The organism is Pelagerythrobacter sp. Soil_C_18 (assembly GCF_057657235.1).
Genome location: NZ_JBDGIU010000001.1, coordinates 388,708 through 444,979 on the forward strand (window position 1 = coordinate 388,708; position 56,272 = coordinate 444,979).

General features: G+C 67.1%; 51 protein-coding genes and 1 other RNA gene (2 of these 52 running past the window's edge). 28 read left to right on the forward strand and 24 right to left on the reverse strand.

Annotation, left to right across the window (positions count from 1 at the left end):
* From ndk to AC3A5N_RS01690, 4 genes are all read right to left on the reverse strand, one after another.
* On the reverse strand, positions 1-26 hold the beginning of the coding sequence (gene ndk / locus AC3A5N_RS01675; RefSeq protein WP_487735576.1) for a nucleoside-diphosphate kinase. Its footprint begins 397 nt before the window's first position; the window shows 26 of its 423 coding nt (coding positions 1-26); its start codon is at positions 24-26; its stop codon lies off the left edge, out of view.
* A gap of 170 nt (positions 27-196) precedes the next feature.
* Positions 197-697, reverse strand: a complete 501-nt coding sequence (locus AC3A5N_RS01680; RefSeq protein ID WP_487735577.1) for a hypothetical protein — start codon at positions 695-697, stop codon at positions 197-199.
* 11 nt (positions 698-708) lie between these two features.
* Positions 709-1,146, reverse strand: coding sequence for a DNA polymerase III subunit chi (locus AC3A5N_RS01685; protein ID WP_487735578.1), 438 nt, complete (start codon positions 1,144-1,146; stop codon positions 709-711).
* 13 nt (positions 1,147-1,159) lie between these two features.
* Positions 1,160-2,617, reverse strand: a complete 1,458-nt coding sequence (locus AC3A5N_RS01690) for a leucyl aminopeptidase (protein WP_487735579.1) — start codon at positions 2,615-2,617, stop codon at positions 1,160-1,162.
* Between the two features lie 101 nt (positions 2,618-2,718).
* Here AC3A5N_RS01690 and AC3A5N_RS01695 point away from each other — a divergent pair, with 101 nt between their 5' ends.
* The 4 genes from AC3A5N_RS01695 to rsmA all read left to right on the forward strand — a co-directional run bounded on the left by AC3A5N_RS01695 (position 2,719) and on the right by rsmA (position 8,490).
* The gene (locus AC3A5N_RS01695; protein WP_487735580.1) at positions 2,719-5,073 is read left to right on the forward strand and encodes an LPS-assembly protein LptD; all 2,355 of its coding nucleotides are present in this window, start codon (positions 2,719-2,721) and stop codon (positions 5,071-5,073) included.
* Between the two features lie 146 nt (positions 5,074-5,219).
* Positions 5,220-6,548 (forward strand): peptidylprolyl isomerase, encoded by a 1,329-nt coding sequence (locus AC3A5N_RS01700; RefSeq protein ID WP_487735581.1) that lies wholly within the window; start codon positions 5,220-5,222, stop codon positions 6,546-6,548.
* The gene (gene pdxA / locus AC3A5N_RS01705) at positions 6,545-7,573 is read left to right on the forward strand and encodes a 4-hydroxythreonine-4-phosphate dehydrogenase PdxA (RefSeq protein WP_487735582.1); all 1,029 of its coding nucleotides are present in this window, start codon (positions 6,545-6,547) and stop codon (positions 7,571-7,573) included. The genes AC3A5N_RS01700 and pdxA overlap by 4 nt, the downstream gene beginning before the upstream one ends.
* An 83-nt stretch (positions 7,574-7,656) precedes the next feature.
* Complete coding sequence (gene rsmA / locus AC3A5N_RS01710) at positions 7,657-8,490, forward strand: 16S rRNA (adenine(1518)-N(6)/adenine(1519)-N(6))-dimethyltransferase RsmA (RefSeq protein ID WP_487735583.1); 834 nt, start codon at positions 7,657-7,659, stop codon at positions 8,488-8,490.
* Between the two features lie 100 nt (positions 8,491-8,590).
* Here the strand turns inward: rsmA and AC3A5N_RS01715 are convergent, their stop codons facing one another.
* The gene (locus AC3A5N_RS01715; RefSeq protein WP_487735584.1) at positions 8,591-9,472 is read right to left on the reverse strand and encodes an OmpA family protein; all 882 of its coding nucleotides are present in this window, start codon (positions 9,470-9,472) and stop codon (positions 8,591-8,593) included.
* A gap of 323 nt (positions 9,473-9,795) precedes the next feature.
* Positions 9,796-11,895 (reverse strand): malate synthase G, encoded by a 2,100-nt coding sequence (locus AC3A5N_RS01720; protein ID WP_487735585.1) that lies wholly within the window; start codon positions 11,893-11,895, stop codon positions 9,796-9,798.
* 172 nt (positions 11,896-12,067) lie between these two features.
* Here AC3A5N_RS01720 and AC3A5N_RS01725 point away from each other — a divergent pair, with 172 nt between their 5' ends.
* From AC3A5N_RS01725 to AC3A5N_RS01740, 4 genes are all read left to right on the forward strand, one after another.
* On the forward strand, positions 12,068-13,276 hold the full coding sequence (locus tag AC3A5N_RS01725) for a hydrolase (protein WP_487735586.1): 1,209 nt from the start codon (positions 12,068-12,070) through the stop codon (positions 13,274-13,276).
* Positions 13,273-14,289: an arginine N-succinyltransferase gene (locus tag AC3A5N_RS01730; RefSeq protein ID WP_487735587.1), complete on the forward strand. Its 1,017-nt coding sequence runs from the start codon at positions 13,273-13,275 to the stop codon at positions 14,287-14,289. Before AC3A5N_RS01725 ends, AC3A5N_RS01730 begins: the two co-directional genes overlap by 4 nt.
* Positions 14,290-14,338: 49 nt before the next feature.
* Positions 14,339-15,586 carry an N-succinylarginine dihydrolase gene (locus AC3A5N_RS01735; RefSeq protein ID WP_487735588.1) on the forward strand — a complete coding sequence of 416 codons (1,248 nt, stop codon included), beginning with the start codon at positions 14,339-14,341 and terminating at the stop codon, positions 15,584-15,586.
* 95 nt (positions 15,587-15,681) lie between these two features.
* Positions 15,682-15,936, forward strand: coding sequence for a hypothetical protein (locus tag AC3A5N_RS01740; RefSeq protein ID WP_487735589.1), 255 nt, complete (start codon positions 15,682-15,684; stop codon positions 15,934-15,936).
* Between the two features lie 86 nt (positions 15,937-16,022).
* On the opposite strand, the gene ssrA is transcribed toward AC3A5N_RS01740, so the two are convergent.
* Positions 16,023-16,369, reverse strand: a transfer-messenger RNA (tmRNA) gene (ssrA, locus tag AC3A5N_RS01745).
* Between the two features lie 65 nt (positions 16,370-16,434).
* The gene (mscL, locus tag AC3A5N_RS01750; RefSeq protein ID WP_487735590.1) at positions 16,435-16,872 is read right to left on the reverse strand and encodes a large conductance mechanosensitive channel protein MscL; all 438 of its coding nucleotides are present in this window, start codon (positions 16,870-16,872) and stop codon (positions 16,435-16,437) included.
* A 166-nt stretch (positions 16,873-17,038) separates the two neighbouring features.
* Between mscL and AC3A5N_RS01755 the strand changes: the two genes are divergently transcribed.
* From AC3A5N_RS01755 to AC3A5N_RS01775, 5 genes are read left to right on the forward strand one after another with little or no spacing between them, the layout of a single operon-like run.
* Positions 17,039-17,719, forward strand: coding sequence for a LemA family protein (locus AC3A5N_RS01755; protein ID WP_487735591.1), 681 nt, complete (start codon positions 17,039-17,041; stop codon positions 17,717-17,719).
* A gap of 20 nt (positions 17,720-17,739) precedes the next feature.
* Positions 17,740-18,546: a TPM domain-containing protein gene (locus tag AC3A5N_RS01760; protein ID WP_487735592.1), complete on the forward strand. Its 807-nt coding sequence runs from the start codon at positions 17,740-17,742 to the stop codon at positions 18,544-18,546.
* Between the two features lie 3 nt (positions 18,547-18,549).
* Complete coding sequence (locus AC3A5N_RS01765; RefSeq protein WP_487735593.1) at positions 18,550-19,224, forward strand: TPM domain-containing protein; 675 nt, start codon at positions 18,550-18,552, stop codon at positions 19,222-19,224.
* Positions 19,224-19,763: an NUDIX hydrolase gene (locus tag AC3A5N_RS01770; protein WP_487735594.1), complete on the forward strand. Its 540-nt coding sequence runs from the start codon at positions 19,224-19,226 to the stop codon at positions 19,761-19,763. Before AC3A5N_RS01765 ends, AC3A5N_RS01770 begins: the two co-directional genes overlap by 1 nt.
* Position 19,764: 1 nt before the next feature.
* A complete protein-coding gene (locus AC3A5N_RS01775) occupies positions 19,765-20,547 on the forward strand; it encodes an SDR family oxidoreductase (protein ID WP_487735595.1) in 783 nt (260 codons plus the stop codon).
* Positions 20,548-20,691: 144 nt separating this feature from the next.
* Here the strand turns inward: AC3A5N_RS01775 and AC3A5N_RS01780 are convergent, their stop codons facing one another.
* Together AC3A5N_RS01780 and AC3A5N_RS01785 are read right to left on the reverse strand one after the other, a co-directional pair.
* The gene (locus AC3A5N_RS01780) at positions 20,692-20,907 is read right to left on the reverse strand and encodes a PspC domain-containing protein (RefSeq protein WP_487735596.1); all 216 of its coding nucleotides are present in this window, start codon (positions 20,905-20,907) and stop codon (positions 20,692-20,694) included.
* Positions 20,904-21,023 (reverse strand): recombination protein F, encoded by a 120-nt coding sequence (locus AC3A5N_RS01785; protein ID WP_194956659.1) that lies wholly within the window; start codon positions 21,021-21,023, stop codon positions 20,904-20,906. The genes AC3A5N_RS01780 and AC3A5N_RS01785 overlap by 4 nt, the downstream gene beginning before the upstream one ends.
* 225 nt (positions 21,024-21,248) lie before the next feature.
* On the opposite strand from AC3A5N_RS01785, the gene recF reads away from it, so the two are divergent.
* On the forward strand, positions 21,249-22,334 hold the full coding sequence (gene recF, locus AC3A5N_RS01790) for a DNA replication/repair protein RecF (RefSeq protein ID WP_487735597.1): 1,086 nt from the start codon (positions 21,249-21,251) through the stop codon (positions 22,332-22,334).
* 49 nt (positions 22,335-22,383) lie between these two features.
* Here the strand turns inward: recF and AC3A5N_RS01795 are convergent, their stop codons facing one another.
* Positions 22,384-23,079, reverse strand: coding sequence for an arylesterase (locus AC3A5N_RS01795; RefSeq protein WP_487735598.1), 696 nt, complete (start codon positions 23,077-23,079; stop codon positions 22,384-22,386).
* A gap of 47 nt (positions 23,080-23,126) precedes the next feature.
* Between AC3A5N_RS01795 and AC3A5N_RS01800 the strand changes: the two genes are divergently transcribed.
* Together AC3A5N_RS01800 and AC3A5N_RS01805 are read left to right on the forward strand one after the other, a co-directional pair.
* Complete coding sequence (locus AC3A5N_RS01800) at positions 23,127-23,816, forward strand: ATP-binding cassette domain-containing protein (RefSeq protein ID WP_203109956.1); 690 nt, start codon at positions 23,127-23,129, stop codon at positions 23,814-23,816.
* A 192-nt stretch (positions 23,817-24,008) separates the two neighbouring features.
* Positions 24,009-26,516 carry an ABC transporter permease gene (locus tag AC3A5N_RS01805; RefSeq protein WP_487735599.1) on the forward strand — a complete coding sequence of 836 codons (2,508 nt, stop codon included), beginning with the start codon at positions 24,009-24,011 and terminating at the stop codon, positions 26,514-26,516.
* A gap of 77 nt (positions 26,517-26,593) precedes the next feature.
* On the opposite strand, the gene AC3A5N_RS01810 is transcribed toward AC3A5N_RS01805, so the two are convergent.
* Entirely contained in the window at positions 26,594-29,215 is a 2,622-nt protein-coding gene (locus AC3A5N_RS01810; protein WP_487735600.1) for a TonB-dependent receptor, read from the reverse strand.
* Positions 29,216-29,583: 368 nt separating this feature from the next.
* On the opposite strand from AC3A5N_RS01810, the gene typA reads away from it, so the two are divergent.
* On the forward strand, positions 29,584-31,398 hold the full coding sequence (gene typA, locus AC3A5N_RS01815; RefSeq protein WP_487735601.1) for a translational GTPase TypA: 1,815 nt from the start codon (positions 29,584-29,586) through the stop codon (positions 31,396-31,398).
* Between the two features lie 20 nt (positions 31,399-31,418).
* Here typA and AC3A5N_RS01820 read toward each other — a convergent pair whose 3' ends face one another.
* The gene (locus AC3A5N_RS01820; protein WP_487735602.1) at positions 31,419-32,174 is read right to left on the reverse strand and encodes a hypothetical protein; all 756 of its coding nucleotides are present in this window, start codon (positions 32,172-32,174) and stop codon (positions 31,419-31,421) included.
* A gap of 300 nt (positions 32,175-32,474) precedes the next feature.
* On the opposite strand from AC3A5N_RS01820, the gene putP reads away from it, so the two are divergent.
* Positions 32,475-33,953, forward strand: a complete 1,479-nt coding sequence (gene putP / locus AC3A5N_RS01825) for a sodium/proline symporter PutP (protein WP_487735603.1) — start codon at positions 32,475-32,477, stop codon at positions 33,951-33,953.
* Positions 33,954-34,016: 63 nt separating this feature from the next.
* A complete protein-coding gene (locus AC3A5N_RS01830) occupies positions 34,017-34,685 on the forward strand; it encodes an extensin-like domain-containing protein (protein WP_487735604.1) in 669 nt (222 codons plus the stop codon).
* A 12-nt stretch (positions 34,686-34,697) separates the two neighbouring features.
* Here AC3A5N_RS01830 and AC3A5N_RS01835 read toward each other — a convergent pair whose 3' ends face one another.
* From AC3A5N_RS01835 to AC3A5N_RS01865, 7 genes are all read right to left on the reverse strand, one after another.
* Positions 34,698-35,321, reverse strand: a complete 624-nt coding sequence (locus AC3A5N_RS01835) for a response regulator transcription factor (protein WP_487735605.1) — start codon at positions 35,319-35,321, stop codon at positions 34,698-34,700.
* 155 nt (positions 35,322-35,476) lie between these two features.
* Positions 35,477-36,226 (reverse strand): proteasome-type protease, encoded by a 750-nt coding sequence (locus AC3A5N_RS01840; RefSeq protein ID WP_487735606.1) that lies wholly within the window; start codon positions 36,224-36,226, stop codon positions 35,477-35,479.
* Entirely contained in the window at positions 36,223-37,044 is an 822-nt protein-coding gene (locus tag AC3A5N_RS01845) for a transglutaminase family protein (RefSeq protein WP_487735607.1), read from the reverse strand. Before AC3A5N_RS01845 ends, AC3A5N_RS01840 begins: the two co-directional genes overlap by 4 nt.
* Positions 37,045-37,047: 3 nt before the next feature.
* The gene (locus tag AC3A5N_RS01850; RefSeq protein WP_487735608.1) at positions 37,048-37,992 is read right to left on the reverse strand and encodes an alpha-E domain-containing protein; all 945 of its coding nucleotides are present in this window, start codon (positions 37,990-37,992) and stop codon (positions 37,048-37,050) included.
* 16 nt (positions 37,993-38,008) lie between these two features.
* Entirely contained in the window at positions 38,009-39,436 is a 1,428-nt protein-coding gene (locus AC3A5N_RS01855; protein ID WP_487735609.1) for a circularly permuted type 2 ATP-grasp protein, read from the reverse strand.
* Between the two features lie 71 nt (positions 39,437-39,507).
* Positions 39,508-40,281, reverse strand: a complete 774-nt coding sequence (locus tag AC3A5N_RS01860; protein WP_487735610.1) for an alpha/beta hydrolase family protein — start codon at positions 40,279-40,281, stop codon at positions 39,508-39,510.
* Positions 40,282-40,352: 71 nt separating this feature from the next.
* Positions 40,353-40,895: a DUF3617 domain-containing protein gene (locus AC3A5N_RS01865; RefSeq protein WP_487735611.1), complete on the reverse strand. Its 543-nt coding sequence runs from the start codon at positions 40,893-40,895 to the stop codon at positions 40,353-40,355.
* 100 nt (positions 40,896-40,995) lie between these two features.
* Between AC3A5N_RS01865 and uvrB the strand changes: the two genes are divergently transcribed.
* The 3 genes from uvrB to AC3A5N_RS01880 all read left to right on the forward strand — a co-directional run bounded on the left by uvrB (position 40,996) and on the right by AC3A5N_RS01880 (position 45,353).
* Positions 40,996-43,182 carry an excinuclease ABC subunit UvrB gene (gene uvrB, locus AC3A5N_RS01870; RefSeq protein ID WP_487735612.1) on the forward strand — a complete coding sequence of 729 codons (2,187 nt, stop codon included), beginning with the start codon at positions 40,996-40,998 and terminating at the stop codon, positions 43,180-43,182.
* A gap of 112 nt (positions 43,183-43,294) precedes the next feature.
* A complete protein-coding gene (locus AC3A5N_RS01875) occupies positions 43,295-44,791 on the forward strand; it encodes a S10 family peptidase (protein ID WP_487735613.1) in 1,497 nt (498 codons plus the stop codon).
* Positions 44,792-44,870: 79 nt separating this feature from the next.
* Positions 44,871-45,353 carry a hypothetical protein gene (locus AC3A5N_RS01880; RefSeq protein WP_487735614.1) on the forward strand — a complete coding sequence of 161 codons (483 nt, stop codon included), beginning with the start codon at positions 44,871-44,873 and terminating at the stop codon, positions 45,351-45,353.
* On the opposite strand, the gene AC3A5N_RS01885 is transcribed toward AC3A5N_RS01880, so the two are convergent.
* Positions 45,265-47,418: a protein-disulfide reductase DsbD family protein gene (locus tag AC3A5N_RS01885; RefSeq protein WP_487735615.1), complete on the reverse strand. Its 2,154-nt coding sequence runs from the start codon at positions 47,416-47,418 to the stop codon at positions 45,265-45,267. The genes AC3A5N_RS01880 and AC3A5N_RS01885 overlap by 89 nt on opposite strands.
* Positions 47,419-47,464: 46 nt before the next feature.
* On the opposite strand from AC3A5N_RS01885, the gene AC3A5N_RS01890 reads away from it, so the two are divergent.
* On the forward strand, positions 47,465-48,679 hold the full coding sequence (locus AC3A5N_RS01890; protein WP_487735616.1) for an FAD-dependent monooxygenase: 1,215 nt from the start codon (positions 47,465-47,467) through the stop codon (positions 48,677-48,679).
* A 9-nt stretch (positions 48,680-48,688) separates the two neighbouring features.
* On the opposite strand, the gene AC3A5N_RS01895 is transcribed toward AC3A5N_RS01890, so the two are convergent.
* The 3 genes from AC3A5N_RS01895 to hemC are packed head-to-tail and all read right to left on the reverse strand — an operon-like array spanning position 48,689 to position 51,261.
* Positions 48,689-49,600, reverse strand: coding sequence for a hypothetical protein (locus AC3A5N_RS01895; protein ID WP_487735617.1), 912 nt, complete (start codon positions 49,598-49,600; stop codon positions 48,689-48,691).
* A 51-nt stretch (positions 49,601-49,651) separates the two neighbouring features.
* The gene (locus AC3A5N_RS01900) at positions 49,652-50,335 is read right to left on the reverse strand and encodes a uroporphyrinogen-III synthase (RefSeq protein WP_487735618.1); all 684 of its coding nucleotides are present in this window, start codon (positions 50,333-50,335) and stop codon (positions 49,652-49,654) included.
* Positions 50,332-51,261: a hydroxymethylbilane synthase gene (gene hemC / locus AC3A5N_RS01905; protein ID WP_487735619.1), complete on the reverse strand. Its 930-nt coding sequence runs from the start codon at positions 51,259-51,261 to the stop codon at positions 50,332-50,334. Before hemC ends, AC3A5N_RS01900 begins: the two co-directional genes overlap by 4 nt.
* Positions 51,262-51,306: 45 nt before the next feature.
* On the opposite strand from hemC, the gene tsaD reads away from it, so the two are divergent.
* The 5 genes from tsaD to AC3A5N_RS01930 all read left to right on the forward strand — a co-directional run.
* Entirely contained in the window at positions 51,307-52,335 is a 1,029-nt protein-coding gene (gene tsaD, locus AC3A5N_RS01910) for a tRNA (adenosine(37)-N6)-threonylcarbamoyltransferase complex transferase subunit TsaD (protein WP_487735620.1), read from the forward strand.
* Entirely contained in the window at positions 52,332-53,333 is a 1,002-nt protein-coding gene (locus AC3A5N_RS01915) for an NAD(P)H-dependent glycerol-3-phosphate dehydrogenase (RefSeq protein ID WP_487735621.1), read from the forward strand. Before tsaD ends, AC3A5N_RS01915 begins: the two co-directional genes overlap by 4 nt.
* Positions 53,330-54,826, forward strand: a complete 1,497-nt coding sequence (locus AC3A5N_RS01920) for a lipopolysaccharide biosynthesis protein (protein ID WP_487735622.1) — start codon at positions 53,330-53,332, stop codon at positions 54,824-54,826. Before AC3A5N_RS01915 ends, AC3A5N_RS01920 begins: the two co-directional genes overlap by 4 nt.
* A gap of 58 nt (positions 54,827-54,884) precedes the next feature.
* A complete protein-coding gene (locus tag AC3A5N_RS01925) occupies positions 54,885-55,625 on the forward strand; it encodes an OmpA family protein (protein ID WP_487735623.1) in 741 nt (246 codons plus the stop codon).
* A 113-nt stretch (positions 55,626-55,738) separates the two neighbouring features.
* Positions 55,739-56,272 carry the 5' portion of a hypothetical protein gene (locus tag AC3A5N_RS01930; RefSeq protein ID WP_487735624.1) on the forward strand. Its footprint extends 54 nt past the window's final position, so only the first 534 of its 588 coding nucleotides appear in the window; the start codon lies at positions 55,739-55,741; its stop codon lies off the right edge, out of view.

Consider the following 56,272-nt stretch of genomic DNA (forward strand, 5'->3'; position numbering starts at 1 on the left):
ATCGAAAAGGTGCGGGTGACCGCCATCAGGTGTTCCTTCGAAGTCGTGAAAGTGCGTGGGAGAATGCGGCGCGCAACTAGCGCTGCACCGCGCGGGCCGCAAGCCCTGCTCTTTTTGCTGTCCCGGACGGGCGGGACGATCCCGACCTTCCAGCCAGCCGTCATCCCAGCGATCCCGGCGTTCGCTGGGATGGCGATTACTGGAAGGCCTCACCGACCATCAGTTGCGCCGATGTCCCGCCGCCCTTTCGCGTCGCGGTGAAGCTGAACGTCGCGCCGTCGGGCGCATCGCCTCCGATCATCTGCATCGCGTCGGTGCTCATGTTCATCGCGATCTCGACGCCCGCGGCCTCCGCCTGCTTGCGGTAGAAAGCGACCATCTCCTCGGGCGAGGCGTCGGATTCCATCGTCAGCAGCGCGCCGTTCGCGTCGGCCTGTTCGAACACCGTGTTGGTCGTGACCTCCGCGCCGGGATAGATCGTGAAGCCGCGCGGCAGCTCGACCGGCACGTCCGCGCCCGAGCGCATCGTCGCGGTGCCGTCGGTGGTTTCGACGGTCGCGTTCACCTCGCCGCTCGACTCGTCGATTTTGTAGTGCGCGACCGTACCGTCCTCGCCCTCGACCGTGCCCGAGCGCTCGGAACCGCACCCGGCCAGCAGCAACGCCGCCATGCCCGCCATTGCCAGTCGAACCGTCATCGCCCTCTCCTTCAGCGCTTGCGTTGCCACTTGCCGCCGTCGAGCTCGTGGAACTCGCGCTCGACATCCTCGCGGCCGTCGAATTTGCGCCAGACCGCGCGCGCCGCGTCGCGCCCGCTCTCGTCGAAGAACAGCAGCGCGCGCTCGAAACTCTCGGCTTCCTCGCGCCAGGCGCCGTCGGCCAGCGCCACCAGCTTCGCCTGGTTCTCCGCGGTGCACGTGCGGGAGAGGAGCACCGGCTGGTGTGCCGCATGCGGCTCGCCCGCGCGGCCGTTGGCGAGGAAGTCGGCGGGCGCGTATTCCCACAGCGCCGCGCCAATCCGGTCGAGGAGGTCATCGCTTTCGGCGACCACCAGCATGCGCTGCCCCGCCTTCGCCGCCGCGCGGGCGATCAGCGGCAGGACGCGTTCGACGGGCTGGCCCGGCGCGAGGTAGAACCCGACGCGCACGGCCCGCTCCTCCTCAGCCTTCCAGCGTGTCGCGCACGAAGCGGTCGATAAGGCGCGCGCCATATCCGGTCGCGCCCTTGTCCCAAGTTGCGCCGGGCTTGTCGGCCCAGACCATGCCCGCGATGTCGCAGTGCGCCCAGGCGGTGCCGTTCTCGATGAAACGCTGGAGGAACTGCGCCGCGGTGATCGAGCCGGCAGGCCGCGGACCGACGTTCTTCATGTCGGCGATCGGGCTGTCGATCAGCTTGTCGTAGGCCGGATCGAGCGGCAGGCGCCACAGGCGGTCGCCGCTCGCCTTGCCCGCGGTGAGCAGGTCCTCGGCCAGCGCATCGTCGTTGGCAAAGACGCCCGCGTATTCGCTGCCGAGCGTGATGACCATCGCGCCGGTGAGCGTGGCGAAATCGACGATCCGCTTGGGCGAAAACTCCTTCTGCGCCCAGTAGAGCGCGTCGCCCAGCACCAGCCGCCCTTCGGCGTCGGTGTTGAGCACCTCGATCGTCTGGCCCGACATCGAGGTGAGGATGTCGCTCGGGCGAATGGCATTGCCGTCGGGCATGTTCTCGACCAGTCCGACGACGCCGACCACGTTGGCCTTCGCCTTGCGCTTCACGATCGCCAGCATCGCCCCGGCGACGGCGCCCGCGCCGCCCATGTCCCACTTCATGTCTTCCATGCCCGCGCCGGGCTTCAGCGAAATGCCGCCGGTGTCGAAGGTGACGCCCTTGCCGACGAACACGGTCGGAGCCTCGCCGCCACCGCCGCTCCACTTGATCGCGAGCAGGCGCGAAGGCTGGGCCGAGCCCTGCCCGACGCCGAGCAGCGCACCCATGCCGAGCCGGGCCATCTCGTCCTCGTCGAGCACCGTCAGTTCCGCCTCGGTGCCCTTGAAGGCCTTTGTGCACTTCTCGACGAAGCTGACCGGATAGACCTTGTTCGGCGGCTCGGTCACGAGCTCGCGGGTGAACTCGACGCCCTCGGCCAGCGCGGCTTCGACGGCCCAGGCCGCCTCGGCTCCCTCGGGCGCGGCGACGGCGATGACGGTGTCGAGCGAGCGCTTCTGCTCGTCCTTCAGCTTCGTGCGGTAGGCGTCGTGGCGCCAGGCGCGCAGGCGCAGGCCCAGCAGCACGGCGGCCGCCTGCTCGGCCGAAAGAGCGCTGTCGGTGAAGTCGACCACGAGGCTTTTCTCGCCCGAAGTCAGATACTTGGCCGCGAGCGCCGCACCCGCCTTCTCGAGATTGCCCGGGCGCGCTACGGTCTCGGCCTCACCCGCACCTGCCAACGCAACACGGACTACCGCCCCGCCGCGTTCCACGAACCCTTCGAAAAGCTCGCCCGCGCGCCCCTTGAACCGCGCCGCCTTGGCGCCTTCCGCCAGCGCCGGTTCGATCCCGCCAGGCAGCTTGTCCTGGTCGGCAACGTACGCGACGAGCCGCGTTCCTTCGGGAAGTGCTGGTGAAAATTCGACTTTCATGGAGGCTCCGGAAGTTTTTCGAGATGTTCGCGATGCACCCCTCGGCGCAACGCCAATCGATGGCGATTGCGATTAGGCTCGACCGATGCGATAGGCAACCCATGCTCCCCGCCTGGTCGAATGCGCTGCAAGCCGATGATTTCCGCGTGACCAGGGCGGCCTGGAAAGCCGGCGTGGCGGGCGCTGCCCTGATGGCCGCCTTCGCGCCGGCGCAGGTCGCAGCGCAGGATGGCGACGCGGCGATCGACGCCGATCTCGAACGGCCGGAGGAGGAGCGCAAGCCGCCCGAGCTCACCACACCCCTCCCCCCGCTCGACCCCAGCGGAACGCCCGACGCACCCACGAGCGAGGACGAGATCGCGTTCGAGGCGGACACGCTGTCCTACGATTCGAATGGCGACACGGTCACAGCCACCGGCAACGTCGTGCTGCGCAGCGCCGATCGATCTGTGCGCGCCGACCAGGTCATCTGGAACAGCAGCACCGGGCAGATCGTCGGCACCGGCAACGTCCGCTTCGTCGACGAGGAGGGCAACCAGCTCTACACTTCGCGGATCGAGCTGACCGACGAGTTCGAGGCCGGCGCGATGGAGGATCTGCTGCTCGCCCTGCGCGAAGGTGGCCGCCTCGCCGCGCGCGAAGGGCAGCGGGGGGAGGACGGCACCGTCACCCTGTCCAGCGCGGCCTATACCGCCTGCGCAGTGACCGATGCCGAAGGGTGCCCGAAGAACCCGAGCTGGCGCATCACCGCCGACCGTGTGGTCTACGCCCCCGACGAGAACCGCATCCGCTTCTCCGGCGCATTCCTCGAGATCTTCGGCGCGCGCATCCTGCCGCTGCCGGGCCTCGCGGTGCGCACCGACGGCAAGGCGGTGTCGGGCTTCCTCGTCCCGGACCTGCGTTTTTCGGAATCGAACGGCGTTGAAATCAGCGGCAGCTATCTGTGGCGCCTCGCCGACAACAAGGACCTGACGCTCGGCGCCCATATCTTCACCGAAGCGCCGCCGATGGTCTCCGCGCAATGGCGCCACCTGACCGAGAAGGGCGCCTACCAGATCACCGGCTACGCCACCCACAGTAGCCGCATTTCGGACATCACGGGGGACCCGATCACGGAGAAGGACCCGCGCGGCTACCTGTTTGCGAACGGCAAGTTCCAGTTTGACCCGCACTGGAGCCTGACCGGCTCCATCCGTGTCGCGAGCGACCGCACGTTCCTGCGCCGCTACGACATCAGCCGCGACGACCGGCTGCGCTCGACCGTCAATCTCGAGCGGATCGACGACGATTCCTACCTCTCCATTGCCGGCTGGGCGACGCAGACGCTGCGCCTCGGCGTGCCGCAGGGGCAAGTGCCGGTGGCGCTGCCGGTGATAGACTACCGCCGGCGCTTGGCCGATCCGCTCGGACTCGGCGGCAAGCTCGAGCTCCAGTTCAATTCGCTCGCGATCATGCGCGACGAGGGGCAGGACACGCAGCGCGCCTTCGCCGGCGCCCGGTGGGATCTGAAGCGGATCACGTCGCTCGGTCAGGTGGTGACGCTGACCGGCCTCGTGCGCGGCGACGTCTACCACAGCGACGAGAACGGGCTCACCGAAACCGCGGTCTATCGCGGCAATCCCGGCTGGGAGACGCGCGGCATCGCGGTCGCCGCGATCGACGTCGAATGGCCCTTCGTCGGCGAAGCCTTCGGCGGAACGCAGGTCTTTACGCCGCGCGTCCAGTTCGCCGCCAGTCCGCCGATCCGCAACCTCGCCGTACCCAACGAGGACGCGCGCGCGATCGACCTGGAGGATTCCAACCTCTTCGCGCTCAACCGTTTCCCCGGCTACGACCGGGTGGAGGATGGTGCGCGGGTGACCTACGGCTTCGACTGGGAGCTGCAGGTGCCCGACTGGCGGGTGCGGACCACCGTGGGCCAGAGCTACCGCTTCGACAAAGATCCCGGCGTGCTCATCAACGGAACGGGCCTGAGCGAGCGCATATCGGACTTCGTCGGCCGCACCGAGGTGCGCTACCGCGACTTCGTTAAGTTCACGCACCGCTTCCGGCTCGACAAGGACAGCCTTGCCGTGCGCCGCAACGAGCTCGATGCGACGGTCGGCAGCCGGCGCACCTACGCCGAGATCGGCTACCTCAAGCTCGACCGCGACATCGCCGAGGGGATCGAGGACCTGCAGGACCGGGAGGAACTGCGCGTCGCGACGCGCGTCGCCTTCGCACGCTACTGGTCGGTGTTCGGCGCAGGCGTGTTCAATCTGACCGACCGGGAGGAAGACCCGACGCTGAGCTCCGACGGGTTTGACCCGGTCCGCACGCGCCTCGGCGTCGCGTATCAGGACGATTGCCTCGAATTCGGCGTCACCTGGCGGCGCGACTATACCGATGCGGGCGACGCGCAGCGCGGCGATACCTTCCAGCTCTACTTCGCGCTGCGCAATCTCGGTTTCCGTTGAGCCCAAGCCGCGGAGAACCATCGCGATTGGCAGCGCGGCGCAAGTACGCTATCCGCGCCTCACTCAGCTTCGGTTAAGCCGTCGCCGGCCAATGCGCCGCAAGCGACAGCGGGCGCCGTGGATAGCGCCGGAAATGGGATTTGCAGGTGATCGAATACAAGTTTTCCAAGCTGCTCGCGGGCATCGCCGCGTTGGGTCTCGCAGGGGGGCCGGTCGCGCTGCAGGCGCAGGCCGCCAACCCGCTCAACATCCCAGACGACGTCGCGCTGCTGGGTGAAGGCGATCCCAACGTTCGCACGGCAACCGCGGTGGTTAACGGCTCGGTGATCACCGGCACCGATATCGAGCAGCGGGTGGCCCTGCTTCTCGGCGCGAGCGGAAACGAGCTCACGCCCGAGCAGCTCCAGGCTGCGCGCATGCAGATCCTTCGCAACCTGATCGACGAGACGCTCCAGATCCAGGCCGCGACCGCGCAGGAGATGCCGGTCACCGAGCAGGAGGTCGAGGCGCAGTATGCCGAAATCGCCCAGCGTAACGGCCAGAGTATCGAGGGGATGAACCAGGCGCTGATCGCGATGGGCTCCTCGCCCGCTTCGCTCAAGCGCCAGCTCCGCGCCGAGATCGCCTGGCAGCGCCTCCTCAGCCGCAACGTCGCGCCCTTCATCAACGTCTCGCGCGAGGAAGTGACGGACGTGCTCGCTCGCATGGAAGCGGATCGCGGCACGGTCGAATACCGCATCGGCGAGATCTTCCTGTCCGCCACGCCGGCAAACCGCGAGGCCGTGCTCCAGAACGCCCAGCGCATCGTCGAGCAGCTTCAGCGGGGCGCCGACTTCTCGGTCTATGCGCGGCAGTTCTCCGAGGCCTCGACCGCCGCGGCGGGCGGCGACCTCGGCTTCGTCCGGCTCGACACGCTACCTGCCGAAATGGCCACGGTCGCGCGGGACATGGAGCCGGGCCAGCTCGTCGGCCCCTTCGAAATTCCCGGCGGCTTCGAGATCGTCTATCTGATCGACCGGCGTCAGGTCGGCATGGCCGATCCGCGCAATGCAATTCTCAGCCTCAAGCAGATTTCGATCTCCTTCGCGCCGAGCACGACCGAAGCGCAGGCGGCCGCCCGGGTCGAGCAGTTCAACACCGCGATCCAGAGCATGCGCGGATGCGGCGATGCCGAACGCGTCGCGTCGGAGATCGGCGCCGAAGTGGTGACGAACGACGGCATGCGCGTCGCGCAGCTTCCCGAGCAATTGCAGCCGACCATCCTCGGCCTGCAGGTGGGTCAGGCGACCCCGCCCTTCGGCTCGCTGGAGGACGGCGTGCGCGTGCTGCTGCTCTGCGGGCGCGACGATCCGCAGACCGATGGCGGGCCGAACTTCGACCGGATCATGAACCAGATCGAGGACGACCGCATCGCCAAGCGCGCCCAGCGCTATCTGCGCGACCTGCGCAACGACGCCTACATAGAGTACAATTGACGCACGCGCCGCTCGCGCTTTCGCCCTTGGTCGCTTCCTTGGGTGATCCGGCGGGTATCGGGCCCGAGCTGATTGCCGAGGCCTGGGCGCGGCGCGACGCGGAGCGGCTACCGGTATTCCTGGTGGCCGGCGGCGCGAGCCTGCTGCGCGCAGCGGCCGCTTCGCGCGAGATCGATCTGCCGATAGAGACCATCGCCGATCCGCAGGAGGCCGCGGCGGTATTCCCCCGCGCGCTGCCGATTCTCGGCGAGGATGACGGGGACTGGGCACCCGGAATGCCCAGCCGCGACGGCGCACGGCTCGCCCTCGCCTCGCTGGACGCAGCCACGCGGCTCGCCGTCTCGCATTCCGCCGCTGCCGTTGTCACCGGACCGATCGCGAAAGCGCGGCTCGCCGAGGTAGGCTTCGCGCATCCGGGGCAGACCGAATATGTTGCGGCCGCCTGCGGCGTGGCGGCGCAGGACGCCGTGATGATGCTCGTTGGGCCGCAGCTCCGCACCGTTCCGCTGACCGTCCACGTCGCGTTGGCCGAGGTGCCGGGCCTGCTCACCCGCGACCTCATCGTCCGCCGCGCGCGCGTGGTCGCCGCCGCGCTCGAGCGCGATTTCGGCCTCGTTCGCCCCCGGTTGGCCATTGCCGGCCTCAACCCCCATGCGGGCGAGGACGGCAAGTTTGGCGGCGAGGAGATGCGGATCATCGCTCCCGCGGTCGCCGCGCTGCGCGAGGAAGGGATCGACGCCACCGGCCCGCACCCGGCCGACGCGCTGTTCACCCCGCGCGGCCGCGCCCGCTTCGACGTGGCACTGGCGATGTATCACGACCAGGCGCTGATCCCCTTGAAGGCGCTGGACTTCGACAATGGGGTGAACGTCACGCTCGGCCTGCCGATCGTCCGCACCAGCCCCGACCACGGCACCGCCTTCGACATCGCCGGCAAGGGTCTCGCCGATCCCGGCGCCACCATCGCCGCGATCCGCATGGCCGGCGAATGCGCGGCGCGGCGGGCGGCCGATCGGAACCTGTGAGCGCTGGGATCACTTGTTGACGCCCTCGTCAGATCGAATCCCCTTCGACAAGCTCCGGACGAACGGTCTAGGGGACGCGGAAGATGACCGACCTCCCACCTCTACGTGAAGTGATCGCGAAACACGGGCTCAGCGCATCCAAGGCACTGGGGCAGAACTTCCTGTTCGACGCCCAGCTGCTCGACCGCATCGCCGCCGTTCCCGCCGACCTCCACGACCGGGCGGTGCTCGAGATCGGCCCCGGCCCCGGCGGTCTGACGCGCGCGCTGCTCAAGGCCGGCGCCCGAGTCACGGCGATCGAGATGGATCGCCGGTGCCTCCCCGCCCTCGCCGAGCTCGAAGCCGCCTTCCCCGCCCGCCTGCGCGTGATCGAGTGCGATGCGATGAAGCTCGATCACGACGCGACGATGGGGGAGCCTTACGCCGTCGTCGCCAATCTGCCCTACAACGTCGGCACTGCGCTGTTCGTGCGCTGGCTCGGCGGGCCGAGGGGACACGAGAACACGTGGCCGCCGCAATGGACCAGCCTCACGCTGATGTTTCAGCAGGAAGTGGCCCAGCGAATCGTCGCCCAGCCGGGCACCGGCGCCTATGGCCGGCTGGCGGTGCTCGCCCAGTGGCGCTCGACCGCGCGGCTTGCGATGAAAGTCCACCGCAGCGCCTTCACCCCGCCGCCCAAGGTAATGAGCGCGATCGTCCATCTCGAGCCGGCTGCGATGCCTGGCGGGGTCTCTGCGCGGGTGCTCGAGCGCGTCACCGAGGCGGCATTCGGACAGCGAAGAAAGATGCTCCGCCAGAGCCTCAAGGGCGTGCCCGGCGCGCTGGAGGCACTGGAGGGGCTCGGCATCGACCCGCAGCGGCGGGCGGAGACGCTGAGTGTGGAGGAATTCGTGGCAGTGGCGCGGGAACTGTCGTGACGGCTACGCCCCGCCTGTGGACATTTCTGCATGTCCGCCGGCGGGGCGCTTCAATGTATGCCGATCATCGCGGGGCGGGCCGAGCCCGCCCCGGTGCAGCTCACAGGCCCTCCACGCTCTTGCTGACGAGGATGTTCACCGCGACGCGGCGGTTCTGCGCCTTGCCATCGGGCGTCGTGTTGTCCGCCAGCGGGTCGGCCTCCGCCATCCCGGTGGGGGTCAGCATGCGATACGGCGCCCAGCCGCAGGCCTGCTGCAGGTAGTTGACGACGCGGCTGGCCCGCTTCTCGCTGAGCTCCTGGTTGAACTCCTGGCTACCGGTCGAATCGGTGTAGCCGACGACGAGCATCAGGGCGTTCTCAGTCGCGTCGGCCTGGGCCGCGGTAGCGCAGAGATCGGCCTTCGCCTGTTCGGACAGCACGGCCTTGCCGACGTCGAAGTGCACGTTCGTCGTGCCCTTGAGGTTGTACTTGTCGATGTCACCCATGCGGCCGCGCAGCGCTTCGGTCGCCGCGGTCTGTTCGGCAAAGCCCTGGGCGGTGCCATTGCGGATCATCGACGCGGTGCGGAGATCCTTGTTCTTGAGGTCGATCTTGCTCGCAATCAGACCCCCGCCCCATTCCACGGTTTCGACCGAAACCGGCAGACCGTTGAGCAGCGCGTCGGCGGCGAGCTTGTCGCGGTCAAGGCCCAGGAAGCCACCGGTGGACTTGATCTCGGTTGCCTGGCCCACCGCGATAACCGTGGCAGTGCCGTCGGCGCCGGTGACCTGTACCTTGTCACCCTCGCGGGCGGAGATGATGCCTTCGATCTCGGGCCCTTCGGGCAGTCCGGTCAGATCGGCCGGAAGCGAACCGTAGACGGTGGTTACGTACTCACCCTCCGGCGCCTCCTGCTGCTGCGCATAAACGCTGCCCGAAGCCGACACTGAAAGCATCGCTAGCAGGAAGAGGCCCTTCGGCCTTTTGGAACTGAAACTCATTACGTTACTCCTTGATCTACATCAGCCGGCCCCTGCGTGTCCGGCTGTCGAGACCCCCCTCTTCTCGCAGCATGTCACGCGGCGCATGCACGCCGGGTTCGACACCGCGGATGCCCCGGCTGTTCGGGTTATCCTTTCGGGCGGATGAACGCTGCAGGCGACCTTGGGTATGGCGCGGTTAATCCGGGCGCATCTTACGATGAACCGATGCGGCAGCCCGTGCAGGGCCGCGCGCCGCGAGCCTTAAACATAGGTAAATTGGGCCGCACTCGTCGTCGTCCGCGCATCCGGAAGAGGCGTGGGACAAATACATGCGATCAAAGCTACCCCCGCTTTGCCGTCGCGCGCCATTCGTGGAGGAGCGGTTCGGTGTAACCGCTCGGCTGCTCGGCGCCCTTGAACACGAGGTCGCAGGCGGCGCGGAAGGCCGGACCGTCCTCGTTGCCGGCGAGCGGCGTGTAAGCCGGGTCGCCTGCGTTTTGCTCGTCGACCTTGGCGGCCATGCGGCGCAGACTGTCCATGACCTGCTCCCGCGTGCAGACGCCGTGGAGCAGCCAGTTGGCCATGTGCTGGCTGGAGATCCGCAGCGTCGCGCGGTCCTCCATCAGGCCGACGTCGTGGATGTCGGGCACCTTGGAGCAGCCGACGCCCTGGTCGATCCAGCGCACGACGTAGCCGAGCAGGCCCTGCGCGTTATTGTCGAGCTCCTCGCGCACCTCATCCTCGGACCAGTTGGTGCCCTCGGCCAGCGGGATCGTCAGCAAGACATCCAGCTCCGGCGCCTCGCCCAGCCCCTGCTGCACTGCGAACACGTCGAGCCGGTGGTAGTGCAGCGCATGGAGCGTCGCGGCGGTCGGGCTCGGCACCCAGGCGGTGTTGGCGCCGGCCTTCAGGTGGCCGATCTTCTGCTCCATCATGTCCGCCATCATGTCGGGCGCGGCCCACATGCCCTTGCCGATCTGGGCCTTGCCCGACAGCCCGCTGGCGAGCCCGATCGCGACGTTGCGCTTCTCGTAAGCGTCGAGCCATGCACTCGATTTCATCGCGCCTTTGCGGATCATCGGCCCGGCCTGCATCGAGGTGTGGATCTCGTCCCCCGTGCGGTCGAGGAAGCCGGTGTTGATGAACGCGATCCGATCTTTCACCGCGTGGATGCAGGCGGCGAGATTGGCACTGGTGCGCCGCTCCTCGTCCATCACACCGACCTTGATGGTGTGGCGCGGCAGGCCGAGCAGGTCCTCCACGCGGTCGAACAGGTTGTCGGTGAAGGCGCATTCTTCCGGCCCATGCATCTTCGGCTTGACGATGTAGATGCTGCCGGCGGCGCTGTTGCGGCAAGTCGCATGGCCTTCGACGTCGAGCGCACCGATCGCCGAGGTGAACACCGCATCGATCACGCCTTCGGGCGCCTCGGCGCTGCTCGCCAGGCGGACGGCCGGAGTGGTCATCAGGTGACCGACGTTGCGCACGAACAGCAAGCTTCGGCCCGGCAGGCTCCGCTCGCTGCCGTCAGGCGCGGTGTAGCGCTTGTCGGGCGCCAGCCTGCGGGTCCGTTGCCGCCCGCCTTTCTCGAAGCTTTCCTCCAAATCGCCCCGGATCACGCCGAGCCAGTTGCGATAGGCGAGGGCCTTGTCCTCACCATCGACCGCCGCGACCGAATCCTCGCAGTCGCAGATCGTCGTCAGAGCGGATTCGAGCACGACGTCGGCGATCCCCGCCGGATCGTCCTTGCCCACCGGATGCTCGCGATCGACCACGATCTCGATATGCAGCCCGTTGTCGACCAGCAGCGGCCCGCGCTCTGTCCGGCCCGCGAGCTGCGCGGGATCGGCGAGCGGGATGTCGCCCGAGAGGTTGGTCACATCGGCCCAACTGCCTCGGGCAAGCGGCACCGCCTCGTCGAGAAAGGCACGGACCCGCGCCACCACCGCCGCACCGCGCGCGGGATCGTAACCGCCCGGCTTCGCCGGCGGCGCATCGAGCACATCGGTGCCGTAGAAGGCATCGTAGAGGCTCCCCCAGCGCGCATTCGCCGCGTTGAGCAGGAAGCGCGCGTTGAGCACCGGCACGACGAGCTGCGGTCCGGCCATGGTCGCTATCTCCGGGTCGACGTTCGCGGTCCCGATCGTGAACGGTTTCGGCTCCGGGACGAGATAGCCGATTTCCTCCAGGAATTTGCGATAGGCCGCCGCGTCGTGCGGCTGCTGTCGCCGCTCCCGGTGCCAGGCGTCGATCTTTGCCTGCAGGTCCTCGCGCTTCGCCAGCAACGCCCGGTTGCGCGGGGCAAGGTCCGCCAGCAGCGCGGCGAATCCGCGCCAGAACGCGTCCACATCGCGCCCGAGCACGGGCAGAACCTCGCGCTCCAGCAGGTCCGCCAAGGCAGCGTGGACCTTCAATCCGGCCCGTTCGATCATTTCGGTCATTCGTCCTCACAATGCTTGGGGCGCGGAAGATTCCGCGCATTCCTGACAGCATCCCGGGGAGGACGAAAGGCGCTATGGCCAAGCACCTGTCCGATTGCAAGCCGGGTTCCCTTCCTCTGAGGAGGAGGGGAGGGTTTCGCCGCGTCAAAAGCCCCGCTAGAGCCGGTTGCGGATGAAACCGGAAATCGACAGCGCAGCCATTCTCGAGGCGATCGACCAGCAGGCGATGCTGGAACAGGTGCAGGCCTGGAGCGCGATCAACACCGGCACCGACAATCTCGATGGGCTGGCACGGCAGGCCGATGCGCTGGCGGAGGCCTTCTCCACGCTGCCGGGCGAGATCGCGCTGGTCGATCCCGCCCCCGTTACCGCGATCGCTGCCGACGGGCGTGAGGTCGAGCGGCGGTTCGGGCAACACCTCATGCTCCGCGTCCGGCCCGAGGCCGAGCGGCGGCTGCTGCTGACCGGGCACATGGATACCGTGTTCCCCGCCGACCACCCGTTCCAGGAACAGCGCTGGATCGACGAGGATACGCTGAACGGCCCGGGTCTCGCCGACATGAAGGGCGGGATCGCGGTGATCCTCCACGCGCTCACGGCGTTCGAGGCGAGCGGCGATGCGGCGAAGCTCGGCTATGACGTGATGATCAATTCCGACGAGGAGACCGGCTCCCTCGCCTCCGCGCCGCTGATCGAGGAACTGGCGCGCGGCAAGTACGCAGCGCTGACCTACGAGCCCTCCGCCCTGCCCGACGGCACGCTGGCGCACGCCCGCGGGGGCAGCGGCAATTATTCGCTCACTGTCACCGGCCGCTCGGCTCACGCCGGGCGCAACCCGGAGGAAGGGCGCAACGCGGTGGTCGCCGCGGCAGCGTTGGTACTGGGTCTCAAGCGGCTCCAGACGGCGGAATGCCCGATCAACCCGGCGAAGATCGAGGGCGGATCGGCCAACAATGTGGTGCCCGATCATGCCGTGCTGCGGTTCAATATCCGGCCCAAGAGCCCCGACGCGGCCCAGACATTCGAAGCAGGGCTCGCCGCGCTGATCGGCGAAGTGCAGCAGGCGCACGAAGTCGCGATCCACCGTCACGGCGGCATCACCCGCCCGCCCAAACCGGTCGACCGCCGCGCTCAAAAACTGTTCGACCTGGTGCGCGATTGCGGCGCCGCGCTCGGGCAGGAGATCGGCTGGAAATCGACCGGCGGCGTGTGCGACGGCAACAATATCGCCGCCACCGGTGTGCCCGTGGTCGACACCATGGGCGTGCGCGGCGGTGCGATCCACTCGCCGGACGAATTCATGATCGTGGCGTCGCTTGCCGAGCGCGCCGCGCTCAGCGCGCTCGTGCTGCGCCACCTCGCCTACGGAGACGCCATTTGACCTTCGCCCTGCGCGCCGCGCGCACCGACGACCTCGAGCCGATCTACGAAATGGCAAAGCTTACAGGCGGCGGGTTCACCAACCTGCCGCCGGATCGCGACGCGCTCTCCGCCAAGCTGGACCGCGCGGCGAAGGCGTTCGCGCGCACCGACGACGCGCTCGGCGACGATCAGTTCGTGCTCGTGCTGGAGAACACCAATACCGGCGACGTGCGCGGCACTTGCCAGCTCTTCACCCAGGTCGGCCAGCAGTGGCCGTTCTACTCCTACCGGCTAACCACCCTGACGCAGCACTCGCAGGAACTGAACCGCACGGTGCGCGCCGAGTTGCTCAGCCTCGTGACGGACCTCGAGGGGTGCAGCGAAGTCGGCGGCCTGTTCCTCCACCCCGGCGAGCGCGCCGGCGGCCTCGGCTTGCTGCTTGCGCGCAGCCGCTATCTGTTCATCGCGATGCATCGGGCGCGGTTCGCCGATCGCGTGCTCGCGGAACTGCGCGGAATCATCGACGAGCGCGGGGGCTCGCCGTTCTGGGACGGGGTCGCGGGCCGCTTCTTCGGGATGACCTTCCAGGAAGCCGACTATTTCAACGCGATCAACGGCAACCAGTTCATCGCCGACCTGATGCCCAAGCACCCGGTCTATGTCGCGATGCTCGACGACGACGCGCGCAGCGTGATCGGACTCCCGCATCCCTCCGGCCGGGCCGCGATGAAGATGCTGGAGAACGAAGGCTTCGCTTGCGAAGGCTATGTCGACATCTTCGATGGCGGCCCAACCATGACCGCGCGCACCGATCAGGTGAAGAGCGTCGCCGAGGCGCGGCGGCACAGGGTGGAGCGGTGCGATCTCGAGTACGGCGAGCGCGCGATCATCGCCTCCGGTGCGCTGGACGGCTTCCGCTCGGCCTATGGCATGCGGGAAGTCACGCCTGAGGGGACGCTGGCGATCGACGAGACAGCCGCCAAGGCGCTGTGCGTCGGCCCGGGCGACGAGGTGTGGAGCGTGGCGCGGTGATACAGGCGCGCCCTACCCCTCTATGTGATTGCGTGATGGGATTCATTTCATGACCCTCGTCGAGATCAACTTCGACGGTATCGTCGGCCCAAGCCACAACTACGCGGGCCTCAGCCTCGGTAATATCGCCAGCGCAAGTCACAGAGGTAGCCCCTCGTACCCGCGCGCCGCGGCGCTGCAGGGGCTGGCGAAGATGCGCGGCAACATGGCGCGCGGGCTCGCGCAAGGCTTCCTCCTCCCCCTGCCCCGCCCGAACGCCGGCCTGCTGGCGCGTCTCGCGGTGGACGAGACGGCGGACCGCGCGCTGCTCGCCGCCGCGTGGTCGGCAAGCTCGATGTGGACCGCCAATGCGGCCAGCGTCAGCCCCGCGCCCGACACGGCGGACGGACGATGCCATCTGACGCCGGCCAACCTCTCGACCATGCTGCACCGCGGGCAGGAGTGGCGCGACACGAAGCGTCAGCTCGACCTCGCCTTTGCCGATACGGCGCACTTCGCGGTTCACGACGCCATCCCGCCGAGCCTCGGCGACGAGGGCGCGGCCAATCATATGCGGCTCTGTGAAGGGCACGATGCGCCGGGCGTGGAAGTGTTCGTGTACGGCCGTCCGGGCGGAAAATTCCCCGCGCGCCAGCACGAGCAGGCTAGCCGCGCGGTCGCGCGCCTCCATGGCCTGGATCCCGAGCGGACCGTCTTCATCGAGCAGAACCCCGCGGCGATCGAGGCGGGCGCGTTTCACAACGACGTGGTCGCGGTCGCGAACGAGCGGGTGCTGTTCACCCATGAACTGGCCTTCGCCGACCAGGCCGGCGCCTGCAAGGCGATGCGGGCGAAGTTCCCCGCGCTCGAAGTGGTCGAAGTCCCGGCAAACGCGGTCAGCCTCGAGGAAGCCATCCGCACCTACCTGTTCAACGCGCAGCTTCTCACGCTTCCTTCCGGCGAGATGGCGCTGTTGGTGCCGGAGGAGTGCCGTGAAAGCGGGGTCGTTTGGAGCTGGTGCGAGGCGATGCTGGCGAGCAACGGGCCGATTCGGCAGGTCATTCCGGTGGACGTGGGTCAGTCCATGGCCAACGGAGGCGGCCCCGCCTGTCTGCGCCTGCGGGTGGTCGCCGACCCGGCGACGGTCGACCCCCGCTTCCTCCTCGACGAGGCCACGGCGGAGCGGATAGAGGATGTGATCGCAGCCACCTGGCCCGAGCAGATCGACCCCGTCGACCTCGGCAACGTCGCGCTGGCCCGCGACGTACGTTCGGCGCGCGCGTCCCTTCTTGAAACACTCGGATTATCGGACCTCTAGGTCGCTTGGACGGCGCACCGGGAACTCCTACTCTCGCAACCCTGTTAGCCGTGTTGGGGCGCCGAACGCCGCCCGCGGTAAGCGAAAGGGTGCGAATGCTCAGGAAGATCGGCCGGTTGTTCGCGATCAAGACGCGGGCGGAGGCCTATCTGATCATCTACGCGCTCGCACTCGGCGCCACGGCGCGCGGTTCGGCGTATCTCGAACAGTTCCCGGGCTGGGGCGGCAAGCTGCTGTTCCTCGCCTGCACGGGCGCGGTATTCCTCGCCGGAGCGAAGATACTCGACGCCCTGCGCTATGAGCGGGAGCGCGCGGAAACTGCCTCCCGCTCAGACGCCCGCACACGCTGACATCGTCCCGGCGAAAGCTGGGACGATGGGGCTGACAGGGATGGAATCAGGTGGGGGATTCTGTTGCTAGGCTCCCCCGGGCCCCCGGTTTCCGATTCTGTTACCCGGTTCGGTCCGAACCGTGCTCTTAGCTTTGTAAATTCAGGCCGTTAGGCCGTCACATTACGCGGCGAGAGCAAGTGCTTCGTTATCGTTGGCACTTGTGAGTTTTGAGCCTTTAACGGGTTACTCAGCCCGGGCGAAAACAGTGCTTTTCAACACACGTCGATCCTAGTTCGGCCCCATCATCAACGGCGTGGCGTACGCCTTTGGTGGTGGAGCCGCCGGGTACTGCCCCCGGGTCCGTTGTGCCTATTGCACACCGCAATTTATCGCCATAGCCGGCCGAAACCGGCGAAACCTATATAGGCGCTGGCGGATTAATGTGAAGTGGACGAAGATCGCCGCGATCCACCCGTTGGCCCTGCGGCGCAGGGGTGACGGGACGGAATCGACCGCTCAGCCGCGCTTCTTCAGTTCGTCGCGGATTTCCTTGAGCAGGTCGAGCTCGGTCGGGCCGGCGGGCTTTTCCTCCGGCGGCTTCTTCTCGAACTCGGCGAGCACCTTCTTGGCGTAGCGCACGAGCAGGAAGATGATGAACGCCAGGATCAGGAAGTTGATCGCCGCGGTGACGAACGAGCCATAGCCGATCATCGCGGCGCCCGCTTCCTTGAGCGCAGCGTAATCGCTCGGCGATCCGGTATAGCCTTCGGGCGTGCTGAGCAGGATGAAATAGTTCGAAAAGTCCGCCCCGCCGAAAATCCAGCCGACGATGGGCATGATCACGTCGTCGGTCAGCGAGGTGACGATCTTGCCGAAGGCCGCGCCGATAATCACGGCCACTGCCAGGTCCATCACGTTGCCCTTGGCGATGAACGCCTTGAAATCCGCTATCATGTTCGGTGCGCCTCCTCGTTGCCAACCCCGGCTAGATAAATGTTTCTTACATCATCGGCGCATGCTGCCAAGCCCGCCGCGCCGCTTGAAAAGCCCCATCGGTGTGCTATCTCCGCAATACAGATGCTCGCGGGGCGCGATGCGCCTCCACAAGGGGAGCCCTTCGATGAATTGGAAGTCCGTCCGCCGTTTTTCGCTCGTTGCACTCGCGTCGCTAGGTTTGGCCGCCTGTGGGATCAACTCGGTCCCCGCCGCCGAAGAGAATGCCAAGGCCAAGTGGGCCGATGTGGAGGCGGCGTTCCAGGAACGTGCGAATCTCATCCCCAACCTGCAGCAGATCGTCCTCTCCTCCGCCGAGCAGGAGCGCGAGACGCTCAACCAGGTGATCGAGGCTCGCGCCTCCGCCACCCGGCCGGAAATCCAGGTGGACGGGGACGACCTCTCCGATCCCGCCGCAATGGCTCAGTACCAGCAGGCACAGAATTCGCTCGGCGGGGCGCTGAGCCGCCTGCTCGTTTCGGTCGAGCGCTATCCCGAGCTGCGCAGCCAGGAGAACTTCGGCCGCTTCATGACCCAGATCGAAGGGCAGGAGAACCGCATCCGCGTTGCGATCCGCGACTACAACGAGGCGGTGCGCCAGTATAACACCACGATCCGCACCTTCCCCGACACGATAGGCGCGAACATCATCCATGGCGCCGAGCCGATGGTGCCTTATGAGTCCGTGACAGAGGGTGCCGAAGTCGCCCCAACGCTCGACATGGGCGTCGGCGGCACTGCGTCCGGGCCGGGCGCCAGCGCCAACGACAACACCGCCGAACAGCCCGCCGCCGCGGCGAACAATTGATCGCCCGCCGGACAGGCGCGATGCGCGAGCTGGTTCGCCTGCTCCTGATCCTCGCCGCGGCGGTGGGGCTTGCCTTGCCCGCCGCGGCGCAGGAGTTTCCCGAGCGCGGAACGGCGCCGGTGGTCGATGCGGCAAACGTGATCGACGACGCGACCGAAGCGGCGCTGACGCAGAAGCTCGACGCGTTCGAGCAGCGCAGTCAGCGGCAGTTCGTGATCGCCACCGTCCCCGATCTCCAGGGATACGACATCGCCGATTACGGATACCGCTTGGGCCGCGCCTGGGGCCTGGGCGATGCGGAGAACAACGACGGCATCATCCTCATCGTTGCCCCCAACGAGAAGCGGATGCGGATCGAGGTCGGATACGGCCTGGAAGGCGTAATCCCCGATGGGCTAGCGTTCGAATATATCGAAGCGATGAAGCCCTACTTCCGCGAGGGCGACTATTCGGGTGGCATCGCGATAGCCGCGGACCGGATCATCAACCAGCTCGAACTGCCGCCCGAGGAAGCGGCGCAAGTCGCCGCACAGGCGGAGCAGGCGCGCGAGAGCGACGGCGGCTTCCCGTTCGGCGCGCTGATCTGGATCGCCTTCATGTTCTTCGCCTTCATCCTCCCGATGCTCGGCCGCGGCCGCAGGCGGCGCTATCGTGGCGACGGCATGAGTGACACGTTGGGCACCATCGCCCTGTGGGGCGTAGCCAGCAGCCTTTCCAACAACGACTGGGGCGGCGGCGGTGGGTTCGGCGGTGGAGGAGGCGGGTTCGGCGGCTTCTCCGGCGGCGGCGGCAGTTTCGGGGGCGGCGGCGCCTCCGGGGGGTGGTAGGCGATGCAGTATCTGACAGCCGACCAGCACCGGATCGTCACCGACGCGGTCTCCGCTGCCGAGCTCGAAACGTCGGGCGAGATCGTCACCGTTCTCGCCGACCGGTCCGACGATTACAACGATATCGCACTGCTGTGGGCAATCGCCGCGGCGTTCACCGCTATGAGCGTGGTGGCGCTGTTCCCGGACTTCTTCCTCGACAAGGTCGACTTGCTGATGGGCGGCTGGACCCACGAATGGACCGCAGGGGAGCTGTTCGGCATGCTCACCGCGCTCGGCCTGATCAAGTTCGCAGCCGTCTGGGCGATCCAGCTCTGGCAGCCGCTCAAGTTCTGGCTCGTGCCCGGCCCGGTGAAGGACGCGCGGGTGCACGCCAGGGCCGTGAAGCTGTTCAAGGTCGGGGCCGAGCGGCGCACGCACGGGCGTACGGGCGTGCTGATCTATCTCTCCATGCGTGAGCACCGTGCGGAAATCGTCGCCGACCAGCCGATCGCCGAGAAAGTCCCGGCCGACGTCTGGGGCGAGGCGATGGCCGACATGCTCGTCGAGATCAAACAGAGCCGTCTGGCCGAAGGCATGGCCGCCGGCGTGCGCGATGTCGGCAAGGTCCTTGCAGGCCATTTCCCGCGCGCCGACGACGACATCAACGAACTGCCGGATCGGCTGATCGAAGTCTGATGGCGGCCGATCACGACGCGCCCGAGCAGATCGTCTGGCAGGGCAGGTACCTCACTATCAAGAAGCGCGGCCGCTGGGAGTACGTCGGCCGCGCACGCGGCATTCGCGCCGCGGCGATCCTCGCCGTCGAAGACGGCCACGTGCTGCTGGTCGAGCAATACCGCGTGCCGCTCGGCAAGATCTGCCTCGAACTGCCCGCCGGACTCATCGGCGATGACGAGGGCCTGGAGGACGAGGCGGCCGAAGCAGCCGCCACGCGCGAGCTCGAGGAGGAAACCGGCTACCGCGCCGAGCGGATGGAGAGCTGCGGCGAGTTCTTCTCGTCCCCCGGCATGGTCAGCGAGAGCTTCACGCTGATGCGCGCCCGGGGCCTGACCAAAGTGGGCGACGGCGGCGGCACCGACAGCGAGGACATCACCGTCCACCGCGTGCCCTTCGCCGATCTGCCGCGGTTCGTTGCCGAACGGCGCGCGCTGGGGCACGGCGTCGACGTGCGGATCGCCATGCTGCTGACGAGCGACTTCATCGAAGAGGATTGATATGGCGGGCAGGTGTGCGGGCAAGCTGGCCTTGGTGACGGGCGCCGCGCAGGGCCTCGGCGCGGCCCACGCGCGGCGGCTGGCGGAAGAAGGCGCGCGCGTGCTGTGCACTGACATCAACGGTGGCGGCGCGGCAGAGACGGCTGATGCGATAAACGAGAGCTGCGGCAGCGGCACGGCTTTCGCGATCGCGCACGATGTGACCGACCCGGATCAGTGGAGCGCTGCGGTCGAGGCTGCACGCGAGCACCTCGGCGGGCTCAACGTGCTGGTCAACAACGCCGGGATCGGCGTCGGCGGCAATATCGAGGTTTGCGCCTTCGAGGACTGGAAGCGCTGTTTCGCGGTCAACGTCGATTCGATCTTCCACGGCTGTCAGAAGGCTCTGCCGCTGATGCGCGAGCATGCGCCGGGTTCGATCGTCAACATCTCGAGCATCGCCGGCTTGATCGCGAGCGACACGATGCTGGCCTACAACGCCAGCAAGGCGGCGGTGTGGATGCTGACCAAGTCGATCGCGCTGCACTGCGCGAAGAACAACATGGGCATCCGCTGCAATTCGGTGCACCCGACGTTTGTCGACACACCGATCCTCGACGGAACGGCGCAGCACCACAATCTCGAAAAGGGCGTGTTGCTGGAGAAGCTGGCGCGGCAGATCCCGCTGAAGTTCGTCGGAGAACCGGACGATATCGCCAACGCGGTGGTCTATCTGGCAAGCGACGAAAGCCGCTTCATGACCGGAGCGGAGCTCAAGCTCGACGGCGGTATTTCGGCGATGTAGCTCGGGGCGTCGTCCGGCCTGGCATCATCCCAGCGAGAGCTGGGATCGGGTCCAGCCCGTTCGGAGTCCCCGGAGAGCGATCCCAGCGTTCGCTGGGATGACGGACTTCGGGATAAGGGACTGACGGGCCCCCGCGGGGACCCGTCAATCGGCGATCAGCGCGATCGCGAGGTAGACCAGGATCAGCGATCCAAACCCGATCAGCGTGCCGGCGACGAAGCCGACGCGGACCCAGGTGGCATTGACCCCGAAGTAGTCGGCGATCCCGCTGCAGACGCCGAAGAGCTTGCCATTCCGCTTGTCGAGATGGAAGCTGCGCTCCGGCGCCACAGCGGGGCGGTTGCGCTCGGGCCCGGTCATACCAGGATGCCGGCGGGGCTGGCGGGGACGATCGCGGCGGCGAAGAACACGGCCGAGACGGCGAAAGCGGAAACCGCGGCGAGGACCCGGTTGCTCATGTCGTTGAACGATTGCATCGAAACTTTCCCTTCCTTGTGCTGTTCGAGGGCCAATCCCGCGAACATTTCATGCTTTGCACAGGGCGTGCCAGTTTGTGAAAACGGCAGAATTCCGCCATTTCCTAAACCTGCACAGAAAGTTCACCAGTCGTTCATCGCCGAGGGTTGGGAAATTTCACCACATGTCGGGATCGGAGAATCCGATAGTCTTGGCGAGGCCGCCCCGCTATCGCCCGCGCTTCGATGGCGCTCGACCTGATCTCCCTCTCCGACTTTCGCAATCACGCGCTCAGCGAGCTGTCGGGAACCGCGCGGTTCAACCTGCTCACGGGCGAGAACGGCGCCGGCAAGACCAATGTGCTGGAGGCGCTCTCGCTCCTCGCTCCGGGCCGCGGCCTGCGTCGTGCGCCACTTGCCGAGATGGCACGCGGCGGCGGCGCGGGCGGCTTCGCGATCGGCGCCTCGCTCGAGGCTGGCGGCGGCGAGCCGGTGCGGCTCGGCACCTTTGCCCGGCCCGACCGCCCAAACCGGCGCCGGGTGCAGGTCAACGGCGCAGAAGCGAGCGCCGCCAGCCTCGGCGAATGGCTCGCGGTAAGCTGGCTGACCCCGGCAATGGACCGGCTTTTCGCAGACAGCGCGGGCGGGCGCCGGCGCTTCGTCGACCGCATGACGCTCGCGCTCGAACCGGCGCACGCCCGCCACGCGGCCAGCTACGAGGCCGCCTTGCGCGAGCGTAACCGCCTGCTGTCCGACGACGCTCCGCCGGATCCGGTCTGGCTCGACGGGGTCGAGCGTCACCTCGCCGAGCACGGCAGTGCGCTGGCTCAAGGCCGCGCGCGCACGATTGCCGCGGTCGCCGGGGCACTGGCTGAGCTGCCGGAGGAGCCGTTCGCCCGCCCCGCCCTCGCCTTTGCTGCAGGCGGCCCGCTCGATCAGGCGGACCTCGCCTCCGCCCTGCGCGAGAGCCGCCGCCGCGATCGCCAGGCCGCGCGCACGCTCACCGGCCCGCACCGCGACGATCTCGACGTCACCATGGCCGGCAAAGGCGCGCCTGCCGCGATCTGCTCGACCGGCGAGCAGAAGGCGATGCTGATCGCAATCACGCTCGCACATGCCGAACTGGCCGCCAAGGGTCGGCCGGGCCTCCTGCTGCTCGACGAAGTCGCCGCACATCTCGACCCTCTCCGGCGCGAAGCCCTGTTCGCGCGGCTGCGCAAAGGGGGCGCACAAGTGTGGCTGACGGGCACCGAGCGCGCACCCTTCGCGGACATCCAGCCCGAAGCGGCGATCTGGGATGTCTCCGCCGGAGCGGTCGCCCGCGCTGCCTGACGCGGCATCACTGGCTCCGTCATCCCAGGTTCCGCCGGGACGACAGGATTTACGGCGTCTCCTCGTCCGGCAGCACCTCCGCCACATCCTCCACCGTCGCCTTTACCAGCGTCTCGATCCCCTCCGCAGTCGGATGGATCCGGTCGGGCTGGATCAGTTGCGGCTGGTCGTAGATCGCCTCGAGGAAGAACGGCACCAGTTCCACGTCATACTCCTCCGCCAGCGCGGGGTAGAGGGCGTCGAACGCCTGCTGGAACTCCGGCCCGTAGTTCGGCGGCGCGCGCATGCCCATCAGCAGGACGGGAATCTCACGCTGCTTGAGAATGTCGAGCATGCTTGCGAGGTTGGCCTTCGTCTCCTCCGGCGAGAGGCCGCGGAGCAGATCGTTGCCGCCCAGTTCGAGGATCACGAGATCGGGCGTCTCTTCCTGAGAGTCGAGCGTGAAGGCAAGCCGTTGAAGTCCAGCGGCCGTCGTATCCCCGGACACGCCTGCATTGGCGATCTGTGCGTCGATCCCCTGTGCCCGCAGCGCGGCCTCCAGGCGCGCAGGGTAGCTCTCCTCTTTCGCGAGATTGTACCCGGCGAAGAGGCTGTTGCCGAAGGCGAGGATGTGCCGTTGCGGCCCCGTCACGGGCACCGCATCAGCCGTCTGCTCTGCCGAAGGCGCGGGCTCGCGCTGCGGCGCTTCGCCGCCACAGGCGGCCAGCGCAAGGGCGGCGACAATCGACAGACGGCTGAGACGCATCGGCAAGGCTCCTTGTTCGTGGCGCCTGCCTATGCCATCGCCGGGCTGTGACAAACCCCTCTCTCGCGATTTCGGCGCGCAACCTCACCCTCACTCTCGGCCAGACGGGCGCTCCGGTCGACATCCTGCGCGGCGTCGACCTCGACGTTGCGCAGGGAGAAATCCTCGCGCTGCTCGGCCCGTCCGGCTCGGGCAAGAGCTCGCTCATGGCGGTCCTCTCCGGGCTGGAGCGGGCAAGCGGCGGAAGCCTGACGGTGGCGGGGCAGGACTTCGCCGCGATGGACGAGGACGCGCTGGCCCTCGCCCGGCGCGGGCACATCGGGATCGTGCTCCAGGCCTTTCACCTTCTCCCTACCATGACCGCGCTCGAGAACGTGGCGACGCCGATGGAGCTTGCGGGCGACAGCGACGTGCAGGCTCGTGCACGCGCCGAACTCGAAGCGGTCGGCCTCGGCCACCGGCTCGACCATTTCCCGACCCAGCTTTCTGGCGGCGAGCAGCAGCGCGTCGCCATCGCCCGCGCCACGGCCCCTCGCCCCAGCCTCATCTTCGCCGACGAGCCGACCGGCAATCTCGACGTCGCGACCGGACACGGCATCATCGACCTTCTCTTCGCCCGCCGCGCCGAGACCGGGGCGACCCTGCTCGTCATCACGCACGATCCGGAATTGGCGGAGCGCTGCGACCGGGTGGTGACGATCGAAGACGGCCGCATCGCGAGCGACCGCCGTGGGTGAGGTGGCGTCAGGCGGACGGACCTGTCCTTCGAGACGAGCCTTCGACTTCGCGCCTGCGGCGCTTCGCTCAGTCTCTCCTCAGGATGAGCGGATTGTGAACTACCCCGCTCATCCTGAGGAGCGGCTGAGGAGCCGCGAAGCGGCGTCTCGAAGCCGCGTCTCGAAGAACGCATTCGGGACGCGGGCCGCGCAATGACCTGGTCCACGGCCTGGCGGATCGCGCGGCGCGATCTCAATGCGCGGTTCAGGGGACTGCGGCTGCTGCTCGTGTGCCTGTTTCTCGGCACCGGGGCGCTGGCCGCGATCGGAACGCTCACCGGGGCGATCGAGGGCGAACTGGCCGACCGGGGGCAGGTGCTGCTCGGGGGCGATCTCGAGATCGAAGTCTGGCAGCGCGACCTGCTGCCGGAAGAGAAGGCGGCGCTTGCGGAATACGGCCGCATATCGGGCGGCACGCGGCTGCAGGCCATGGCGACCGCGGGCGACAACGCCGCGCCGGTCGAACTCAAGGCCGTCGACGCCGCATGGCCGCTCTACGGCACGCTGACGCTGGCCGACGGCCGCACCATAGGCGCTCCCGCGCCGGGCGAGGCATGGCTCGCGCAGGGCGCTATCGACCGGCTCGGGATCGAAATCGGCGAGCGTTTCCGCATCGGCACGCAGGAATTGACCGCCGCGGGGGTCATAGCCGATGAACCCGATCGGCTCTCCGAAGGCTTTCAGCTGGGTCCGACGGTGATCGTCGACGTCGCCCTGCCCCACCGCGCGGGCCTGATCGCGCCGGGCGCGATGTATCAGAGCAAGTACCGGGTCGCTTTCGAGCCCGACCGGGATCCCGAAGCGGTGGAAGAGGCGCTGACGGAGCGCTTTCCCGAAGCCGGCTTCGACTTCCGCACGCGCGACCGCGCCTCGCCGGGCGCGGACCGCTTCGTCGGGCGCATGGGCGAGTTCCTCACACTAGTCGGCCTCGCCGCGCTGGTCATCGCCGGAATCGGCATCGGCGGCGGCGTGACGTCCTATCTCGAAGCGCGGCGGACCAGCATCGCTACGCTCAAGGTGCTCGGCGCGACGAGCGGCGACATCGCGCGCATCTACGCGCTGCAGATCGCGGCCGCGGCGGTGGTCGGCAGCGTGCTCGGGCTTGCCGCGGGGCTGCTGGTCACGCCCCTGCTCTCCGCCGCGCTGCAAGACCTGCTGCCGGTCGAGGGCGGCTTCGTCTTCGCACCGGGCGCGCTGCTGCTCGCGGCTGGTTATGGCCTGCTGGTGGCGCTGGTCTTCGCCGCGACGCCACTGCTGCGCGCGCGCCGCTTTCCGGCCATGGCGCTGATGCGCGCCCGGGTGGCGCCGCTGATGCGCGACCGCACCGCGCTGGGTTGGGTGCTCTGCGGGCTGGCGGGAATCGTCGCGCTCGTCCTGCTGACCTCGCGCCAGCCCGACCTGGCGGCGCTGTTCCTGCTCGGCGCGGCGGCGACGCTGGGGCTGCTGGCCTTGCTCGGGCATGGCATCCGATACGCGGCGGCGCGGGTGCCCCGCCCGGCGAGCCCGCTACTGCGCAATGCGATTGCCAATCTCCACCGGCCCGGCTCCTCCACCGGCGCCTTGGTGACGGCGCTCGGCTTCGGCCTCTCGGCCTTCGTGCTCCTGGCCGGCATCCAGACCGCGATCGGCGGCAATATCGAACGCCGCGTGCCGCAGCAGGCGCCCGACTATTTCGTGCTCGACATTCCGCGCGATCGCGTCGCCGCGTTCGAGGCGCTGATCCGCGACGACCAGCCGGAGGCGGAGATCCGCACGGTGCCCGCGCTGCGCGGCGCCGTCCTCGCCTATGGGCCGAGAGACGCCATGACGCGCGTAGCGGACCTTGAGGAGATCCCCGACGGCGCCTGGGGCCTGCGCGGCGAACGCGGGCTGACCTATGCGGAGGCCGTGCCGCCGGGCAACACCATCCTCGAAGGCGAGTGGTGGGGCCCGATGTGGGCCGGTGACCCCCTGGTCTCGGTCGACGAGGAGCTGGCGGCCGCTGCCGGTATCGAGGTCGGAGACTACATCACCGTGGGCGTGCTCGGCGTGGAGCGCACCGCGCGGGTCGCCAACCTGCGGCGGATCGACTGGGAGAGCATGGGCTTCAACTACGTCTTCGTGTTCAGCCCCAATGTGCTCGCCGACGCGCCGCACAATCTCGCCGCGACGGTCGATTTGCCCGAAGGCGCGCCGACAGGGCCCCTGCTGCGCCGACTGGTGCGGGAGTTTCCGTCGAGTTCGGTGATCGAGGTCGGGCAGATCCTGACGGAAGCGCGCACGATCCTCGGCCAGGTGGGGTTGGCGACTTTCGCCGCCGCCTCGGTCGCGGTGCTCGCGGGACTCGCCGTACTGATCGGCGCGATCGCCGCCGCGCGCGCGGCGCGGACTTACGACACCGTGATCCTGCGCGTGCTCGGCGCGAGCCGCCGGCAGATACTGGTGATGCAACTGGTCGAATACGGCCTGCTCGCCTCGGCCCTCGCCGTGGTCGCCTTCGCACTCGGCAGCGCGCTCGCCTGGCTTGTGATCACGCAGCTCTTCGAATTCGACTGGCTACCCGACTGGAGTGCCATGCTGGTGGTGCTCGGTGCCGGGCTGGCCGTCGTGCTGATCTTCGCCCTCGCAGGCTCGCTGCCGCTGCTCAGAGCCAAGCCCGCGCAGGCGCTGCAGGCGCTCTGAGGCTACGAAACGAGAAAGGGGCCGCGCTGTGGCGGCCCCTTCCCGTTCTTCCGTCTTCGAACCGCCGACCGGCTCGTTTAAAACTTGAAGCGCACCGTACCGCCGTAGGTTCGCGGTTGGTTCGGATAGCCCGAAACCGTGCCCGCCTGGGCCACGCCATCAAATATCGTGGTGATGTAGCGGTCATTCGTCAGGTTGCGGACGAAAGCGCTGAGCTCAAGCCCCATGTCGAGCGCCAGCGTCAGTGAAGCGTTGACCTGGTTCACCTCGCGACGGAAGAGACGCGCAAGCGCGAGCCCTTCCTCGTTGGTATCGAACCCCGTCAGGCCATCCACGATCTGCGTATTGCTTTCGTGATAGTAATCCAGGCGACCGATGAGCGCGTTGCCGGTCATTCCGAACTCATGCGTGTAAGTCGCCGATGTAGCGATCGTCCATTCGGGGATGCCGGCGGGTCGCAGTCCCGACAAATCGCCGAGTGTGGAATTCGGGAAGCTGTCGTACTTCGGATCAAGGTAGGTTAGCGCGAAGGTCAGCACCAGCGGATCGACGGGCTGCAGGATTGAGTCGAACTCGAAGCCGCGGGTGGACTGCTCGCCAGCGTTGGCGAGTGCGAAGCCCGTGCCGGTGAAGATGTTCGATTGGAACCCCTCCAGCGTCTGGTCGAACAGCGCTAGATTGAAGCTCACGCCGGGGAAGTCGCCCTTCAGGCCCACTTCGTAGACCTCGGCCTCCTCCGGCCCCGCGAACCGCGTACCGGTGGTCAGGTTGGGCACGCCCAGCCCAGCGTCACGGATTGGTGACGAAGGCGCGAGGATCGAGCTGCCGAACGGCCCCGGTGTGTAGTCCGCCGGCAGCGGCCGGCTGTCGCGCGAAAGGTTGACCGAGGAAGCCTTGAAGCCCGTGGCATAGGTCACGTAGGCGTTCAGCTGGTCGGTCACATCGAAGGCGGCGCGCAGCGTATAGCTGAAATCGTCGTCACGGGTACGGCCAGGCTCTACCGAGTTCGGCACGTTGAGGAAGGGCGGCAGGAACTGCAACGGCTGCAAGGCCAGCAGCGGATTGATCCCGGGATCGGTCGCAGCCGCGGCAATCTGCTGGAACGCGGCCGGGTTGGCCTGCTGGAAGGCCGCGATCGTCGCCGCGTCGACGCTGCTCGGCGGTATGCCGAGCGCCCCGGCGATCTGCCCCACGATGACGACGTCCACGAGATTGACGTTGGCCAGCGGATCGAACGACTCCTGCTGAAGCGTGAAATCCTTCTTGTCCTTGGTGTAGTTGAAGCCGGCCGTCAGGGTCAGACCGTCGAACGGCTCGAAGTCGACCGTGCCGAAGATCGAGTAAGCTTCGTTGTCCAGCGTGAAATATTCGCTGGTCGACGGCCCTTCGGCGAAGATCGAGCCCTGCTCGAAGCCGAGCTGCGATTCGACGAAGCTGAGGGTTCCCGGCACACCGCCGCCCGCCAGCAGGTCGAAAAAGGCACGCGTGTCGGCTCCATTGGTGATGCCGCTGGTCTGCTCAACCTTCTCATTGAAATAGAAGCCGCCAAGCAAGAAGTTCAGCGGACCGTCGAAGTCCGACGCGATGCGGACTTCCTGCGTGAAGGTGTCATACGCCTGGTCGCGCAGTTCGCTGACGACATCGGCACTGGAGAAATCAACGTCCTGCTGGCTCAGCGAACGCAGTTCGCGATAGGCCGTTATCGAGGTCAACGTCAGATCGCCAAGCTCCAGATCGGCCTGGAGCGAGCCACCGTAGCTCTCGATCTCGTTGATCGGCAGCGTGTCGAGGTAGGTCCGATCGGAGAACAGGTTCTCCGGCTCGATCTCACCGCCGACGGCAAAGATGAGCGGCACCGTGGGGCCAGCGACGACATTGCCGGCGAAGCAGCAAAGCTCGTCGATCTTCGAATAATCGGCGATCGCTCGCAGGCGAAGCGGGCCGCCATTCTCGAACAGCAGTTGACCGCGGACTGAGTAGCGGTTGCGCTCATTGATCTTCTGGTCGAGGTTAACCACGTCGACGTAGCCGTCGCGCTTGTTGTAGGTACCGTCGACCGAGAATGCCACGCTCTCGCTAATGGGACCGGTCAAATCGGCCTTCAGCACCATCTGGTCGAAGTTGCCATACGTCCCACTGACCGAACCGCCGAAGTCGAACTGAGGCTCGCGGGTGACGACGGAGATGACCCCTGCCGAGGCGTTCTTGCCGAACAAAGTGGATTGGGGACCGCGCAGGACTTCCACGCGCGAGACATTCGCAATGTCGGCAATCTGCCCGGCCGAACGCGAGCGGAATACGCCGTCGATGAACACGCCGACCGATGGCTCGATGCCAGCGTTGTTCGCACCGTTGCCGAAGCCGCGAATGATGAAGGTCGTGTTGGCGGAACTCTGCAACTGGCTGACGCGCAGCGAAGGCGCGACGGTCTGCAGGTCGATCAGATCTCGGATCTCTGCCCGTTCCAGCGTTTCGCCGCTCGTGACGCTGACCGATACCGGCGCTTCCTGCAGCGTCTGCGCACGCTTGGTCGCAGTGACGATGATCTCGCTGCCTGCACCCGTCCGCGACGACGCCTCGGTCTCTGCGCCTTCAGGCTCGGACTGATCGGCTGTGTCCTGCGCGAAGGCGGACACAGGGAGTGCAACGCCGGCTACGCCCGCGAGCAGTGCCGTGCGAATGGAAGCGGTCAAACGCATTGAAATCCTCTCCTGGTAACGAACGTGCGGTCATTGGATCCGACCTGTCTGGTATGGCCGAATAGGTTCAGGAAAGAGACCTCTCAAGTTATTGTGACGGTTCGGATTCAGGCGTGCGTAAGTTGTGCCTTTCGAGTCACAGGTGACGTTACGGCAGGCGTGCAGAGCAAGGCGATTGCCACGCCGCCGGGCAGTTTTTTGGCACGGCCGCGCCATCCCAACGATCAATATGAAGGGGAAACCGCGCGCATCAAAAGCCGCTGCATCTCAGCGCGCGCTTGCCCCGCCGGCGTGGCTCGTCTAGGGCGCGCGCGATTTATTGCGCAGCGCGATCGCCGCGCCATGCAGAAAACCGAAAGCTTCAAAATATGTCCCGCGCCCTTCGCAACGTGGCCATCATCGCCCACGTCGACCACGGCAAGACCACGCTTGTCGATCAGCTTTTCCGCCAGTCCGGTACGTTCCGCGAGAACCAGCGCGTCGAGGAACGCGCGATGGATTCAAACGACCTGGAGAAGGAACGCGGGATTACCATTCTCGCCAAGTGCACCAGCGTCGAATGGAACGGCACGCACGTGAATATCGTCGACACGCCCGGCCACGCCGATTTCGGCGCCGAGGTCGAGCGCATCCTCAGCATGGTCGACGGGGTGATCCTGCTGGTCGACAGCGCCGAGGGCGCGATGCCGCAGACCAAGTTCGTCACCGGCAAGGCGCTCGCGCTTGGCCTGCGCCCGATCGTGGTGGTCAACAAGATCGACCGGCCGGACGGGCGTCCGCAGGAAGTGCTCGACGAAGTGTTCGACCTCTTCGTCAGCCTCGATGCGACCGACGAGCAGCTCGATTTCCCTGTGCTCTACGCCAGCGGCCGCGACGGCTACGCGAGTAACGATCAGGAGGCGCGCTCGGGCACGCTCGATCCGCTGTTCGAACGGATCGTCAACCACGTCCCCGCCCCCGGCCTGGACGAAGACGGCCCCTTCACCTTCCTCGCCACTCTGCTCGACCGCGACAACTTCATGGGCCGCGTGCTCACCGGCCGCGTCCAGTCGGGCACGGTCAACATCAACGATCCGATCCATGCGCTCGACATGGACGGCAATGTGATCGAAACGGGCCGCGCAACCAAGCTGCTCGCCTTCCGCGGGCTCGAGCGCGTGCCGGTCGAAAGCGCACGCGCCGGCGACATCGTCGCGCTCGCGGGGCTCGAGAAAGCGACCGTCGCCAACACCATCGCCGACCCCGCGGTGAAGGAGCCGATCGCGGCTCAGCCGATCGATCCGCCCACGCTGGCGATGCGCTTCTCGGTCAACGACAGTCCGCTCGCCGGGCGCGAGGGCACCAAGGTCACCAGCCGCATGATCCGCGACCGCCTGCTGCGCGAGGCGGAAAGCAACGTCGCGATCCGCGTGACCGAGAGCGCCGATAAGGACAGCTTCGAAGTCGCCGGACGCGGCGAGCTTCAGCTTGGCGTGCTCATCGAGACGATGCGGCGCGAAGGCTACGAGCTCGGCATCAGCCGCCCGCGCGTCCTGTTCCGCGAGGAGAACGGCCAGCGGCAGGAGCCCTACGAGACGGTTGTGATCGACGTCGACGACGAATATTCGGGCACCGTCGTGGAGAAGATGCAGCGCCGCAAGGCAGACCTCGTCGAGATGCGCCCGTCGGGCCTCGGCAAGACGCGCATTACCTTCTCCGCGCCGAGCCGCGGCCTGATCGGCTATCACGGCGAGTTCCTGTCCGACACGCGCGGCACCGGGATCATGAACCGCCTTTTCGAAAAGTACGACACCTACAAGGGTCCGATCGAGGGCCGCCAGAACGGGGTGTTGATCTCGATGGTGGCGGGCGAGGCGGTGCCCTATGCACTGAACGCACTGGAGGAACGCGGCGAGCTGTTCATCGGCGGCGGCGCGAAGATCTACGAAGGCATGGTGATCGGCGAGAACGCCAAACCCGACGATCTCGAAGTCAACCCGATGAAGTCGAAGCAGCTCACCAACTTCCGCTCCACCGGCAAGGACGATGCGATCCGCCTGACCCCGCCGCGCCGGATGAGCCTGGAGCAGGCGATCGCCTATATCGACGACGACGAGATGGTCGAGGTCACCCCCTCCAGCATCCGTTTCCGCAAGGCGATCCTCGATCCGCACGAGCGCAAGAAGGCCAAGCGGAAAGCCTAACCGGGCCTAGCCCGTGGGGGTCAGGTCACGAGGTACAGCTCGCCGATCGCCAAGGCGGCGTAGAGCCCTGCGCCACCGAGGAACGGCAGGAAATAGCTCCTCCGCTCCTCGGGCAGCTCTTCCTTGAGCACGACAAGCACGATTCCGCCGCCGATGAAGGCGAACAGACTGCCGATAGCGAGCGCCGGGAGGGCAAATACCACGCCCGCCCCCCACCCGGCCAGCGTCGCCACGGCAAGAATCCAACGGCCTTGCCTGTCGTAGAGCTCGGGATGATGGCTACGCGCGCCGTAATCGGCCGTGGCGAAATGGAGAACCATCGCGCCGAAGTAGAGCACGAGGCCGGGCAAGCTCTCATCCTCGCGATGGTTGAGGAGATAGGCGATGACGAAGATCAGCAGCGCGCTGGCGCCGATGTGCAGCCGGAACATGCCATGCTCCGGCCGGTCGCGGCCCTCGGTCATTCGCCGTTCGCCTCGTGAGACGACGATCGCCCGCTCGGTCCCGTAGAACAACACCAGTCCGATCAGTGCGAGCGCGTAGACCATTGCCTCGGCCACCGGCGCCGCAAGTTCCGTGGTTGCGGCAAAGGCAGTCGCATGCGCGCCTAGTTCCGGCATGATATGGAGAAAAACATAACCGACCGCGACGCCGCCCGCGAAGCTGAGCCAGCGGCTTCGCGGCACGATGTCGAGAAACGCCAAGCGCCCGACGAACAAGTGTACTGCCACGAACCCGAGCGCCATTGCGAACGTAACGGTTGTGATCGGGGTCATCGGGCGCAGCCCGAACGGTGCACCCGCTGAGGCGGAGGTCGAAGTCGTACCGGCATGGGTGACAGTTTCCCGATCGCGTTCAGCGGTGCAAGCTTTGGGTTTCTGCATCGAGCACTCGGCGATGCCGGGCGGTCCTCGGATCACCTTGGCTCAAAAGAAGCTCGCAGCTTCATAGCATTCTGTCGATGTGCCCAACTGCAAGGAAACAAATACTCCCCTGAGGCGGCTCGAGCATTGGATTCCTTCCAAATTTCGCCAGGCCGGTGGCCATCGCCCCGCAATCTTGTTACCTCGCTGCGCATGCAGACGGGAACAATCATTTCACTCGCCCTCTATTTCCTCCTGATGCTCGGCATCGGGCTCTATGCCTGGAAGAAGTCCACCGACACTTCCGAAGGCTATCTGCTCGGCGGCCGGCAACTCCATCCCGCGGTCGCGGCGCTCAGCGCGGGCGCTTCGGACATGTCGGGCTGGCTGCTGCTGGGATTGCCCGGCGCGCTTTACGTGGCGGGACTGGTCGAGGCGTGGATCGGCATCGGCCTGTTCCTTGGCGCGCTCGTCAACTGGATCGTCGTCGCCCCGCGGCTGCGCCAGCAGACCATCGATTACGGCAATGCGCTGACGATCCCGCAGTTCCTCGCCAACCGTTTCCCCGACCGGGCAATCACCTTGCGTGTAATCTCGGCGATCATCATCGTCGTGTTCTTCACCGTCTACACCGCGGCCGGGCTCGTGGGCGGCGGCAAACTGTTCGCGACCAGCTTCGCGAGTGCGTTCGGGGACGTCGGCATGAGCGATTACATGTTTGGCGTCTTGCTGACGGCGGGTGTCGTGCTTGCCTATACCACGGTGGGCGGCTTTCTCGCCGTCAGCCTGACCGACTTCGTGCAAGGCTGCATCATGGTGGTTGCGTTGGTGATCATGCCGCTGGTGGTGATGTTCGGACCGGGCGGGAGCGCCGGTGAGTCGCTCACTCTTGTGCAGCCCGGTTTCCTCGACATCGGCTACGGCTTGACCTTCATCGGCTTCCTGTCTGCGGTGACCTGGGGCTTCGGCTACTTCGGTCAGCCGCACATCATCGTCCGCTTCATGGCGATCCGCAGCAAGGAGGACGTCGCCGTTGCGCGCAATATCGGCATGACCTGGATGTTCATCTGCCTCATTGGCGCACTCGGCGTAGGCCTTGCCGGCAGGGCTTACGTGGCGCGCAATGGCCTGATGATCGACGACCCTGAGACGATCTTTATCGTCCTTGCCAACTTGCTGTTCCATCCGCTGGTCACTGGCTTCTTGCTGGCGGCGCTGCTGGCGGCGATCATGAGCACGATCAGTTCGCAGCTCCTGGTCTCATCGAGTTCACTGACGGAGGATTTCTACCGCCTGTTCCTGCGCAAGAACGCGAGCGAGCGCGAGATCGTCAACATCGGCCGCCTGGCGGTGCTGCTGGTGTCCATCGCGGCCATCATTCTGGCTTCGGATCCCGACAGTAAGGTGCTCGGCCTCGTCGCCAACGCATGGGCCGGCTTCGGCGCGGCATTCGGGCCGCTGATCATTCTGTCTCTGACTTGGAACCGGATGACAGGCACCGGCGCTGCGGCCGGGCTCGTCACGGGCGCGGTGGTGGTGATCGCCTGGATCGCGCTGGGCTGGAACGCGAGCTTCCTCGGCGGGGAAGGCGTGTACGAGATCATCCCCGGCTTCATCGCTTCGTGGCTGGCGATCTGGGGCGTAAGCCTCGCCACGGCCACTCCCGCGCCGCAAGCAGCCACCGCAAACTGATCGGCGGGCGGAGCTCGGGCGGGCAAGGTTGGATTAACCATCGGGGCGGCAGGGATTTCGGCAATGCGGCGCGCGATCCTTTCCTGCCTTGCCCTGCTGGCACTCGGCGCATGTCAGGTCCTGCCCGAAAGCCGCAGTCCCCAGCGGCCGCGCGACCCGTCGAGCGGCACGACCGTGTCGCCCAGCCCGGCAGCGCGGCAATGCCTGGCCGAACTCGGCGCAACCGGGGCGGGCTTCAGCCCGCTGCCGGACCGCTATGCCGGGCAGGGATGTTCGCTGCTCAACACCGTGAATCTTACCCGGTTGCCGGGCGATCGCGGCACGTTCGCCGTCACCAACCTCGGCCCCGTCGCCTGCCCGACTGCGACGGCGTTCACCGGCTGGGTTCGCTACGGCGTCGATCGCGCTGCGCGCATCTATCTCGGCAGTCCTATCGTGCAGGTCGAGACCATGGGCAGCTACGCCTGCCGCAACGTCGCCGGCAGCTCGCGGCGCTCCGCGCATTCCCAGGCCCAGGCGATCGACGTGTCCGGATTCGTGCTCGCCGACGGCCGGAGGGTGAGCGTGCTCGAAGACTGGGACGAGGGAACTTCCGCCGAGCGTGAGTTCCTGCGCATCGTCCAGCGCAGCGCGTGCAAGCGGTTCGAGACCGTGCTCGGTCCCGAATATAACGCCGCGCACCGCAACCATTTCCATCTCGAGCGCGGCGGTGACGGCGGGTATTGCCGCTGACTACGGGCGCGGTCATTTCCTTGCATCGAGCCTGATCCGCACCGCATCCGCCGGGTGCCTGGCCCCGAGCTTCGCCATCATGTTCGCGCGGTGGATCTCGACCGTGCGCGGGCTGATCGCAAGCTCGCGAGCAATCGCCTTGTTGCTCAGGCCGTCGGTCAACAGATCGAGCACCTCGCGCTCGCGCCGGGTCAGGGCGCCGATATGGCGACGCGCTTCGGCGAGCCGCCGCTGCGTGGCGGCATGATCCGGCGCTTCGACTGCCGCCCGGTCGATCGCGTCGCCCAGCGCTTCGCGCGTCACGGGCAGGTCGAGGTAGTCGAAGGCTCCGCCCCGGGTGGCCGCGACTATCCGTGCGGTTCCAGGCTCCACTGCAGTCGCGATCACCGGCAGCCAGACGGATTGCCGAGTGAGCCGCCGAATACTCTCCGCAATGCCGCCCCACCGATCGCAGTCGCGGACCAGCAGCAGCCCGCCCTCCGGCTGGAGGTCCGCCACCTCATCGATCGCGGCATAGACTTCCGCACGATGGCCCAGCACGCCGGCGACCTGCGCAATCTGCGCGCGCAGATCATCTTCCGGTTCGACGATGTGAATGATCTGCTGCCCGCCCATGCGGCGCAGCGATGCACCCAAGCACCCCCTCGGGCTGCATCACAATCGCTCTGTTTTCAAGATTTTAGCTAGCAGCAATCCCTTACCGTGGGGGCCGGACAGGTGGCGTTCCGGACGTCCGGCTTTGGTCCGGAATGGATGTAACGGTTACGTGCTGCCACCATCCGCAGGAGCGCCTATTCGTCGCCCGTGTAGAAGCTGTAATCCGGCAGCGCGTGGAACGCCTTGCGCAGCTCGTTTCCCCAGCTCGAGGAGATAGCCTCGAAGTAGGGGTCGTCATGCGTGATGCGGCGTGCGTGCGTGGGCTCGAAGCTGTCACGGGCGATCACCAGCAGGTCGAGCGGCAGGCCGACCGATAGGTTGGCCTTGAGAGTCGAATCGAACGAAACCATCAGCAGCTTCACCGCATCCTCGAAGCTCATCTCGCGGTCGTAGCCGCGGATCAGAATCGGGCGGCCGTATTTCGTCTCGCCGATCTGGAAGAAAGGCGTGTCGAAACTCGCTTCGATGAAGTTGCCCTCGGGGTAGATCAAGAACAGGCGCGGCTCCATGCCTTTGATCTGTCCCGCGAGAATGACCGATGCGGTGAAGCGGCCCCGCCCCCGGTCGGCGTTCGCCTCCTGCCGTTCCTCGATCGTGGCGCGCAGCAAGCGCCCGATTTCGGTCGCGACCTGGAACATTGTCGGCGCTTCGAGCAGCGAATTGTGCCGTTCCCCCGGGACCTTGATGCGTTCCTCGAGGTAGCTGATCACCGCCTGCGTCGTGGCGAGATTGCCCGCGGTCATGACCGCGAGCATCCGCTCCCCCGGTTGCTGCCAATGAAACATCTTCCGAAACACCGAGATGTTGTCGACGCCCGAATTGGTGCGCGTGTCGCTCATCAGGACGAGGCCTTTGTCGAGCACCATTCCGACGCAATAGGTCATTGCTGCTGTTCCATCTGCTGCTGTTCGACCGCCACATCGACGTGGAGGCTCTCGCTGGCAACCCCGAAGCTGACGCCAGTGACCGGGGCAGCATCACGGTAGTCGCGGCCGGTGGCAACGCGGACGTAGCGCGCATCGGGACTGATCCCGTTGGAGATGTCGAACCCCACCCAGCCGAGTTCGTCGAGGTGCACCTCAGCCCAGGCGTGGGTCGCTTCTTGGTCGATGCGATCGTTCATCATAAGATAGCCGCTGACGTAACGTGCAGGAATGTCGTGCATGCGGGCGGCGCCGATGAATATCTGCGCGTGATCCTGGCACACACCGCAGCCGGCGTCCGCAGCTTCCTCAGCCGTGGTCGCGACCCCAGTGGATCCGGCGCGGTATTCGACCGTCTCGCGGATGCGTTGCGAGAGCGCGTGGAGGAAGTCGAGCTTGCCGTCGGGCGCACACTCGAGGTTGCGCAGCAGCGCCCGCACTTTCGCCCCCGGTCGCGTGAGGCGAGTCTGCCCGAGAAAGCTCCATAGCGGCAGATGACCCGAATGATGGCCGATGACGCCTGCCTGGTCGCGGGTGTCGACCACCCCGCTGCAACTGACGACCACTTCCCGCACACCCTGCTCGACGGAAACCAGCGTCACCGCGTTACAATGCTGGTCTTCGTAGGTGAGCTCCGGCTGGGCGTTCTCGTACTCCATATCCCATGACAGGACCGCTTGGCCCTGGGTCGCCTTGGGCATCATGCGCAGTCGCTGGAGCGCGTGAACCACCGGTTCGGCGAAAGCGTAGCGGGTTCGATGGCGGATCGAGAGGCGCATCGATCAGCTCAGTAACCGGTAATCGTCGGCGATCGCATCGGCGATGGCGCGGTTGCAGGCGATGAACTCGAGCAGGAAGTCATGCAGGCCGGTTTCGAAGATGTTTTCGATTGTGAGGTCGGCGATGCGCGTGGCGCTCTCACGCATCAGGGCGTTGCTCTCCCCCTCGGCCCCGTGAAGCCGCGCCAGCGCCGCCAACTCGTCGCGCAGCGCCGAATGGCAGAAGGCGACGCTGCGCGGGAAACGGTCGTCGAGCACGAGAAACTCGACAATCCCCCGCGCGTCGATCTGGCCGGCGTTGAGCCAGCGGAAGGCACGATCACCCGAGACGGAACGGAGCACCTGATCCCACTGGCTCGTATCGAGGCTCGACCCCACGTACGACAGCGATGGCAGCAGCAGATAGTACTTCATGTCGAGAATGCGCGCGACGCAATCGGCACGTTCGACGAAAGTGCCGGCACGCGCGAAGTGGAACCCCTCGTTGCGCAGCATCGACCCGTTCATAGCGCCGTGGACCGCGGTGCCCGCTCGGCGGATAATCTGCACGGCCTCACCCACGCTGCCCTGCGCCACAGGTCGGGCGAGGAGCCCTGAAATCTCCATCCAACTCTCGTTGATCGCTTCCCACAGTTCTCCGCTGATCGCATTGCGCACAGCGCGAGCATTGGTCCGCACCGCGCTGATCAGGGCGAGTACGCTCATGGCGTTGTCGGGGTCGCGCAGGAGGTAGTTCCACACCTGATGCCCGGTATAGGTGCCGTGCTTGGTCTCGTATCCGGCGCGCTGCCCGAATGCTTCGATGACGGAGCGCCATTCCTCTTCCGCGGTGGCGACATCACGGGTGAGCGCCATGTGAAAGCCCGCCTCGAGCAGGCGAGCGGTGTTCTCCGCCCGTTCGAGGTAGCGGAACATCCAGAAAAGGCCATGCGCGGTGCGGCCTAGCAAGGCGGGGCCCTCCGCATCAGTCCTTGAGCACCCACGTATCTTTCGTGCCTCCGCCCTGGCTCGAATTCACTACCAGCGAGCCTTTGCGCATCGCGACCCGGCTGAGCCCGCCGGGAACGATGTCGATCCCCTCGGGCGAGACAAGCACGAACGGCCTGAGATCGACATGCCGCGGGGCGAGGCCGCGCCGGGTGAAGATCGGGCAGGTCGAAAGCGAAAGGGTCGGCTGCGCGATGTAGTTCTGCGGCCTCGCCTTCAGCTTGCGGCGGAATGCCGCCAGTTCACGCTTCGAGGCGGCAGGACCGACCAGCATCCCGTAGCCGCCCGAGCCGTGGACTTCCTTGACCACCAGTTCCTCAAGGTTGTCTAGCACATGGGCGAGGCCTTCTCGGTCCGCGCAGCGCCAGGTCTCCACGTTGGGCAGCAGCGGCTTGTCGCCGGTGTAGAACTCTACGATCTCCGGCATGAAGCTGTAGATCGCCTTGTCATCGGCAACGCCGGTGCCGGGCGCATTGGCGATGGTGATCCCGCCCGCACGATAGACGTCCATGATGCCCGGCACGCCCAGCACGCTGTCGGGATTGAAGGTCAACGGATCGAGGAAGTCGTCGTCCACCCGGCGATAAAGCACGTCGATCGGTTCGTACCCGCGCGTCGTACGCATGGCGACGCGGCCATCGGTCACCCGCAGGTCACTGCCTTCGACCAGCTCGGCGCCCATTTGATCGGCGAGGAAGGCATGTTCGAAATAGGCGCTGTTGTGGATCCCCGGCGTCAGCACGGCGACCGTCGGCTTGCCCTCCGTCGCCGCCGGTGCGCAAGCCGCGAGGCTCTTCGCCAGCCGCCGGGGATAGTCCGATACCGTGCGAACCGGCACGCGCGTGAAAAGCTCCGGAAACATCGCCATCATCGTTTCCCGGTTCTGCAGCATATAACTGACGCCGGACGGGGTGCGTGCGTTGTCCTCCAGCACGAAGAACTCATCCGGTCCGGTGCGTACGAGGTCGATGCCGACGACATGGGTGTAGATCTCGCCTGGCGGCGTGAGCCCGACCATGTTCTGCAGCCATGCTGGATTGTCGCGCAGCAGCCTCTCCGGCAGCACGCCTGCACTGACAATCTCCTGCCCATGATAAAGATCGTGGATGAAGGCGTTGATCGCGCGCACGCGCTGCTCGATTCCACGCGTCAGCCGCTGCCACTCGGGCGCGGTGATGATGCGCGGCACCATGTCGAACGGGATCAGCCGCTCTTCCGCCTCATGCTCGCCGTAGACATTGAACGTGATGCCCGTGCGGCGGAAGGCGATCTCCGCTTCGCGGTGCTTGCGCGAAAGGAAAGCGGAGTCCTGCTGATCGAACCAGTGGCGGTATTCTTTGTAGGCGGGGCGAACCGTTCCATCGCCGGTCCGCATCTCGTCGAATCTGCCGTCCGCTTCGTACATGAACCTCCTGGATCGCTATCCGGTGCGGTTCACGTCCCACGACAAGCCGCCCTCGTCGTGTAGGAAAAGGTTCAGTCGCCTTCGAGTTCCCGCAGGACAGCGCGAATGGCCTGAGGCGACGAGGTGAAGCCCAGGTGGGTGCAGCGCAGCGCCACGGCCCGGTCGCGCTCGCTTTCGCGGCCGCGCGCGCTGCGCGGGCTGACGATGCCGTCGCGGGGGCTCCACAGAGCGATCGTCGGCACCGGCGGCTTCTCGCGCAGATCGGCCTCGATCGGCGGTTGGTCGACGCGGTGGCCGGTCACGAACTGATAAGCGCGCCAGGCGTTGTTGGCGCGCGGATTGCCGGAGAAGGGAGAACCCATGGTAATCACTTTCGCCACCCGGTCCGGGTGGCGCTTGGCGATCTCGCGCGCGAAGAGCCCGCCCAGGCTCCAACCGACGAGATAGACCTCGCGGCCATAGCGCTCATGCACTTCGATCAGCCGCCGCTCGAGATACTGAACGTTCTCCTCGGTTGGCCCGAAGTTGAAGCCCAGACCCCACCGCTTGACCTTGTGGCCTGCTTGTTCGAGCAGCCGCGCCATGTAGCGCATGCGGACCGGGTGGGTGGCGAAGCCCGGCAGCAGCATGACGGTCCGACAAGCAGAGGCGGCCGGGATATCGATGCGCCGGAACGGACGGACAACCGGCTCGGCGAGATGCGACAGCTCGCCAACCAGATATCGGAGCTTGGGCCCGCCGTTCGCCTCAGGATCCGGTTCGCGCGCCAGTTCCCAGCGCAGGGCCAGTTCTTCCCGCGTGGTAGGGAGCTGCGCGAACGAGGAAGGGGCCGGTAGCGTTGCCATAGAAATGTAACTTATGCTCATTTGGCTAACGCTGGCTGAACGGCGACGTTCCACGCGCTGCTTTTGTCCCCTCAGGGGCAGTCGCCGATCCGCTCGGACACGACTTCCATCGTCATACGCATCTCGCCGCCGGGAATCGCTCCGGATTGCTGGCTCATGGCCATCCGCATGCGGCTCCGTTCTTCCTCCACGGTGCCGTCGATCGTCATCTCCGCATCGACCCCGTTTGGTCCGCCGCAAGTAAGCACCGCGTCGAGGTCCTTACCCGCCGCCTCGAAGCGCGAGAAAGTGCAGGTTATGCCGTCCTGCCCTTCCCCAAGTTGCTTGACGACGCGCTGAAAGCCCTCCTCCGCCTCGGCTTCGGTCAGGCACTGGGTCCGCTGTTCCCCCTGGAGGCCGGCAGCCATGTCGCGCATCCGCGCCGCCTGTTCCGGCGGGATGCCGGGAATCTCGAAATCGATAACTTCCGCGCTGCTGCGGTAGAGCCCCGGGCGGGGCTTCACCAGCTCGTCGGCCGCCTCGATGACTTCCTCGGCCGTCTTCGGCTGATCGGGCTCGCTGCCGCACGCCGCAAGCGCAAGCGCGCTGCCGGCAACCATGACCATTGCACGCATTCGATTGCTCCTTGCTGGGTCCCCTTTCACCCTAGCTATCAAGCGAGGCGCGGCCTGCCAAGCGCTTGCCGTCCGCGCCTCGCTCGCCCATATCCCAGCCATGGCCGAACTCGTCATTCGCAGAGGACTGGAAGAGCCCGACACTTCCGGGGGTTTCACACCACATAAACCGCAACGCCCGGAAAAGAGCATGGGCGGGCGCCCGTTCGAGCTCGTCTCCGACTACCAGCCCGCGGGCGACCAGCCGACCGCGATCCGCGACCTGGTCGAGGCGTCTAAAGAAGGGGAGCAGACGCAGGTTCTGCTCGGCGTCACCGGATCGGGCAAGACCTTCACGATGGCGAAAGTGATCGAGGAATTGCAGCGCCCCGCCCTGGTGCTCGCGCCCAACAAGATCCTCGCCGCGCAGCTCTACGGCGAGTTCAAGAGCTTCTTCCCGAACAACGCGGTCGAGTATTTCGTCAGCTACTACGACTATTACCAGCCAGAGGCCTACGTGCCCCGCAGCGACACCTACATCGAAAAGGAAAGCTCGGTGAACGAGGCGATCGACCGCATGCGCCACTCGGCCACGCGGGCGCTGCTGGAGCGCGACGACGTGATTATCGTCGCCTCGGTCTCGTGCCTCTACGGCATCGGTTCGGTCGAGACCTACTCGGCGATGATCTTCGACATCAAGAAGGGCGAGACGGTCGACCAGCGCGAGCTGATCCGCAAGCTCGTCGCCCTGCAGTACAAGCGCAACGACACCGCCTTCGCGCGCGGCAACTTCCGCGTGCGCGGCGACAGCCTGGAGATTTTCCCCTCGCACTACGAGGACATGGCGTGGCGGATCAGCTTCTTCGGCGACGATATCGAAGAGATCAGCGAGTTCGACCCGCTGACCGGCACCAAGGGTGCCAGCCTGGACAAAGTGCGCGTCTATGCGAACTCCCACTACGTCACCCCCGGTCCGACGATGAAGCAGGCCGCCGAAGCGATCCGCTTCGAATTGCAGGAACGGCTCAAGGAGCTGCATGCGGAGGGCCGTTTGCTGGAAGCGCAGCGGCTGGAACAACGGACCAACTTCGACCTCGAGATGATCGCCGCCACCGGTAGCTGTGCCGGCATCGAAAACTACAGCCGCTTTCTCACCGGCCGCCTGCCCGGCGAGCCGCCGCCGACGCTGTTCGAATACCTGCCAGAGAACGCGCTGTTGTTCGTGGACGAGAGCCACCAGACAGTGCCGCAGATCGGCGCGATGTCGAAGGGCGACCATCGGCGCAAGATCACCCTGGCCGAATACGGCTTCCGCCTGCCGAGCTGCATCGACAACCGTCCCCTGCGCTTCAACGAGTGGGACGCGATGCGCCCGCAGACGTTCGCCGTCTCCGCCACACCCGGTAGCTGGGAAATGGAGCAGACCGGCGGCGTCTTCGCCGAGCAGGTCATCCGCCCCACCGGCCTGATCGACCCGCCGGTCGAGATCCGCCCGGTGGAAGATCAGGTGCAGGACTGCATTGCCGAGGCCAAGGCGGTGGCCGCAAAGGGCTATCGCACGCTCGTCACCACGCTCACCAAGCGCATGGCGGAGGATCTGACCGAGTTCATGCACGAGCAGGGCGTGAGGGTGCGGTACATGCACTCGGACGTCGAGACGCTCGAACGCATCGAGCTGATCCGCGACTTGCGCCTCGGCGTCTACGACGTGCTGATCGGCATCAACCTTCTGCGCGAAGGGCTCGACATTCCCGAATGCGGGCTGGTGTGCATCCTCGACGCCGACAAGGAGGGTTTCCTCCGTTCGGAAACCAGCCTGATCCAGACGATCGGCCGCGCGGCGCGCAACGTGGATGGCAAGGTCATCCTCTACGCCGACCGGATCACCGGCTCCATGGAGCGCGCAATGGCGGAGACCGACCGGCGCCGCGAGAAACAGCGCGCCTACAACGAGGAACACGGCATCACGCCGCAGACGATCCGCCGCCAGATCGCGGACATCGTCGCGCACACCGCCTCGCAAGACAGCGTAACCGTCCCCACTGGCGACGACGAACGGAACAACCTCGTCGGCCACAACCTGCGCGCCTACATCGAAGACCTCGAAAAACGCATGCGCAACGCCGCCGCCAACCTCGAGTTCGAAGAGGCCGGCCGCCTGCGCGACGAGATCCGCCGCCTGGAGAAGGACGAGCTCGGGCTGCCGGATAGCGAGAAGAAAGCGCCTCTCGTCGGCCGCAGCAACGAGGGCAAGCCAGGCACGCGCAAGCTCCGCTACGGCAAGACGCAGCGGAAGTGGGGACGTTAGCTCCCCCTGATCGGAGGCGCGAAGGCCGGAAGAGCGGTTCGTTCGTCGAACCCTGTCGATCATCCGTCACGATTTATTGCATCTTCCGGGTCGGCTGCCCTAGTAGCCCCGCATGATTTTCCGGACCTTGCTTACGGCGACCGCCGTTCTCGCCCTTTCCTCACCCATCGTCGCGCAGACGGACGAAGCCGAGCCGGCCGCGAAGGCGGAGACGGCGTACGAGGCGAATTCCGCCTCCGAGACGCTCAGCGGCACCTTCGGTGGGCGCTCGATCCGCTATACTGCGACGGTCGAGGAGCAGGTTCTCAAGGGCGAGGACGGCACGCCCAAGGCGGCGATCGTCACGACTTCTTATGTAGCCGAGCCGCGCGATCCTTCGCGGCCGGTGACGTTCTTGTTCAACGGAGGCCCAGGCTCCGGCTCGGTCTGGCTGCAGATGGGTGCGTTCGGACCCAAGCGGGTCGCCATCCCATCCGACGCGCGGGATGACGGCGCCCCGCCCTATCCGATCCTCGACAATCCGGACTCGCTGCTCGACGTGACCGATCTGGTCTTCATCGATCCGGTCGGCACCGGCTTCAGCCACACGATCGGCGACACCAAGGGCGAGGAATACTGGGGTGTCACCAAGGACGCCAAGTCGGTCGCCAAGGTCATACGAATGTGGCTCAGCGAAAACGGCCGCTGGAACAGCCCCAAGTTCCTTGGCGGCGAAAGCTACGGCACGACGCGGTCCGCCGCCGTCGTCCACGAACTCGAAGGCGCCTACAACGATGTCTCGCTCAACGGTGTGATCCTGATTTCCACCGTGCTCGACTTCGGGGCGGGAGCCGAAACCGAAGGCGCGGAACTGGGCTATATCACCACGCTGCCCTCGATGGCTGCGACGGCGCTCTATCACGGCAAGGCCACCGCCCCGTCGGTCGAGCAGTTCGTGGAAGAGGCGCGCCAGTTCGCGATCGGCCCTTATGCGGCCTTCCTGCTCAAGGGCCAGAATGCGAGTGCGCAGGAGCGCGGTGCGGTCCGCACCGAACTCGCGCGCCTCACCGGGCTGTCCGAACAGTTCCTCGAACGGGCGGACCTCCGCGTTTCATCCGGCCGGTTCTACAAGGAGCTGCTGCGCGACCGGGGCCTTACCGTCGGCCGTCTCGACAGCCGCTACACCGGTGTCGACTACGACAGCGCGGGCGAGCATCCCGACAACGACCCGAGCTTCTACGGCATCGACGGGGGCTACACCGCCGCGGTCAATCACTTCATGCGCGACACGCTCGGTTACCAGACCGAGCGCGACTACGTGACGATCGGCTACGTCGGACCATGGGATTGGCGGCTCGAGGGCGGGCGCGACACCAACGCCTATCTCAACGTCGCTCCCTATCTCGGCAAGGCGATGCGGGAGAATTCCGGCATGCGCATTTTCGTCGGCCAGGGGTGGTACGACTTCGCCACCCCGTTCTTCGCGGCCGAATACGCTCTGACCCGCACCGGTTTCCCGCAGGACCGGATCGAGTGGCAGTATTACGACTCCGGCCACATGATGTACGTGCGCGACGAAGACCGCCACAAGCTGTCGGAAGACGTCCGCGCTTTCATCCGCGCGCGCTGAAACCTTGGGCGGCCGTTTCGCCATCTCTGCCGCGCTGGTCGCACTGGCCGCGTGCAAACCGCCCGCGGCCGAAGATTACGTGGCACGCGTCGAGCTCGACGAGGCGCGCATGTATGCGAGCGAACCGATCCCCTCCCCTGACACCGAGGGTGCGCTATGGGCGGAAAGCGACCGACCCGGCCGCATTCTCTACGGCAAACCCGGGGACGCGCCGCTAATGGCGCTCGCCTGCGAGCAGGGGGACGAAGGTCAGCGCATCCATATCACCCGCTTCGCCGCGGCCGATCCGGAAGCCAAGGGAATTCTCGCGCTGATCGGCAACGGCCATGTCACGCGGCTCCCCGTCGACGCGACGTGGAACGGACGGGCGTGGTTGTGGGAGGGTTATGCCGCGGCCGACGACCCGGATCTCGATGTACTGACGGGCCGGCGACGGGTGGAGGCGACCGTTCCGGGCGCTGGGTCGGTCGATCTCAATCCAAGCGAACGCCCGCGGCACCTGATTGAGACGTGTCGTGGAGAACGTTCGCCGGACGAGCCGGTACCGCCCGTGCAAGCGTGACGAGCGCATCGGGCCCGAGGACCTGCGGGAGCTGCCGCCCCTCCTCGCCCGGCGCATACCAGAGATAGAGCGGCACGCCTGCCGCGCCGTGATCCGCGAGGAACTCGGTGATCGCCGGATCGCGCCGCGTCCAGTCCCCGCGCAGCGTCACGACGCGCGCGTTGGCGAATGCCTCGCGCGTGGCTTCGCGCTCGATCGCGACGCTCTCGTTCACCTTGCAGCTCACGCACCAGTCGGCGGTGAACCAGACGAACACCGGCCTGCCGCTGGCGCGGGCTTCGGCAAGTGCACTCTCGCTGAATTCGGCGGGGCTGAGGAGGCTCTCCGCCACTTCGACTTCCTCGCTCGCAAAGTTTGGCAAGAAACCGATGCCGAGCGTGGCGACGAATAGTACCGCAACGAAGGCAGCCTGGCGTATCGCCCCGGCTCCTCGCCCGGCGGCGAGCAGAATGCCGAGGATGATCGCGATCAGCCCGGCCGCGCCCCAGCCGAGTTGATCGCCGCCGAGGCGGAAGCAGAGCCACAGCAGCGCAAGCGCGGTGAGCCCCATCGGCACAGCCATGATCTTCCGGAAGGTCGCCATCCACGCGCCTGGCCGGGGCAGCATTCGCCGCAGCGCGGGAATGAGGCCGATGGCCAGGAATGGCAGCGCCAGCCCGAGACCAAGGGCCGCAAACAGCAGGAGCGCCTCCAGCGGCGGCAGGATCAGCGCAGCCCCAAGCGCCGCGGCCATGAAAGGCCCTGTGCAGGGCGTCGCAACGAGAGCGGCAAGCAGACCGGTAGCGAAAGCTCCCGCAGGCTCACCGCCGCGGGTCAGTGCGATCGAAGGCAGCTCAAACAGCCCGGCAAGATTCGCAGTGATCGCCGTCGCAAGCACCAGCAGCCCGATCACCACGGCCGGTTCCTGCAACTGGAAGGCCCAGCCGACCGCTTCGCCTGCCGACCGCAGTGCCAGGAGCAGCGCTCCGAGCCCGATGCAGGCGATCAGGACACCCGCCGTATAGGCGAAGCCTTCGCGGCGTGCGTCGGCCTGGCTTTCGCCGGCACGGGCGAGGCTCAGCGCCTTGAGGCTCAGGATCGGAAACACGCATGGCATCACGTTGAGGAGCAGCCCGCCGGCAAGCGCGCCCAGGACCAGCAGCCACAGCGCCGGCGTATCTGCGGCAGCAACGGGTTTACCGGCGCTCGGAACTGCCCCGGGAACCGCGGTGAAGCGGACCCCGACGTCGCGCGAGAAGGCGAGAATGCCTTCGATCCGCTGCGGGGTGGGTTCGCGCACGATCTCGGACGGAAGATTGAACTGGTCGAGCGGCACTTCCGCGACGAGCAGGTCGCCGTCGCGGAAGAACGTCTGCTCGTCCGCATAGGCCGGCCGCCTGCCCTTCCCCAGTTCGCGCTCTTCCAGGAAGAGGTGCGGATCGGAAAGTTCCATGTCGGCCGGCAGCGGAATACCGACGCGCAAGCGTTCGTCCTCGACGGCGAAGTTCGCCCGGCTGTCGAGCATTGGCGCTATCTGGGCGCGCCAGCGGACGAAACGCGGGTCCTCCTCGGCGGCCGCCGGATCGAGCTCCAGCACAGCCTGCTGCGGCACACAAAGCTTGTCAGTGCAGGCGAGGTAGTCGGCCGTCACCGAGATCGGCTCGAGTTCCTCGAGATTCGCACCGCGCGGCACGCGAATCGGCACGAGGACCGTGTAGCGCCCCTCGTACACATGGTTCATCAACCCCCCGAGCACGAGCCGGTGCGGCACCGGGTAGAGCGGTTCGCCCGCGGACCAGCCGCGCGGCAGTTCCCATGCGAGTTCCATCCCCAACCCCGCGTCGCCGGGGTTGGACCAGTAGCCATGCCATTCGTCCGAACGGGGCGTGAAGCGCAGTGCGATGAGCCACTCGCTGCCGGCTTCCGGCGAACCGTCGGCGAAGATCTCCGCCGCGATGTTGTCGTCGGTCACCTGTGGCTGGGCGTCCGCTCCGGAGGACGCAAGCAGCGCGAATGCGGCGAGGAGCGCCAGCGCGATGGATGCGAGCCAAGTTCGCGCTCCGCCCATTGTCCTTGCCTCGGTCACGGGCGCCGTCCTAGGACGGCACGGAGATTCCTGCAATGAGAAGGCGATGGACGACAAGCGCGATCTGCTGATCCTGGGCGGTGGCCTGGTGGGAATGACGCTGGCCCTTGCCGCTGCGCGCAAGGGATTGTCGAGTCATGTCGTCGACCGCGCCGATCCGGCGGACCTCACCGCCGAGGGTTTCGACGGCCGTGCGAGCGCAATCTCGACGGCGAGCTGGAACCTGTTCACCAACATCGGCCTCGCGCCCGCGCTCGAACCGCACGGCTGCCGGATCGAATCGATTGCTGTAAGCGACCAGCTCAAGCCCGGACGGATCGATTTCCAGCCGGAGACCTACGAGGCATCGCTCGGGCGTATGTTTGCGAACCGCACGCTACGCCTCGCCCTGTTCGAAGCAGCGGAGGCCGAACCGCTAATCGCCTGGCACGCGAAGACAGAAGTCGTCGCACGCGAGCGCGGAGAGCATGCGGTCTCTGCCACGCTGGACGACGGGCGCACCCTACGCGCCACCCTGATGGTCGGCGCGGAAGGCCGGATGTCGCCCACGCGCGAAGAGGCCGGCGTCAAGGTCGCGAAGTGGCAATACGGCCACCGCGCGATCATCGCCGGGCTCGAACACGCCAAGCCTCATGCCGGGGTTGCGTGGGAGATCTTTTACCCCGCCGGTCCCTTCGCGCTGCTGCCGATGCGCGACAGCGACGACGGCTCGCATCACAGCGCTCTGGTGTGGACCGTCGACGAGAAGGATGCGGCCGGCACGCTCAAGCTGTCCGATCGCGCCTTCCTGGCGGAAGTGGAAAAGCGCATGGGCGATCTGTTCGGCGAAATTCGCAGCGCCGGCCCGCGCTCATCGTTCCCGCTCGGCTTCCACCATACCGCCCGCGTGGCGGACCGGCGCCTGGCGCTGGTCGGTGACGCAGCGCACGGGATCCATCCGATCGCGGGACAAGGGCTCAACCTGGGCCTGCGTGATGTCGGGGCGCTTGTCGAAGTGCTGGTCGAAGGGATACGCCTCGGGCTCGACCCTGGCGATGCGCAACTGCTGGCGCGTTACGAGCGTTGGCGCGGGCTCGACTCGTTCATGGTCGCGCTTGCGACCGACGGACTCACCCGCCTGTTCGGCGTTCCGGGGCGCACCGCCTCGGCCGTGCGCCGCTTCGGCATGGCGAGTGTGCAGCGAGTGCCCGCGCTCAAACACTGGTTCATGGACGAGGCTCGCGGCGTCTCGGGCGATGTGCCCGAACTGATGCGCGCCTGACCGAGGGGGCTACTGCTCCTCGGCGCTGCTCGCCGGGCTCGGCTGCGTGATTGTGTTGCCCGCCCCGTCGCGCAGGCGCCGGGGCTCTAGCACGGCTGAGGTCTCGATCAGGTCGAGCGCACGCTGCGCCGCAACGTAGCGCTCGGCATCGGCGATCCAGCGCTGCGCTTGCTCGGCGCCGGGCAGGTTGCGCACTTCCTCGATCGCCTTGTTCACGCGCCCGCTTTCGAGGAAGAACCGCGCCCGCTCGATGCGCCGCTCGGGCCGCGGAGAAGGCGTGGTTTCGCGGCGAATGACGAAAAGCTGGCTCAACTCGTGCCCGAGACGCTCGATCAGCGGATCGTCCGTCGCCTCGGTCAGTTCCGGCGCAAGGCCTTCGAGGCGCGCTACGAGGACGTCGACCGTTATCGGGTTGCGGGAGAACGCGATGATCGTCTCGACCGAATTGGGCTTTGCATCACCGAAACGCAGGCGCAACTGATCGGCGAGATAGCCGAGGTCCGCGCCGCGATCGAGCGACCGGCGCGCCGCGAAGGCGATCAGCAGTCCTTCCGCGCGCGCTGCATTGCCTGCGGCAGCCTGCGCCTGGAGATCGAGACGCGCGAGGCGTTGTTCGGCCGCAGCCAGGCGCTGGTCGATGCCGCCCTGCTGTTCGGCCACCCGTTCGACCGTATCGCTCGCGCCCGCTTCCGACCCGGTCGGCGACGGGGTCGGCGTAGGCGAGAGCATCGGTTGGGGCTCGGGTGCCGCCTCGGCAGGCTGCTCGACCGCATCGGGCGCGCTTTCCCATCCGAAGTGGAAGCCCGAATTCCAAGCGAAGTAGCCGACAGCCAGCGCGCCGAGCAGGAAGGCTGCGACCGCTACGGCAAGGATCGGCTTGAGAGAACCGCTCGTGCGGCTGGGGGGCGAATATCTATCCATCGAATTCCGTTCTGCGGCCCGCGCGCTTTCAAGGGCGCAATCGCGCGCCCGTCAATGCCATATGTCGCGGACCATGGCCAGCAGGGCACTATCCATGGGCTGGGCCGCCGTATGCACACGCTGCCATCCGGGGCCTGCCGCTTGGCCGATGCGCGGTGCGAGCACAGCCAGCGAGATCGTCTCGCGCGCGATGCCCAGGCGGCTGCATTCGCTTGCGAAATGACGCGCAGCCTCTCCCGAATGGAGCAGCACGATTCCGCCCTGCGCAAGACGCGCGGCAAATTCGGGCGGGATCGGCCGGTGGATCACGCGGTAGACCACGCGCGTCTCGATCGAGACGTTTTCCGGCGGCGTCACCGCCACATGCGCTTCGCCCGTCAGCCGCAGCAGACGCAACGGTCCTTCCTGCGCTAGGCCGTCGAGCACCGGCTGCAGGTGCCCCTGCCCCACCGAAAAGACCGCGAGCCCCGCCGCCCGCGCCGCCCGCGCCGTCGCTTCGCCCACAACATGCGCGGGGCGCCCACGCCACTGCGCCAGCGCTGCGCCGCCGTGTCGCACGGCATTAGCACTGCCGAGCAGGAGCGCATCGAAATCGCCCTCGTGCGGTGCCTCCCAGGCGAGTGGATGCACTTCGGCGAGCGGAAAGCCCTCTACCGCGATCCCCATCGTCCCCCCCGCCTCGACGGTGGCCGAAAGCCCGGGTTCGGGCCGGATCGCGAAGATCCTGCTGCTCACGCCGCTCCGCCGAAATGCACCGCAATCCCGGCGCTCGCCCGTGCAAGAAGATCGGCGGCCAGTCCTGCGGACGCCGTGCCGTCGCTGCCGGAAACCGTGCACTCCCCGTCCACCCGCTCCGCTCCATCGGGGCTGAACAGGGCGGCGCGCAGGACAATATCGCCCCCCTGCAGTGCCGAATGCGCAGCGACCGGGCTATGGCAGGTACCGCCGAGAGCAGCGAGCAGCGCCCGCTCGGCCATGACCGTCGCGCGTGAGGGCGCGTCATCGACGGCAGCGATCAGCGCACGGGTCGCCGCATCGTCGGCACGGCACTCGATCCCGATCGCGCCCTGCGCCGGGGCGGGCAGCCATTCGCGCGCGTCCATGGGCGTGCCGACGCCGCGCTTGTCCAACCGGGCCAGACCGGCCGCGGCGAGCAGCGTAACGTCGGCTTCACCTGCTGCGAGCTTCGCCAGACGGGTCGCGACGTTGCCGCGGAACATTACCACTTCGCAGTCAGGGCGATGATGGAGCAACTGTGCAGCCCGTCGCGGGGCGCTCGTCCCCACTCTCGCGCCGCGTGGGATCTGCGCCACGCTCGCCGCGCCGATCAGCACATCGCGCACGTCCGCACGCGGAAGCACGGCGGCGATCGCGAGACTGACGGGGCGGATCGTCTCGACATCCTTCATCGAGTGAACCGCCGCGTCGATGCGCCCTTCCACTATCCACTCGTCGAGTTCCTTGGTCCACAGCGCCTTGCCCCCGATCTCGGCCAGAGGGCGGTCCTGAACCTTATCGCCGCTGGCGCGCACCGGCACCAGTTCAATGGCGCTTACCGGCCATCCCTGGGCCGCGCACAGGCGGTCCCGCGCCTCGCCCGCCTGTGCCATGGCGAGCGGCGATTGACGGGTTCCGAGGCGAAGCTTTGGCTGGTCGGTCATGGGCGGCGCTTGCCCTAGCGAGGCAATTTGTTCAGGGGAAGCACCATGGGGATCGTGCTTGGCATCGAATCGAGCTGCGACGAGACAGCGGCGGCCCTCGTCACCACCGACAGGCGGATCGTCGCGCAGCGCGTTGCGTCGCAGGACGAGAGCCACGCGCCCTACGGCGGCGTGGTGCCCGAGATCGCGGCGCGCGCCCATGCCGAGCGGCTGACGCCAATGATCGAGGCCGTGATGCACGAGGCGGGTCTGACGCTGGCCGAGTTGGACGCGATCGCCGCGACCGCGGGGCCGGGGCTGATCGGCGGCGTCATGGTCGGACTGGTCAGCGCGAAGGCGCTCGCCATGGCGGGCGACGTGCCGCTGATCGCCGTCAACCATCTGGAAGGCCACGCGCTTTCACCGCGGCTGGCTGATGCCGACCTCGAGTTCCCTTACGCCCTGTTACTCGTCTCGGGCGGGCACTGTCAGATCCTACGGGTCGACGGCGTCGGTCAGTATCGCCGCCTCGCCACCACGATCGACGATGCGCTGGGCGAGGCGTTCGACAAGACGGCCAAGATTCTCGGGCTCGGCTTCCCGGGCGGTCCGGCGGTCGAGCGGCTCGCCCGCGAAGGCGATCCGCGTGCCGTCCCCCTCCCCCGCCCACTCATCGGCAGCGGGGAGCCACATTTTAGCTTCGCCGGGCTCAAGAGCGCCGTGTTGCGCGCGAAGGAAAGCGGTCAGCACGGCGATGCCGATCTCGCGGCGAGCTTCCAGCAGGCCGCGCTCGACTGCGTGCTTGACCGTCTGCGGGTCGCGCTCGACACGATGGAGCCCGTGCCGGCTCTTGTCGTCGCCGGCGGCGTCGCGGCCAATCAGGTGATTCGTCATGCGCTCGAACAATTCGCTTCGAAACGCGGCATGCGCTTCGTCGCCCCGCCGATGGCATTGTGCACCGACAATGCGGCGATGATCGCCTGGGCGGGATGTGAACGGCTCGGCCAGTCCGATCCGCTCGACATCGCCGCACGGCCGCGCTGGCCGCTCGATCCCGAGGCGGAACCCGTGCGCGGCGCAGGATACAAGGCATGAACGGCCCGGCCCCGGTCGGGGTGATCGGCGCGGGTGCCTGGGGCACCGCGCTGGCGCAGATGCTCGCATCGGACGGACGCGATGTGCTGCTCTGGGCGCGCGAGGCGTCGCTGGTCGAAGAGATCAACACGGCCCGCCGCAACGCGCTCTACCTGCCGTCGGCCGAACTTGCACCGTCGATCCGGGCAACCGACGCGCTGGGCGATCTGTCAGCGTGCGGAACGGTTCTCGCGGTCACGCCCGCGCAGCACCTCGGCAAAGTGCTCGAAAGCCTGCGCCAGCCCCCGCGCGATCTCGTGCTGTGCAGTAAGGGGATCGAGGCCGGTACCGGCCGGCTGATGAACGAAGTCGCCGTGGCCGCCGCGCCGGAAAGCGAAACGGCGGTCCTCTCCGGGCCCACGTTCGCGCACGAAGTCGCCGCCGGCCTGCCGACCGCGGTAACACTCGCGTGCAGCGGCGGCGAAGCGCAGTGGGACCGTATCGCGCCGGTCATCGCGCGCCCGTCGTTCCGCCCCTACTATACCGATGACGTGATCGGGGCCGAGATCGGCGGCGCGGTGAAGAACGTGCTCGCGATCGCCTGCGGCGTGGTCGATGGCCTGCAACTCGGCCAGAACGCCCGCGCGGCGCTGATCGCGCGTGGCTACGCCGAGATGCTGCGCTTCGGCGAGGCGCTCGGCGCACGGGCCGAGACGCTGGCAGGACTCTGTGGCCTGGGCGACCTCGTGCTCACCTGCTCCTCCACCTCCAGCCGCAACTTCTCGCTCGGCAAGGCGCTGGGCGAAGGCCAGTCGGCCGAAGCGCTGATGGCCGACCGGCGCACGGTCGCCGAAGGGGCGCACACCGCGCCCGTGCTGACCGAGCTCGCTGCGCGCCGCGGCATCGCCATGCCGCTCGCCGCGGCCGTCTATCGCCTGCTGGGCGGCGCGCCTGCGCGGGATATCGTGACCGAACTGCTGTCCCGTCCGCTGCGCGCCGAACAGGAAGGCCTTGCGTGACCGACGCGGCACAGCAGGGCGACATCGCCGCACTCGCCAAGGGCGGGCGAACGAACTTCATCGGCTTCCTGCTCCGGCTCGCCGCGCGGGTGCCGTTCCTGTTCATTGCAGGGCGGCTCTACGGCGCGGCCGAACTGGGCCGCTTCGCCTCCGCCCTCGTCGTGGTAGAACTGCTCGCACTTATTTGCTCGATGGGCGAAAAGCGCGGTCTGGCCCAGCGCCTGTCGGAAGGCGAAGGCATACGCCCGGCGAACCTCGTGTTCGACAGCATGTTGCTCGCCGTTCTGCTCTCCTCGGTGGCGGCCGTCTTCCTGTGGTTCGTTCCCGCACCGATGTTCCCGGCAGGGCAGTACAGCACGCTCGACAAGCTGCTCGTCACCGCGATCCCCGCCTATGCGCTGACCGAGATCCTGCTCGCGGCGCAGGCCTACCGCTTCGACATCGCGGCCACCGTGCGCGCGCGGGCCGTGGTCGAGCCATGGACCATCTCGATCATGGCGGGACTCCTCTTCTACCTGATCCCGCAATCCGGCCTCTCGCTTGCCTATATCGCCTCGATCTACGCCGGGATGTTCGCTGCGGCGTGGCCGTTCTTCAGGACCTACGGTCTGCCTCGCCAGTGGCGGCCGAACCCCAAAGGCATGTGGCGAATGTCCACCCGCGCCTTTCCGCTGGCAACCGCGGACGCGATCGAATGGGGCACCCGGCGGCTGGACATCTTCATCCTGGGCCTGTTCGCCGCGCCCGCCGCGGTCGGCATCTACTATATTGCGCAGCAGGTCGCGAGCCTGCCGCAGAAGCTCAAGACCAGCTTCGAGCCGATCCTCGGCCCCGTCATCACGCGCAATCTCAAGGAAAAGAACTACCCGGCGATCGCCAAGCAGGTGTGCCAGGTGGGCTTCTGGATCGTCGCGGCGCAGGCGGGAATCGCGCTGGCGCTGGGTGTTCCGGGCGAAGCAGTGATGGGCCTCGTCGGGCCCAACTTCGTCGGCGGCACCGGGGCGCTCGCTTTCCTGCTGGCGGCGGAGGTCGTTGCAGCGACCGCGGTCGTTTCGGAGGCGGCGCTGGTCTACGTTGCCAGAAAGCGCAATCTGGCGATCTCGGTCGGGACAATCGCACTTCAGGGCGTGCTGACCGTGACTGCGATCCTGTTGATGGAGCGATGGGCGCTCGGCGAATCCTACAAGGCGGCCGGTGCGGCGATCGCGCTGATGGTGGCCCTCGGCGTCGCCTCGCTCGTCAAGGCATGGGTGCTCTCGCGCATTCTGGGCGAGCGTGTGAACAACTGGCGCTGGGCACTGGTATGGGCCGCAGTCCCCGCGATCGCAGTGGGTTACCTCGCGACGCGCCTGCCCGAATGGGCGGAGCTCATCTTCGGCATCCCGCTGATCCTGCTCACCTACGGCTGGATCATCTGGCGCAAGGGTTTCGGCCCCGAGGACCGAGTGCTCTTCCGCAAGAATCTCGGGGGAGAGGATGCGCCGGCGGCTTGAGCAGGCGCATTTCGACCGCACCCTTCCCCCTGGCGCGCGCGCCCGCTAAAGCGCGGCCATGCCAGTCCGTCCCTCCATCGCCGTCGCGGCCGGAGCGCTCGTCACGGGCGCACTCGCGATTGCCGGAGCGTCGATGTCGGCCGGAGATTTGCAGGCCCAGTTCGCGGAACGGGCTGCGCAGGCCATCGAGGAAGCGGGCGGAGGCGGCGTCACGGCGCGGTTCGTCTCCCCATCCGGCTGGCCGTCACGGCATCCGATCCTCGGCGGCGGCGAGGGGCTGGACGAGAGTACGCGCAACAAGATCGCGCACGCCGTCGGCGCAGTCCCGGGAGTGGGCGGAATCCGGTGGGCCGACGGTGAGGCGCGCGCGCACTCGGGCGGCCCTGAATACACGCCAACGCACTGCCAGGACGACGTCGATGCCCTGCTTCGCGCGCGGACGATCCGGTTCGAGGAATCGCGCAGTACGATCGATAGCGCCAGTCATGAACTGCTTGACGAGGTCGCAAGGGCGCTGCGTCCGTGTCTCGGCAGCATTATCGCCATCACCGGCCACACCGACAGTTCGGGGCCGGAACCCGGCAATCTCGCGCTGTCGATGGAACGCGCCGAGGCCGTGCGCCAGGCCTTGATCGCACGCGGGATACCGGGAGACGGACTGCGCACGCGCGGCGTAGGATCGAGCGAACCGGTGGAAGGCCTGACGCCGACCGATCCCGCCAACCGACGGATCGAATTTTCGGTAGTGGCCACACAGCCGATCAGCATCACTCCGGTCGATCAACCGGGGGCACGCTGACATGGCGATGTGGTTCGAATTGATGGTAATGCTGCTCGCAGCCTATTGCGTCGGCCTGGGCCTCGGTTGGCTGATATGGGGCGGCGTATCGAACGATCTGGGAGAATGACGGCATGATGCAAATGGTGGAAACGTGGTGGCCGCTGTTCGTGGTCGCACTGTTGCTGGGCATTGCGATCGCGTGGTGGATATTCGCCTCCTCACGCAAGACCCAGGTGCGGGACCACAGCGCTGCGGACGTGCTCGACGAAGGCGTCGCCCCCGCGGCGCGCAACCAGGCGCTGATCGATGCCGCGCCCGCCGCAGCGGTGCAGCCGCCCGTGGTGCCGCCTGGTGTGGCCGGGGCGGGAACGGCCGTGGCGGCCGCCGTGGAGGCGCAGCAGATTCGGGCGGCCGAGAAGGCGGAAGCGGCGGAGACCGAGGCCGAGGCGCAGCGGACGCCTCCGACATCCCCCTCCGCGGCGAGCGACGATCTCACACGGATCAAGGGCGTCGGCGGCAAGCTCAACGAACTGCTCGCGTCGCTCGGCATTACGAGCTTTGCCCAGATCGCGGCCTGGAACGACGCGGATATCGACCGGATCGACGCTCAGCTCGGCCGTTTCCAGGGGCGCATCCGGCGCGATAGCTGGGTCGAGCAAGCTCGT

Bases quoted from the DNA above. Each gene is read 5' to 3' on its own strand.
- AC3A5N_RS01680 (WP_487735577.1), bottom strand. From the start codon at position 697: ATGACGGTTCGACTGGCAATGGCGGGCATGGCGGCGTTGCTGCTGGCC.
- AC3A5N_RS01690 (WP_487735579.1), bottom strand. From the start codon at position 2,617: ATGAAAGTCGAATTTTCACCAGCACTTCCCGAAGGAACGCGGCTCGTC.
- AC3A5N_RS01695 (WP_487735580.1), top strand. From the start codon at position 2,719: ATGCTCCCCGCCTGGTCGAATGCGCTGCAAGCCGATGATTTCCGCGTG.
- rsmA (WP_487735583.1), top strand. From the start codon at position 7,657: ATGACCGACCTCCCACCTCTACGTGAAGTGATCGCGAAACACGGGCTC.
- AC3A5N_RS01715 (WP_487735584.1), bottom strand. From the start codon at position 9,472: ATGAGTTTCAGTTCCAAAAGGCCGAAGGGCCTCTTCCTGCTAGCGATG.
- AC3A5N_RS01720 (WP_487735585.1), bottom strand. From the start codon at position 11,895: ATGACCGAAATGATCGAACGGGCCGGATTGAAGGTCCACGCTGCCTTG.
- AC3A5N_RS01725 (WP_487735586.1), top strand. From the start codon at position 12,068: ATGAAACCGGAAATCGACAGCGCAGCCATTCTCGAGGCGATCGACCAG.
- AC3A5N_RS01735 (WP_487735588.1), top strand. From the start codon at position 14,339: ATGACCCTCGTCGAGATCAACTTCGACGGTATCGTCGGCCCAAGCCAC.
- AC3A5N_RS01740 (WP_487735589.1), top strand. From the start codon at position 15,682: ATGCTCAGGAAGATCGGCCGGTTGTTCGCGATCAAGACGCGGGCGGAG.
- mscL (WP_487735590.1), bottom strand. From the start codon at position 16,872: ATGATAGCGGATTTCAAGGCGTTCATCGCCAAGGGCAACGTGATGGAC.
- AC3A5N_RS01755 (WP_487735591.1), top strand. From the start codon at position 17,039: ATGAATTGGAAGTCCGTCCGCCGTTTTTCGCTCGTTGCACTCGCGTCG.
- AC3A5N_RS01760 (WP_487735592.1), top strand. From the start codon at position 17,740: ATGCGCGAGCTGGTTCGCCTGCTCCTGATCCTCGCCGCGGCGGTGGGG.
- AC3A5N_RS01765 (WP_487735593.1), top strand. From the start codon at position 18,550: ATGCAGTATCTGACAGCCGACCAGCACCGGATCGTCACCGACGCGGTC.
- AC3A5N_RS01770 (WP_487735594.1), top strand. From the start codon at position 19,224: ATGGCGGCCGATCACGACGCGCCCGAGCAGATCGTCTGGCAGGGCAGG.
- AC3A5N_RS01775 (WP_487735595.1), top strand. From the start codon at position 19,765: ATGGCGGGCAGGTGTGCGGGCAAGCTGGCCTTGGTGACGGGCGCCGCG.
- AC3A5N_RS01780 (WP_487735596.1), bottom strand. From the start codon at position 20,907: ATGACCGGGCCCGAGCGCAACCGCCCCGCTGTGGCGCCGGAGCGCAGC.
- AC3A5N_RS01785 (WP_194956659.1), bottom strand. From the start codon at position 21,023: ATGCAATCGTTCAACGACATGAGCAACCGGGTCCTCGCCGCGGTTTCC.
- recF (WP_487735597.1), top strand. From the start codon at position 21,249: ATGGCGCTCGACCTGATCTCCCTCTCCGACTTTCGCAATCACGCGCTC.
- AC3A5N_RS01795 (WP_487735598.1), bottom strand. From the start codon at position 23,079: ATGCGTCTCAGCCGTCTGTCGATTGTCGCCGCCCTTGCGCTGGCCGCC.
- AC3A5N_RS01805 (WP_487735599.1), top strand. From the start codon at position 24,009: ATGACCTGGTCCACGGCCTGGCGGATCGCGCGGCGCGATCTCAATGCG.
- AC3A5N_RS01810 (WP_487735600.1), bottom strand. From the start codon at position 29,215: ATGCGTTTGACCGCTTCCATTCGCACGGCACTGCTCGCGGGCGTAGCC.
- typA (WP_487735601.1), top strand. From the start codon at position 29,584: ATGTCCCGCGCCCTTCGCAACGTGGCCATCATCGCCCACGTCGACCAC.
- AC3A5N_RS01820 (WP_487735602.1), bottom strand. From the start codon at position 32,174: ATGACCCCGATCACAACCGTTACGTTCGCAATGGCGCTCGGGTTCGTG.
- putP (WP_487735603.1), top strand. From the start codon at position 32,475: ATGCAGACGGGAACAATCATTTCACTCGCCCTCTATTTCCTCCTGATG.
- AC3A5N_RS01830 (WP_487735604.1), top strand. From the start codon at position 34,017: ATGCGGCGCGCGATCCTTTCCTGCCTTGCCCTGCTGGCACTCGGCGCA.
- AC3A5N_RS01840 (WP_487735606.1), bottom strand. From the start codon at position 36,226: ATGACCTATTGCGTCGGAATGGTGCTCGACAAAGGCCTCGTCCTGATG.
- AC3A5N_RS01845 (WP_487735607.1), bottom strand. From the start codon at position 37,044: ATGCGCCTCTCGATCCGCCATCGAACCCGCTACGCTTTCGCCGAACCG.
- AC3A5N_RS01855 (WP_487735609.1), bottom strand. From the start codon at position 39,436: ATGTACGAAGCGGACGGCAGATTCGACGAGATGCGGACCGGCGATGGA.
- AC3A5N_RS01860 (WP_487735610.1), bottom strand. From the start codon at position 40,281: ATGGCAACGCTACCGGCCCCTTCCTCGTTCGCGCAGCTCCCTACCACG.
- AC3A5N_RS01865 (WP_487735611.1), bottom strand. From the start codon at position 40,895: ATGCGTGCAATGGTCATGGTTGCCGGCAGCGCGCTTGCGCTTGCGGCG.
- uvrB (WP_487735612.1), top strand. From the start codon at position 40,996: ATGGCCGAACTCGTCATTCGCAGAGGACTGGAAGAGCCCGACACTTCC.
- AC3A5N_RS01875 (WP_487735613.1), top strand. From the start codon at position 43,295: ATGATTTTCCGGACCTTGCTTACGGCGACCGCCGTTCTCGCCCTTTCC.
- AC3A5N_RS01890 (WP_487735616.1), top strand. From the start codon at position 47,465: ATGGACGACAAGCGCGATCTGCTGATCCTGGGCGGTGGCCTGGTGGGA.
- AC3A5N_RS01895 (WP_487735617.1), bottom strand. From the start codon at position 49,600: ATGGATAGATATTCGCCCCCCAGCCGCACGAGCGGTTCTCTCAAGCCG.
- hemC (WP_487735619.1), bottom strand. From the start codon at position 51,261: ATGACCGACCAGCCAAAGCTTCGCCTCGGAACCCGTCAATCGCCGCTC.
- tsaD (WP_487735620.1), top strand. From the start codon at position 51,307: ATGGGGATCGTGCTTGGCATCGAATCGAGCTGCGACGAGACAGCGGCG.
- AC3A5N_RS01915 (WP_487735621.1), top strand. From the start codon at position 52,332: ATGAACGGCCCGGCCCCGGTCGGGGTGATCGGCGCGGGTGCCTGGGGC.
- AC3A5N_RS01925 (WP_487735623.1), top strand. From the start codon at position 54,885: ATGCCAGTCCGTCCCTCCATCGCCGTCGCGGCCGGAGCGCTCGTCACG.